The sequence below is a fragment of the Microvirga sp. VF16 genome (assembly GCF_016864375.1).
Classification (GTDB): Bacteria; Pseudomonadota; Alphaproteobacteria; order Rhizobiales; family Beijerinckiaceae; genus Microvirga.
In genome coordinates this window covers 1,246,863-1,300,614 of record NZ_CP069354.1, presented here as the reverse complement: position 1 = coordinate 1,300,614, position 53,752 = coordinate 1,246,863, and the positions used below count along the sequence as shown (strand labels likewise).

Below are 53,752 nucleotides of genomic sequence, written 5' to 3'. Positions count from 1 at the left end.
GAAGCGGAAGAGCGCATCGCGATCTGATGCGAGCGACAACGGAAACGAAAAAGCCCGGCGCTTCGCCGGGCTTTTCTTTTGCAATGCTAGCGCATCATGCGGACCCAAAAGTGGGTCCACTTTTGGGTCCGATGCTCTAAAAGGCAAGCTGCGACAGCCTTAAACCGTAGCAGCCTTGATCGTCACCTCGTCGCCTTCGATGCTGAAGGCGACGCCCATGTTGGAAGCGCGGGCGACCATGCCGGCATAGAAGATCTGGATGCCGTGGGCATCGACCGTGCCGGACTCCGAATTGCCGGCGAGCAGCGCCTCAGAATGCGCAGGAATGCGGGCATTCAGCCCCTTCGAGACGATCGTGAAGGCACAGTTCTCCGCCTCTCCCGTCACGGTCACGGCAATCGAACCGCCCCGCGGAATGGCGGTGGTGGCGATCATGACCAGATTGAGAAGAAGCTTCACCCGGTTCTTCGGGAACAGGAGCCGCGGCGACGACCAGGAAAAGGAGACCTTGTCGTCCAGAAAGAGCCCGCGGGCCACCTGCTCGGCATCGCCGAGATCGATGGAGGCTCCGGCCGATCCGGCGGCCCCGAAGGCAAGGCGCGCGAACTGCAGCCGGGCCGAGGCCTGCTTGGCGCTTTTCTGGATCAGGTCGAGTGCGAAGTCGCGCATAGAGGCATCGCTGTCGTCCTCCAGCACCTCGAGTCCGTTGACGATCGCGCCCACCGGCGAAATCACGTCGTGACAGACGCGCGAGCAGAGGAGAGCGGCGAGGTCGAGCGAATCGAGCGAGATCGTGGCCATGAGGGCTCCGGAGGCACCGTAATGTCAGCTATATGTTCATGAAATCGAGATTTCGACGCGTACCCATACAGCCAAACAGGAAAGAGAACGTGAACCCGGATACCCGGCTACGAGTTCTTTGGGAAGCGGGCAAAAAGAGATCGACAGTTCTTAAGCGAACGGGCACAAAGCCATGATGCGCTTCGATGGTCAAAACCCCGACGAGATCGCCCGGAAGCTCGCTCATATCGCCTGGGAGGCGGGTCGCGTCCTGCGCGGCATGGAAAGCGCTTTTCTCGACAAGCGGATCAAGGACGACGGAACGCCGACAACGGCAGCCGATCTCGCCGCCGAAGAGCTAATCATCAAACTTCTCGAGGGGGCCTGGCCCGGGGTGCCGGTGGTGGCAGAGGAAACCTGTAGCTCCACACATACGGACGATTACTTCTTTCTGGTCGATCCGCTCGACGGCACGGGAGATTTCATCCACGGCACCGGCGAATACAGCGTCAACATCGCCCTGATCCGCGGCAACAGACCCGTGGCGGGTGTCGTGGCCGCTCCGGCCATGGGGTCGATCTGGATGGCGGGCGAGACAGCCTGGAAAAGTCCCCTCCCCAACATGGCGGAGACGGTTTTCGACTGGCACGAAGCGAAGGTGCGGCCTGCCCCCGAAAAGGACCTCGTGGCGCTCGTAAGCCGCCGTCACGGGGACGTCGCCACGGAAGCCTGCCTTTCGGTTCTGTCGATCGGCACGCGGCGGATGACCTCATCCGCCCTGAAATTCTGCCTCATCGCCTCCGGCGAAGCCGATGTCTATGTGCGCTGCGGCCCGACCATGGAATGGGACACGGCGGCGGGTGACCATATTCTCACCCGTGCCGGCGGCAGTGTCGTCGGTCCGGGCGGAGCCCCCCTGACCTATGGCCACGAGGACAGAGGCTATCGGAATGGCCCCTTCGCGGCCATCGGCGATATCGCCCTCGCGCCGCGTCTCGACCTGCCCGTTTCAGTCTCGGCCGCCTGAAACTCCATCGTCAGTATCAGGTCTTCGCTGGGATCTTTCGGCGCAGATGATGAATCTCGCGTTCCCGACAAGCTTTCCGTACAGAGATTGTTAGGGTTGATGATCTTAAGGTTCGAACCTCGATAGCAGCCTTCCGTCCTGAAGAGGCCGGATTGTCCCCTGTCTCATGCGAGGAGATAGCCCATGCGCTCCCGGTCCAAGATCCTTGCGGCAGCAGCCTTTGCTGCCCTCATCGGCGCGATGCCCCCGCAGGCGTCGGCCCGAACCGTCCAACGCGCCTATGCGAGCAATCCCGGCAACCCCAACTCGTTCAATTCCAACGAACTGGTCGAGTCAGGCCATCAGTTCTTCGGCTCCGCCTCCCGCGGCCTCGCCCTAGCCCTGCAGGAAGCCGTCCGTCGCTGGGGCGAGCCCAACGGCTATATCCTGGGCCAGGAGGCCTCCGGCGCCTTCTTCGGCGGGCTGCGCTATGGCGAAGGCAAGCTGTTCACCCGCAATGCCGGGGAGCGCAAGGTCTTCTGGCAAGGACCGTCGCTCGGCTTCGATGTGGGCGGCGACGGTGCCCGCACCATGATGCTGGTCTACAACATGCCCTTCACGGACGCTCTCTATAAGCGCTTCGGGGGCATCGACGGCTCGGCCTATTTCATTGGCGGTTTCGGCGTGACGGCCCTGGCGGCGGACGAGATGATCGTGGTGCCAATTCGCGCCGGCGTCGGCGCCCGGCTTGGCGTCAATATCGGCTACCTGAAGTTCACGCCTGAGCCGACCTGGAACCCTTTCTAGGATCATTCGGCGGGCGCGCTGCATCGATGCCGGTGGAAACCACCTTCGGATGCGCTACAACGGGCGGTCATGGAGCATGACAGCTCTGGAAAGCTGCGCAGGCACAAGGCAAGGTGCTTGAGCGTTACCGGTCAAGCATACTGGAGTTGGCGTCCGCGTGATCGAAAGCATCATGATCTTTGCGCTGGGGTTCGTTGCAGCATCCCTCATCGCGCTTCTCATCATTCCTGCCATTAATGCCCGCGCGGAGCGTCTGGCGCGGCGCAGGGCCGAGGTGCTGTTTCCCATGTCGGTCTCGGAGCTGACGGCGGAGAAGGATCACCTGCGGGCGGAATTCGCCGTTCTGCAGCGGCGGATCGAGCGCAAGGCAGAGGAGGCCATGGCCGCCAAGCACGACAGCATGGAAGAGCTCGGCCGGCGGGCCATCTGGATCGACGCCCTTGAGGCTACCCTCGCCGAGCGCGACCGGACGGTATCCGAGCTGGAAGCCAGGCTTGCCGAAACGCAGACCCGCCTCGTGGGCACCGAAGCCGATCAGACCGAGACGCAGACCCATCTCACGAGCCTGCGCGAGACGCTAGCCGCCCTCGAGAATGCCCACCGCGCGACTTTGAACGAGCTGTCCAACACCCGCATGGAGCTGGACCTCGCGCAGAACGAGCGCTCGAAGATCAAGACCGAACTCATCCATGCCGAGGAGAAACTCGCCCACCTGGAGACGGAGTTCACCGATACGCAGCGGCGCCTTACGGGCTCCTTGAGCGAACTCGACACCAAGCGCATCACCATCTCGGATCTCGAAACCCGCCTGATGACCCAGACGGCACGCGGCAACGACTTCGAGCGAGCCTTGGGCGAGCGTCACAACGAACTCTCGGACGAGCGCCTTCGCCTAGCCGAATTGGCCAAGAGCCTCGCTGCCGAGCAGGAGCGCCGCCTGAGCCTGGAGCAACGGATCCGCGAGATCGAAAGCAAGCGGGACGAGGCTCAAAGCCGCCTCGAAAACCTGGACGGTTCCGCTGGCCAGAACGACGAATTGCGCCGTCGGATTTCCGAAATCGCCGCCCAGATCATGACGAGCGGCAACGGTCAGTCCGGCAATGGCAACGCCCGCGAGAACAACAGATCCCGCGAGGGCAAGCGGCGGCGCTCGGCAGGAAAGTAGCCTCCCCCGCCAAGCCGCGGGATTATTTGGGATCCAGCCGTGGATTGCCGCCGGGGCTGCCCGGTGGAGGGATGACCGGAGTCGTACCCGGATCGGGCACCGGCGCGGGCACGGTGATGTCAGGAGTGGCATTTTCCGGCGGCCTGATCACGCCGTCGGACCGCTCAAGCTTGTCGCTCAAGGTATTGGTCGAGCCTGTTTCCGAAGGATCGTTGGGCTGAGCCCCGTTCAGATTCGGCTCCACCTTCTCGGCCGGCATTTTCTGCAGCGGAGGCATGTTCGGGGCCTGTTGCTGCAGCACCTCGGGGTTTTGCGCCAGGGCAGCCGTGCCGAGGCCGGCTGCCAGGATCGTGGATAAGACCAACACACGCTTCATGGGTCGCTCCTTTTGAAAAGGGCAACGGGCGACCCAGAAGGGGGTTCCGGCAAAGCTACTCGGCCGCCAGAGCCGGAGCGCTTGCCATCTGCAGGTAAAGCTCGCGCAACCGCTTCGTGACCGGACCCGGCTTGCCATCAGCGACGGGACGTCCGTCGATGGACACGATCGGGAGAACGAAGTTCGAGGCGCTGGTCAGGAAAGCCTCGGCGGCATCGTAAGCCTCTTCGACTGTAAAGCGGCGATCCTCAAGAGGAATGCCGGCCTCCTTCGAGAGCTGCAGCAGGGACTTGCGCGTGATGCCCGGCAGGATGGCATTCGACAACGGGCGCACGACGATGCTGCCTTGTTTCGTGACGATGAAGGCGCTCGAAGAGCCGCCCTCGGTCACGAAACCGTCCTCCACGAGCCAGGCTTCCTGTGCGCCCTCCTCCTTAGCCGCCTGCTTGGCGAGAACCTGGGCGAGCAAGTTGATCGACTTGATGTCGCGCCGCTGCCAGCGCAGATCCGGCACGGTCACGACAGCAATGCCCGTCTGCGCTGCCGGAGCCTGGGCGATGGACTTGGCCTGAGTGAACATCGCGACCGTAGGCTTGGCGTTCTCGGGGAAGAAGAAATCCCGCTCTGCGACGCCGCGGGTGACCTGGAAGTAAATGAAGCCTTCCGTCATGCCGTTGCGGCGAGCGAGTTCCTCCTGAATCGAGGTCCATTCGGCTGTCGTGTAGGGATTGGGAATGCGGATCTCGGCAAGTGAGCGCTCCAGGCGCTCCAGGTGCGCCTCGTTGTCGATCAGGCGCCCATCGAGCATGCCGATGCCTTCATAGACGCCGTCCCCGAACATGAAGCCACGATCCATGAAAGGCACCTTGGCCTCTTCGATCGGCAGGAAGGATCCATTCAGGAAGACAATGCGGGACATGAGAACTCCAAAGTCGTAACCCGACTCAATCAAGCTTAACCTATGGGCAGACGAACCGCTCGATCTATATGACCGGGGGCATCTCAGCCGTGCGAGCGATAGGTAACCCCAACATGAGATCGGCGCCACTTCTCATTTTGAAAGCCTTCCCCCTCCTGTTCACGATTTCATCCGCCACCGCAGGCTCGCTGCCGGCCCAAAGCTGGTTCAAGCAGCAGGGCTATGTCGGGCCGTCGGGGAGCCAGATTATCGCCTGCCACGGCTATGGATGCGCGCGACGGATGGCGATTTCGGTCGACGGAGCGTGGATCGCTCGGGCGAGAGCTGCCCTGAGATCGAGTCAGGGCTCCCCCGATGCGGAGCGACGGGCCCTGGGCGAGGTGATACGATCTTACACGGCCTATTTGGCCAGTTCATTCGGCGGAAAGCCCGATATGCCCGGTTCGCCGCCCCAGATGTCGGGCGTCTCCGGGCAGATGGATTGTCTGGATGAGACGACGAACACCACGAGCTTGCTCCTGGTCCTTCAGGAACAGGGGCTTCTGACCCATCATGTGGTGGAATACCCGGAATCGCGCGGCTTCTTCCTCGACGGGCGCTATCCGCATTTCACCGCGGTCATTGCCGAGAAGCGGACGGGGACGGCTTGGGCCGTGGACCCCTGGGAGAAGGCGCCTGGCCAGCGGCCGGATATCCTGCCGCTCACGCAGTGGCGGCAGGATTCCTAAGAGATATCAGTTTATTTCAGGTGCTGGGCGAGATGCTTGTTCATCTCGAACATCGTCACCTTCGGCTTGCCGAAGATCGGCTTCAGCTTGTCGTCAGCCAGGATCTCGCGCTTGTTCTCGGGATTCTGGAGGTTGTTCTTCTTGATGTAGTCCCAGATTTTGCTCACGACTTCGCCGCGCGGCAGCGGGTCCGAACCTACGATGGCGGCCAGTTCCTTCGACGGCTGCAAAGGCTTCTGAAGAGCGTTGGGCTTGGAGCCGGCAGCCTTTGGGGCGGCCTTCTTCGCACCGTCTTTTCCGTCTGTAGTCTTGGTCGGCATTTATTCCTCCGGGAATGGTATGGGAAAGCTCGTCGACAGCCCTGAACCAGGCCCGAAAAGCTCATTGACCAGCCTTCGGTCGGACGTCGCGGATAGGCTTACCGGAGCCCGGCCCCCTGACAGAAGGTCAATTCCGGCAGAGCTTATGTCCGCTCAACGCCATCAGCAAGCCAGACTTCAGGAATTTAGGCGGTTTTCGGAAAGGGGAGGATCTTGGCCGCGTGTTCCGCGGAAGGCCGTGGACTTTTGGCAACATGGCTTAGGCGCTTCGTCCTCTCAGCTGCAGAGAGGACATGGGACACGATGGCCTCGTTAGGACATGGCTTGGCCAGGAAAGCCGCTCCGGGAGGAAGGTCGCCTTGAGAAGGCCATTGCCGACCCGACATGATGAGAATCTCGGTCTCAGGCCAAGATCGATGAACCTGATGCGCGAGTTCGAAGCCGCTGCGGCCCATAGGCATGTCCACATCCGTCAAAAGGACGTTCACGGGCAGGCCCGCCTCCAGAAGCACCAGAGCTTCCGTGGCATTGGCAGCCTCGACCACCTTGAAGCCAGCATCTTCGAGGAGATCTGAGATGAAGAGGCGGATGAGGGGTTCGTCTTCGACGAGGAGAATGGTGGACGGGTCGGCGGGCATCGACTTCTTGACTCACTGAACAATGCCCGACAACGCCGCCAAAACGGTTTGGTTCCAAGTCCCAATCAAGAAAATTGAAACTTTATCCCAATCTCACCACTGGCCCGCCGCTTTTCTACATGTCGAGCGAGGGCTTGCGAGGCAACATTCTTAAGCTTGGCCTCGATTTCGAAATCCGACCAGGACAGGTGGCGCATCACCAGATCGTTGACGGCTTCGTTCCACATGAGGTCCGAGTGAGCGCGTAAATCCCTCGGCTTGATCCCCATCGCGACCAGCCCCTTGAAATCCGGCAAGACCCCGATGCCCTGGTCACGCAGCAGGACCTCTCGGGAGACGCTGACATGGCTCACCGGGCGAACACCGCGCCAGGAGGCGACGATGCGTGCGACCCTTAAGTCCTCGGGCTCAATATATTCGCCTTGACTCATGATCCAGTGGTGATGGAGATCGAGGACGAGCGGCACATCATCAGCGAGAGGCAGGAGATAATCGAGGCCGTAACTGACCTCATCGTTCTCGATCGTGATCAGGTTGCGCGCCGTATGCGACAAGCGCACCAGTCCACTTCTGATACCTTCGACCCCCAGAGCCTTGGCACCGCCATGGATGTTGATGTGTGCTCCGTGCGGATGCCAGCCATCACCGTATCCCATGAGCGCCATGATCTCTGCATGATACTCGAACTCCGCCAGACCGCTGACCGCCGCCGATGGATTGGCGGATGCGATGACGCAGAACTGGCCAGGGTGCATGCTGAGCCGCACATCGCTGTCACGAGCGAGCTGCCCCATTGCAGCAAGTTTGGCTTCAATCAGACCGCGCAGATCCGGGTCGCAATAGAATTCTTTGCAGCTTGAATGCGTGTAGCCGGGAAGCAGATCGCTCGACAGGCGATGCAGGCGCTCAATCTTCGGCCGTGTCGCCACATGCGCGATCTGCAGACGGAATGCTTCCAGATTATGAGCCACGACGGCGCTGAGTTTGTCATACGCAGCCTTCGGCTCGAGCCGGCCGAGATAGGCCATCGTCACTGTGCTCGTATTCATTGCCCGCGCGGCCTGCGCATCGCCATCCTCGGGAATGTATTTGCAGCAGAAGCCGAAGCGTGAATCTTGCATGACGAGGGATGACGTCATGGCACCATCACAGGTTCCCATCCGCGGCGTCATCAGCAAGGCAAGCGATTGGCAGCGAGATGTTCCACGGATTCGAGAAGAGTCCGCTCTTCGAAAGGCTTCGAGACGAAGGCGGCTCGCCGAAGGGTTTGAGGCAAGTCGGAAGGTTTGGAGGCCGATACGAAGACAAACGGGATCTGCCGCTCGATGAGAGCCTCGGCCACGCCGAAGCTCTTACCGCCGATCACATCGATATCGAGCAGCGCGCAATCAAATTCATCGTCGATATGCCGATAAGCCTCGTCGAGGGAACTGAGGGAATCGACGATCTCGTGCCCCTCGGCTTCGAGAATGGATTGCAGATCAGTCGCGATCCACGGATCGTCTTCTAGGATCAGAATACGCATGCCCCAACTCCAACATCCGATCCTTCGACGGGACCGTCTCTCGCACCGAGCTCCTTAGGATTAGGAAGTTTTATCCATGTGCAGGGGCAACAAGTTCGTTGGCGCCTCGTTCCAGTCCAAACTTTTCAGGACAGTTCTTTGAAGAACTATGGTTAAGAAACAGGCACTGTTCCTCGGGGGGATAAAGCCATTCGTCAGCAAGCCCTTGAAACCGGAGCAGTGCGTTCCTATCTCATGCCCAACCTGGTGGCGTGATCGCTCACCAGAAGCGGTCACGATGCCGAGATGATGACGCCGGATGTACGCGCATCATCTCGCCGTGGCCGTTGTTATTTTTGGTCGAAGCCTTTGCTTCCGGCAAGTCCTTTCAAATATGCATGAAAAAGCGCCGGCTTTCGCCGGCGCCCATATTCATCTTTCGAGATCCAAGCGTCAGTGGCGGTTGGCGTCACGCTGGCCATCGAACTCGCTTTCGTGCCGGCTGAAGCGTGCTTCTTCGCCGCTGAAGGCGTCTTCCACATATTCGCGGCCGCGATCGGCCGCTTCACGAGCATAGCGGAGGCCCTGGTTACGAACCTCGTCTGCCCATTCGCCGAACATAGCGTTCTCGCGACGCGTGCGCGGCAGCAGCGCTCCCAGGAGGAGCCCTGCGGCAAGCCCCACGAGACCAACGACCATGGGATTTTCAGAGACGTAATTTTGAACGCCGCCGCGCGCATGCCCAAAGGCACGTGCAGAACGACCGCCCACCTGACTTACGCGGCGGCGCTGGCCCTGATAGGTATCGGATGCCCAATGGGAGGCCCGCTCATAAGTATCGCGCGCCCATTCGGAAGCATCTTCATAGGCATCTTCCGCTCTGTGACGCACTTGATCCGCAGCGTGTTGAGCGCGACCAGCAACCGACTCGCTCCTGTTTTGTGTCTGCTGCTGCGGCGATTGATCTTTCCGTTGACCCGTCGCCTGGCTCCCGCTGCTTGAACTGGAAGCATGAGCCGCTTTCTGATCGTGAGCATGAGGCATCGGCGGCTCACCGATATTGCCGACCGAAGTGCCAGCGGAAACATTGCCGGTCGTGCTCGATTGCGCTCCGCTCGGCTTGCCGGGTTCATTCTTGTTGTTGGCCATGAATTAAGCTCCTCTGTTCATCAAAGTCGGGGATTCATACCGGGACGCTCGAATGTTTCGTCCGATGTGTGGAAAGGCGCAGCCTCTGAACCGTAAAGGCGCGGATCCTCCATCTCCATCAGGAGATGCTCTTCCGTGATCAGATCCTCGTCGGCCGCGATCAAGCGCGCTCTCCGAGGTTTCGCAGACTGACCGAGCCGGTAAGCAAGAAGCCCGATGCCCATGGCGATCAGCATGACGGGGACCGGGTTACGCCTGACTGTGTCCAGCACCTTGTCGTAAAGCGGTCCGTACTGCCCATTGCGAGCTGTGCCGAGCATATCGTCGACGACGCCGGAGACGGACATCTTGTCCTGAAGACGATCGATAGTCCGATCAAGCTGAGCGCGGCTGCGCTCGATGTCTCTCTCCATCTCCTGCAGACTCTGTGTCGTCATCATGCACCTCTTTCGGACAGAACTTCCGCATCGCGCTTGAGCGAGCGCATCGTCCGTTGCGGCATCAGCGAGGACGAGATCATGGCGCTGCGTCCCCACAGCCCGAGACCGATGGCGATCACTGCAAGCATGCCGCCGACGATCAGCGCGGCAAGCGCCTCGGAGTTGACGACGGTGGCCAGCCACTCGACCAGGGACTCGGTCAGCAGCATGACGGCTGCAACGGCGAAAACCGCCGCTACGACGACCATGGCAAGCCCCATGAAAAGGGTGCGGATGTTCTGGGAGACCTCGGTCTTGAAGAGGGTGAATTCCTTCTGCGCGAGATCGGTCGATTCCCGCAGCGCCTCACCGACGAGGCCCTGAATGGTTTGATTGCCGTTGCCGTGCATGGCAGCCTCCATCAGGAGCCAGATTGTGTACGCGGCCGCTGGGCCTGCCGTGCGTGAACCTGCCTGCTCTGAGCCGGACTCGTATTCACGCGGTCATAGCGCAGATCCTCAGCCGTGCTTTTGATGAAACGTGCGGCAAGGAAGCCAACAGCGACAGATACGGCTGCCACGGTCGCCGGACGGCGTCGGACCACATCCTCGAACTCGTTGAAGAAGTCTGCGAAGGTGCGCTCACGAATGGAATCCGCAAGATGCTCCAACCCTTCTGCTGCGGTATCGACGACGGCGCGGATATTGGGTCGCTCATCGAAGGATCGGGTGGATTCTCGCAAGGACGTAGCGAAATCAGCAACGGATTGCGCAACATCGTCCTTGCGGCGGTCGACATAATCCGTCGCCTGTTCACGCGCGGAATCGATGAAATAGCGGCTACGCTCCACTGCTGCGCCGGCAAGGTCGCCGACATCGCCCTTGAGCGTATCCCAATCCTCGTTGCCGTTATCCTGCCTGTTGGTATTTTGCTGTCCCACGCCCATGGTAACCTCTCTCAATCGTGAGTGAGTAACCATTAGAAGCGCGGCAGGTTCCGAACGTCTCGGAGGCTCAATATCTTAGGGCTTGATGTGTTCCTAGTCGAAGCTCGACCGGGAAAGAATCTTAACTGGCCGATGCGAGCCAATCGACGAGATCTGCAACCTTCCTGCGCGCCTCGTCGTCCTTCAGCTTCAGGAAACCGCGGACGAGGCGATCACTTTCCGATCGCGTCAGAAACTCAGCCACGAGGCTATCGTCGGAGAAGCCTCCAGCACGTAATCCGGGAACTCCTTCGAAGAAGAATTCGATGCTGACATCCAGGACACCGGCAATATGGAGGAGACGGCTTGCGCCGATACGGTTGACGCCCTTCTCGTATTTCTGAACCTGCTGGAACGTAAGCCCTAAGGCGCCCGCAAGCTTTTCCTGGCTCATTCCGAGCATGATCCGCCGAGCCCTGACCCGACTTCCGATGTGTTTGTCGATCTCGTTGGGAGACTTCTTTTGCAAACGCCGCTCCTGCTTTTTCTCTAGCTTTTCCTATCTAGGCCGTTTTGCAAACCTTTGGTAGCATAGTTATTGAATTAATCCATGGGTTGAGTAACTTTATTATATGACATTTCTGATTGAAAGTCCTCGGAGGTGCTCTTGAGCGCTCGTAGCCTTGATCATACGGCACAAGCCTTTGAATTCGTCGAGGAGCTCGACCGTCTGGAAACCCCACAAGATATCATCGACGCGATGGAGCGATCCTTTTCCGACTTCGGGTTTGAAAATTTCATCATGACTGGCCTACCGCATCCGGAGCAACGGATTGAAAGCTTGGTCCTATTGAAGAAATGGCCCATGGATTGGTATTGGCGCTATATTCGGAATGGCTACGACCGTTACGATCCTGTCATCCACCTGTGCAGGCAATCCGTCCAACCTTTCGAATGGAGTGAGGCCCGCTACGATCCTGAGACGGATCCGAGAGCCGCCAAGATCATGCACGAGGCGGCAGAATTCGGCATGAAACAGGGTTATTGCCTGCCGATCCATGGTTTAAACGGCTTCGAGGCATGTCTTTCCATGGGCGGATCATCCCTCGACCTGACGCCGCAGACCAAGCCAGCCCTTCACCTGATGGCCATCTATGCTTTCGAGCGCGCCAGGCTGATCCTAGCCCCCTCCCCTCAGCCCAACCCGCTGACGTTCCGCGAAAAAGAGACTCTTCGCTGGGCCGCCTTGGGCAAGTCGGCTGCGGACACGGGTGCGATCCTCGGCGTGACGGAAAGGACCATTACCGCCCACATCGGCAGCGCCTGCCAGAAGCTGAGTGCTGCCAACAAGACCCATGCCGTGGCTCGGGCCCTTCAGCATCGCCTCATCGAGATGTGACGTAAAAGCACCTGTAATTTCCTACAATATTCAAACGCCTTAGGCCGTGAACACTGCTCTTCGAGAAATCGGGGAGCATGGGGCATGACCTCAATTCAAGTGATCACCAAAAACAACAAAGCCCGTTATTCAGAGATTCTCGACGGGTATTTCCATCTCAGGCATGAGGTTTTCGTCAACGAACGAGGATGGCATGACCTCAGGCGTGCCGACGGACGGGAGATAGATGCCTACGACAACGACCACGCCATATATCTCATCGTTCTCGACAAGGGCCGGATCATCGGCGGTCTGAGGCTTTATCCTACCCTCCTGCCGCACATGATCAGCGAGACCTTCCCTCACCTCGTGAAGGAACCCGGGATTCTGGCCGGGCCCACCATCCTCGAATGCACGCGCTATTTCATCGTCAAGGAACGGCGGACCGGTCGCACGGATTGCCGGCTCCTGGCAGCCTTCCAGCAATTCTGCCTCGAAGAGGGGATTACGGAGGTGACAGCCGTCGTCGAGATGTGGTGGCTGCCCCGCTGGCAGCAGGCCGGTTTCAAGGTGCGTCCGCTCGGTCTGCCGACCATGGTCGAGGGTCAGCCCTGCATCGCGGCGGCCATTCGCATTTCAGAGGACAGTCTGGAGTATATCCAAAAGCTGGCCGGTCTGAACGGCCCCTGCCTGTCGCGGGATTCCGGGATTCCCTCTCATCTTGATGGAGCGCCGCATGTCACTGCCTGAGGAGAACCCTCCCCTCTCCGCCTCCGTACAGGAGGAGATGACCGACCGTGCAACCAAGAACCTGGCGCATTGTCTTGCCCGTTTTCCTCCCATCGTGCGTCTGAGGCTTCTGGCTTTCATGCATCTGGTCGAGTACCCCGATACGATGAGAGCCTCGCTCGAGATCACGCCATCAGGATCTATGCGCCTGACCCTGGACACGGAGGTTGCACCGGCCCCTGCCCATCGGCATTGAGGCTTATCTTCTGGAACGACCGCAAATAGAAAGGCCTCGCGCTCGAGGGAGCGCGAGGCCCATTCCTGAAGAGCCCTCAGGCTGCCTTCGTGTTCACGCGTGCCTCAGCGAGTTCGGTCAGCAGTTTGTCGGTCTTCTTCTCCTCTTGAAGATTCTGATCAAGGAGCTTTGCGGCATCGCTCATGCCCAGTTCCTGAGCCCAGGTCTTCAGAGAGCCATAGCGGGTGATCTCGTAATGCTCGACGGCCTGCGCCGCGGCGAGGATGCCGGCATCGAGAGCCTCGCTGTCGGCGAAGTCTTCCATAACTTCCTTGCCTTCCTCGATGAGGCCATTGATGGCCTCGCATTGCACGCCGCGGGCCGGCTTATCGAGCATTACGAAAATTTTCTCGAGCCGCTCGATCTGGCCTTCCGTCTCTTCACGATGCGTCTCGAAAGCCTGCCGCAGCTCTTCCGACTCGGCATTCTTGGCCATCTTCGGCAGAGCCTTCAGGATCTGCTTTTCGGCGTAATAGATATCCTTCAGCGTATGAAGGAACAGGTCGTTCAAGGTCTTGTCCTTGCCTGCCATTGTCACGCTCCTCAGTTGAGAGTGGACTCAACGAGGGCCAAGCTTTGAGGTTCCTTCCAAATTTTCTGCTCTACGACTTGGCGGAACAACACTGCTTCACGTCGCGTTCGGCCAAGGTCAAAAAGGAGAATTGACGCGATGAACATGATGGATGGAGAGCCCAATCTCAGCATGACCGAGCGCGGCGCTTATATGCTGGCCGGCCTCGGGCTTGCGGCCGCAGCCGCCAAACCGCGCCCCAACCCGCTGCTGAACGTCCTAGCGCTTCTGGGCGGTTCCTATCTCGCTTGGCGCGGCTATGTCGGCAATTGCCCTGTCAAAGCAGCCCTCACCGGCTCGCACGCATACGACCGCATTGCCCATCACGGCTGATGCAAGAAGGGCCACAGTTTCGCTGTGGCCCCTGGCGTTCCGTTTCCGAAATCCCGATGGACGATCAGTACGACGATGTCGAACGACGTCCGGCGATCAGGCCGTAGATGAAGAGCACAAGCACGGCTCCGACGATGGCGCCGATGAAACCCGCCCCCTCGTCGGCCCGATACCAACCCAGAGCCTGCCCGAGATAAGTCGCGACGAAGGCACCCACGATGCCGAGAATGGTGGTGAGGATGAACCCGGATGGCTCGTTCCGGCCAGGCATGACCCATTTCGCGATCACGCCAGCGACGAAGCCGATGATAATGGTCCAGAGAATGCTCATGATGGGTCCCTGTCTGTGCTGCCTCCAGAAGGAACGCACAGCTTCGGCTAAGGTTGCGGCGGGAGGTTCCTCAAAGCATGTTTTTCATTATCTCGCCGCACTTGCAGCGGACGCTTCCGCTTCGCTCATAAGGAGAAACCCGACATGAACCCTGCTGGAGAACACTGGAACTATGAGGCCGTTCAAGCTCTTCTGGCGCTCGCCAGGGAGGGAGTCCCGGTATCGGTGATCAGCCTGAAGCTGAAGCGGTCGGTCACGGAGGTTCGAGCCAAGCTCGACGATCTCGGCATCACCCCAGCCGCCGAGGTTTAGAACCTAGAGACATTTAGAACCTAGAGACATTTGGAGAGACGCGCGCGAGGCTGCGGCGCACAAGGTTGCGGCCTCGAACCTTTGTCTTGCCTGCATCAATGTAAGGGAAGGGAAATGGCGCGCCCGAAAGGATTCGAACCTCTGACCCCCAGATTCGTAGTCTGGTGCTCTATCCAGCTGAGCTACGGGCGCTTGGTCGGCAGGTCGTTGCGGGAAGCAACGTTGGCCGAGGCCGGTGACATAGAGGGATCTGATCCGATTGGCAAGTCTCTTCGTGCAGAAGATATGCGGAATGCCTCAGTTTGTCCTGATCGCGGACAACCGATCCGGAATCGTAATCTTGAAACAGGTCTTTCCATGGCTCTCATCGAGAGTAATCGTCCCGCCATGGAGTTGAACGAGCTCCGCCGCGATCGGCAGACCCAAGCCCGTCCCCCCCTTTTGAGCTGAGCCCTGGAAGGGCGTGAACAGGTTGGCCTTCGCCCGCTCGGGGATGCCGGGGCCGTTGTCCTTGATCAGGATGCAGACCGTACTCCCCTCCCGCTCCGCGGTCACGTCGATCCGCGGCTGTCCCTCGGGCGATCCGGTCTGGCTCAGGGCTTGGACCGCATTGCGGACCACATTCACCAGGACCCGGGAAAGCTGGTCCGGATCGGCGTCGATCATCAGGTCTTCCGGTACCTGCGCCTCGAAGGCGATGCCCACCTCCGGCGCAAGATCGGTCAGGTTCGACAGTTCCGCGATCAAAGGCGCTAGGGGAATCATTCGCCGCTGCGGCAGCGGCTCTGTTGCGCGGCCGTAGGCCAGGGTGGTCTCGCAGAAGGCAATCGCCCGGTCGAGAGTGTTGACGAGCCTGGGGGCAATGCGCTGGACGCTCTCGTCACTGACCCGGTCGAGGCGATCGGTAAGGAGCTGGGCCGTGGTGAGCATATTGCGCAGCTCGTGGTTGATCTTGCTGACCGCCAGCCCGAGCTGCGCGAGGCGCCGCTTCTGGCGCAGCTCGTCGGCCAGCGTCGTCTCCATGCGGGCGAGCGCCTGTTCGGCCAAACCGATCTCGTCGACGCGGTCGGTCGGCTGGATGACCCTGGAGGCATCCTCGGGGTTGCTGGAGAATTCCGCGATGTTGCCGGTGAGCCGCCGCACGGGCCGCACGATCACCCATTGCAGGGTCAGATAGACCAAGCTCGCCGTAATGGCGGAGATGAAGAGGGACAGCAGCAGGATGTTGCGCGAAAACTCGATCATGGCATGGCGCAGGGGGCGCTGATCGAGAATCATCTCGACGAACTCGACTCCCATGCCCGAGCCGATGACCCGGATGGGCTTGTCGGCAGGATTGAACAGAACCTCCAGGGCGTCCTGGGCCAGGGTCATCCACTTCGTATCGCGCAGATCGACCGTCTTGCTCACCTCGGGCGGAACGTCGCCTGTTGCCAGGAGGCTCCTGCGCCCGCCTCCCTTCAAGGCGATCGCCTTGGCGCCGACGCCCTGCAGAAGACGCATTTCCAGCTCTTCCGACAGGGTTTCCTCAGGCGCGGCATCGAGAACCATGGCGGCGATCTGCGCTGCCGCCAGGCGGTCGTTGAGCCAGGTCAGCCGGAAATTGGCGACGGAGGGCACGTAGATGAGCACTTCCGCGATCATCACGAAGAGCACCGTCAGCATGAGCAGACGGGCGGAGAGCCCGAACTGGCTGAAAAAACGTCCTGCGAAGGTGGTCGGCTCGCGGCTCATTCCGGTTTCATTCCAGGCGGCGAACCGGAGAACCCGGCAGCCGCGATCACGGATTTTGAGCCGACGCTCTCGGAAACTCCATCGCCGCGCTCAACGTGACCTGGGATAAAGGTAGGTAGGCATAACCCCTCCCCGCTAGTCCTCTCTGCCTTCTTGACCATTACCCCTCGTCGGCGACGCGTCTGCGCCAGTGTCGCAATCCAACCGGCACCAGCGCCAATATTCCTAAGATAGCTAGAGCGATCATCAACTCGGGCGTCAACAGGCTTCCGGCATTGAAATCGACAGCGCAATCACTTTGACCGGTTGCAAGACAATCGGCGCGAAGGCTCTCTTGCCGGGATATCACCTCGTCGAGCCCCGATCCGGCGAAGGCGAAGGCAAAGGAAACCGGCAGCATGCCCAATTGTGTTGCCAAGATGAAAGGCCTCAGACGCATGCCGAAGAAGGCGGCGGCGAGATTCGTCAGCCAGAACGGCACGATGGGAATCAGGCGCAAGGAGAGCAGGTAGAGGAAGGCCTGCCTCCGGAAGCCAGCCGCGAGGCCTTGGATCCTGGCGCCTGCCCTCTGCAGAAGGGGCCTTCCCAGGGAGCTCCGGGCGATCAGAAAAATGTTGATCGCCCCTAGGGTGGCCGCCATGGAGGCCGCGATCCCGCCGAGAGCCCAGCCGAAAAGATAGCCGCCAATGGTGGTCAAGAAGGCCGAAACCGGCAGGGACAGGGTCACCGCCACCACATAGATCAGGCCAAAAAGCCCCAGCATTGTCCAGTGATGGGCCGCAACGAGCTCCTGAAGCCCAGCCTGATAATGGATGAAGGTCTCGAGGTTGAAGGAACGGTGCAGACCGGTTGCGAAAACACCCGTCAAGCCCGCAAGCAGCAGTGCGAGAGGCAAAATGCGCCGGAGACGGCCGGGCTTCTCCGTTCTATGGAATTTTGGCGGCGTCTCGGCCACGGATTCTCCTGGTTTCGGTGGGATATGTAACGCCTGACCGGGACAAACCTACCGGATCTGGACGCCGGGCTGATTGCCGCATAAAGGCCAGAGCGGCGTTGACTTTGCCCCTCCATTCCGTCATAAGCCCGCAAGCTGACAGCGCTCTTCTGGGGCGCTGATCGTTTTTTCGAAACAGTTTCGGGGGCAACCCCATCTTACCAGACGGGCGCGAGCCATCGAGCACCGCTGCCCCATTCGACCGGAGATGTGCCGTGAAGAGGACGTATCAACCGAGCAAGCTGGTTCGCAAGCGCCGCCACGGCTTCCGTGCGCGCATGGCGACCAAGGGTGGCCGTAAGGTCATTGCCGCTCGCCGCGCCCATGGCCGCAAGCGCCTTTCGGCGTAAGCAGCCTAGGATAGCCCGATGCGCGAGCCTCGCGCAGAGTTAAGCCTCGGGCGTCTGACGAAAAGACCTGACTTCGTCGCGGCGGCCTCTGGCCGCCGCTTTCATACCGAGCGGATGTCGGTCCAGGCTCGATTGCGCGAGGGTTCAGGCCTCGGCCTGCGCTTCGGCCTCACGGTGACGAAGCGGGTCGGCCACGCCACCGAACGCAACCGGATCAAGCGCCGACTCCGGGCCGCCATTCCGACGGCAGGCCAGGATTACGCGAACATCGATGCGGACGTGGTCGTCATCGGACGGCGCGAAATCCTCGCAGCCGATTTCGATCTGCTCATCGACGATCTTCGGCGCGCGCTGCGGGCAGTCACCAAGCCGAAAAGTGCGTCCCCCGCAGAGCGTACCAAATCCTCCTCACCTCCCCCCAACGGCGAGCGTCGCGGACATTCCCATGCGTGAAGACAACAAAAACCTCATCATCGCCATCGCCCTGTCGCTGGCGGTTTTGCTAGGCTGGCAATACTTCTTTGCGGCTCCCCAGGCCGAAAGGCAGCGGCAGGCCGCCCAGCAGCAGCAATCCACGCAGGTCAATCCGACGGCGCCAACTCCGCCCGCGAGCCCGAGCCAGGCCGGCGGTGCCTCGCCCACCGTGCCCGGAACGGTTCCGAGCACGCCGACCGGTCCGACGATCGAATCCCGCGAGGCGGCCCTTGCCCGCTCGCCGCGCGTGACCATCGATACGCCCTCCATCGCCGGCTCGATCAACCTGCGCGGCGGCCGCATCGACGACGTGTCCCTGAAGAACTATCGCGAGACTGTCGACCCCAAGAGCCCGATCATCGTGCTCCTGTCGCCCACCGGCGTTCAGAATCCCTACTACGCGGAATTCGGCTGGATCGGCGCGCAGGCCGGCAGCCTGCCGAACCAAAATACCGTGTGGACGGCGGACAAGACCTCGCTCACTCCCAGCAGCCCCGTTACCCTGACCTGGCAGAACGAGCAGGGTTTGGTCTTCCGCCGCACGATCTCGGTTGACGACAAGTTCATGTTCACGGTGAAGGACGCGGTCGAGAACCGCGGCTCGGCTCCCGTGACGCTGCAATCCTACAGCCTCGTTTCCCGCCACGGACGCCCGGTCACTCTCGGCTATTACGTGCTGCATGAGGGCATGATTGGCGTTCTCGGCGACGAGGGCCTGCAGGAAATCACCTACGCGAACCTTGATAAAAAGGAGCCGATCTCGGGCGGCAATACGGTCGGCCAGATCTGGAACTCCGTCACCGGCGGTTTCCTCGGCATTACCGACAAGTATTGGGCCGCCGCGGTCATTCCCGATCAGACGCAGCCCTTCCAGGGCTCCTTCACCTCGCAGCAGGGCCAGACGACGGATCGCACCTACCAAGCCACGATCGCCGGCGCAGCTCAGACGCTCCAGCCCGGCGCGACCACGGAAGTGACCCAGCGCCTCTTTGCCGGCGCCAAGGAGGTCGCGACCGTCGATGCCTATCACGAGCGGTACAGCATCAAGAACTTCGATCTCCTGATCGATTGGGGCTGGTTCTACTTCATCACCAAGCCGCTCTTTAAGGTGCTCGACTTCTTCTTCCACCTGTTCGGCAATTTCGGCATCGCGATCCTGCTCGTCACGGTTCTGCTGAAGATCCTGTTCTTCCCGCTCGCCAACAAGTCCTACGCCTCCATGGCGAAGATGAAGGCGGTGCAGCCGGAGATGGCCTCCATCCGCGAGCGCTATGCTGACGACAAGATGAAGCAGCAGCAGGCGCTGATGGAGCTCTACCGCAAGGAGAAGATCAACCCGGTCGCCGGCTGCTGGCCGGTGCTGATCCAGATCCCGGTCTTCTTCGCGCTCTACAAGGTGCTCTTCGTCACCATCGAAATGCGCCATGCGCCGTTCTTCGGCTGGATCCGCGACCTCGCCGCGCCCGATCCGACCACGATCTTCAACCTGTTCGGCCTCCTGCCTTTCAATCCGGGCGCGTTGCCGGTGGTCGGCCCCTTCCTGATGCTCGGCGTTTGGCCGATCATCATGGGCATCACCATGTGGCTGCAGATGAAGATGAATCCGGAGCCGCCGGACCCGGTTCAAAAGCAGGTCTTCGCCTGGATGCCGGTGATCTTCACCTTCATGCTGGGCTCGTTCCCGGCCGGCCTCGTGATCTACTGGGCCTGGAACAACCTGCTCTCGGTGACCCAGCAGGGCTTCATCATGAAGCGCAACGGCGTGAAGATCGAACTCTTCGACAACCTGCGCAAGACCTTCAGCCGCAAGACCAGCACCGCCAAGGGCTGAGCGGCAACCGATTGGACGTGATCATCCCCGGGCCCTGTCCCGGGGATTTTCGTTTGAATCATCGACGAGGCGGCAATGACGGCATCCGGTCCCAATCCCTTGAACCCTCACCCGCTCCCGGGTCATCCCCGCGTGGGGTTTCTCAAGGCCTTCGTGAACCAGCCGAACATCGAGGTCGGGGACTTCAGCTATTACGACGACCCGCGAGGCCCCGAAGCCTTCGTGGAGCGCTGCGTGCTGCACCACTACGACTTCATCGGCGACAAGCTCGTCATCGGGAAATTCTGCGCCATCGCGGCGGGTGCCACCTTCATCATGAACGGCGCCAATCACGCCATGACCGGCTTCTCGACCTATCCGTTCAACATCTTCGGCCACGGCTGGGAGGAAGGCTTCGACTTTGCCGCCGTCGAGACGGGATTCAAAGGCGATACGATCGTCGGAAACGACGTCTGGATCGGGCACGAAGCCACGATCCTGCCGGGTGTCATCATCGGTGATGGGGCGATCATTGCAACGAAGTCGGTCGTGGTGGCTGATGTGCCGCCCTACGCCATCGTCGGCGGCAATCCGGCCAAGATCATCCGCATGCGCTTTCCGGACGAGGTGATCACTGAACTGCTCTCTATCCGCTGGTGGGACTGGGGCGTCGACAAGATCACCCACAACCTCGACGCCATCCGGGGAGCGGATCTCGAGGCCCTACGAAGGGCGGCCTGATCGCTCGCGATCCTGTATCACCCCTTTGAGCTTCAGATGCTGCAGCAGCATGATGGTCTTGCCGTCGACGATCTGTCCTTGGTCAATCATGCCGAGAGCGTCTTCGAGCGCTATCTCCAGAACTTCAATATCCTCGCCCTCGTGCCTGTCGCCCCCGCCCTGGCCGATCCGGTCGATCGGCGAATAGCGGGCAAGGAAGAACATCAGCCGCTCGGTCACGCTGCCAGGGCTCATGAAGACATGGAAAACAGGCTGCAGATCGCGCAGCCTGTAGCCGAGTTCCTCCTGGGCCTCCCGGCGGATGCAGGTTTCCGGATCATCCTTGTCAAGAAGCCCCGCGCAAGCCTCGATCAGCGGCTCGAGATGGCCGGTCACATAGGCCGGCAACCGAAACTGCCGGACGAGCAGCACCGTACCGCGCTCGGGATCATAGGGCAAAATCACGGCGCCATGCCCCCGATCATAGGTCTGCCGGACCTGCCGTTCCAGGCTTCCGTCACGGCGGCGATAGTCGAAGATGAATTTCTTGAGGATCGCCCAATCATCCGAGAGGACTTCGACCGAGCGGATGAGAATGGGAGCGTCTGTCATGGTCGAGCCCTGGGGAAGAATCTCAGAGCCTCAACATGCTGGCGCCTTAGCCGAATACACTCCTCCAGTTTTGTAGAAGAGCGATACACTTCTGGAATCTGCATTTCGGAAGAGCCCGCTAGAGGTCTTCCTCGTGGCTTTCATTCCGAAACGCTCTAGATGATCGCGGCAAGAGAAACCGGATCGGCGGCTAGCCATGAACGCCCAATGGCAGGACAAGAATAAGTTCGTGAGAGCAAGCGAGATCGAGCTGAAGCTGGAACTCGCCGCAGATGCAACAGGCGAGTTACTCCAGCATCCGCTGATGGCGCAGGCCCGGATGCTTCCGGACCAGGGCGGTGCCCTTCACGCCGTCTATTTCGATTCAACGGATTGCGCCCTGCATAAGGCGGGACTGTCCCTCCGCGTTCGGGAGAAGAACGGATGCAGCACGCAGACCATCAAGGCCGAACGCAAGACACGCGGCTTCGCCCTCGACCGGGGCGAATGGGAGACACCTGTCGAAGGCGGCCTCGATCTTGCTGCCGCTACGGGCACGCCGCTGGCCGCCCTTGTCGCCGACGAGACGATCCGCAGCAACATCAAGCCGGTCTTCACGGTGGAGACAGATCGTCGGGCGTTCGAGATCAGGCGCGATGGAGCAACCATCGAACTCGCCCTGGACCAGGCCAAAGCGGCAACCGATACCGGCGCCGAGCAATTCTGCGAGGTCGAACTCGAATTGAAGGATGGCGCCCCGTCCGCTCTCTTCGCCCTCGCCGACGATCTCGCCGACAGCATCCCGTTCCGTCTCTCTCCGGTCACCAAGTCCGAACGCGGCTACAGGCTTCTCGGCGAAGCCGACAATAAGCCTGTAAAGGCCGACCGGACCGTCATTCCAACCCACGCCTCATGTGCCGAAGCGTTCCAGATGATCGCGCGCTCCTGCCTGTCCCAGATCATCCGCAACGAGGCGCCGCTGCGCCGGAGCGACGATCCTGAGTTGGTTCATCAGATGCGGGTGGGCTTTCGGCGGCTCGATGCTGCGATCTCGCTGTTCAAGCCGATGCTGCAGGATCGGAACAGCAAGGCCATGAAGGCTGAACTCCGCTGGGCCGGAAAAAAGCTCGGTAGAGTTCGCGATCTCGACGTCCTGATCGCGAGGGTGCGGAAGGTCGACGATAAAAACCACGGTCTGCCGGTGCTGGAGGAAGCCGAGCGCCAGCGCGCGGAAGCCTTCGAGGGACTTCTGGAAACCCTGTCCAAACCCCGCTTCATGAGAGCGATCCTGAAGGCCGCGACCTGGATCGAGTCCGGGCGATGGCTCACGCGCCGCAAGCCGGCGATCCTGGCGGCACGCGACCTGCCTGCTCAGGACCGCGGGATCGAGGAATTCTCGCGTCGCTGGCAGCGTATCCGGAAAGACGCACGGCAGATGGCCGATCTCGACGGAGACGCCCGCCATAAACTCCGCATCCGAATCAAGAAGCTGCGCTACGGCGTGGAATTCTTTACGACCTTGTTTCCGGGCGTTCCGGCACGCAAGAGTCGAAAGGCCATGTTGGACCTTCTGGAAGGCCTGCAGGACATGCTGGGCAAGTTGAACGACATCGAGGTTGGCCGAACCCTTCTCGATCCCTCGTTCGAAAAATCGGTGCAAAAGGCGGCCGGCTATACGAAACGGCGTGAGCGCAAGCTCCTCTCCAGGGCCGAAAAGGCTTCTGGAAAGCTCGTGAAAGCGGAGCCCTTCTGGCTCTCTGTGCCCTGAGCGACGGGAAAAGCTTGAGCGAGGTGCCTTGAACTCCAGGCACCAAGCGCCGATAAGGACCTCCATGACCGATATGGAACCCGACACCGACCCCTTTCTCGAGATCGGCCGCAAGCTCTTTGCCGGCGAGGCGGATTTCATCTGGGCCGCGAATTCCCTGAAGAACCTGCCACCCATGAGCAAGGTGGAGATCGCCTTCGCCGGCCGCTCCAACGTGGGCAAGTCGAGCCTCGTAAATGCGCTGACCGGGCGCAACACGCTCGCCCGCACGTCGCACACGCCGGGGCGGACACAGCAGCTCAACTTCTTCAATATCAACGACCGCTTTCACCTGGTCGACATGCCCGGCTACGGCTTTGCCGCCGTCGAGAAGCAAAAGGTGCAGGCCTGGACGCAGCTGATCCACGATTACCTGCGCGGAAGGGCAAGCCTCGCCCGTGTCTACGTGCTGATCGATGCCCGCCATGGCATCAAGCCGGTGGATGAGGCGGTGCTGGAAACCCTCGGCACGGCCGCCGTCTCCTACCAGATCGTCCTGACCAAGGCAGACGAGTTGAAGAAAGGCGAGCTCGACAAACGCATCGCCGAGACCCTGCAGAAGATCGAGAAGCGCGCCGCCGCCTACCCCGAGATCCTCTTCACCTCCAGCCGCTCGGGCCTCGGCATCCCGGAGCTGCGCGCCGAAATCGCCCGGCTCCTGAGCGAACGAGGCGCGGGATGAACCTCGCCGCCCGGATCCTGATCGTTCTGGCCTCGCTCTCCGGCCTCCTCGGTGTCGGCCTCTCGGCCGCAGCCGCCCATATCACGGGCGGCAATCTCACGACGGCAGCACAATTCCTGCTCTTCCACGCTCCGGCCCTGCTCGCCCTCGTGGCGCTGATGGCAGCCGGCGCCGTGAACCCCATGCTGGCCCAGATCGCCGGCTACGTGCTGATCCTCGGCCTTATCTTGTTTTGCGGCGACCTGTCCCGTCGGGCCTTTTCAGGTGTTGCGCTGTTTCCGAGGGCTGCGCCGACGGGGGGCTTTCTCCTGATGCTGGGCTGGTTACTGGTGGGAATCTCGGCCCTTCTTCGCCTGCGAGCCTGAACTCTCTGTTTCCAGCCGTCCCTCCTTCAGCTAGAAGGCAGGCCGTTTGATCCTGATGACCGCGCCGGAGCCGTCCATGTCCGATCCGTCCACGCCCCTTCCCGACGTTCATGTGCAGGCCGAGGTGCTTGTCCAGGCCCTGCCGCACATGCAGCGCTATGACCAGCAGGTCGTGGTGATCAAGTATGGCGGCCATGCCATGGGTGACCGGGCGGCGGCCGAGGATTTTGCCGAGGACGTGGTTCTGCTCGAACAATCGGGCATCAAGCCTATCGTCGTCCATGGCGGCGGGCCGCAGATCGGCAAGATGCTGGAAAAGCTCGGGATCAAGTCCGAGTTCAAGGGCGGGCTTCGCGTCACGGATGCGGCCACGGTTGAGGTCGTCGAGATGGTGCTTGCAGGCTCCATCAACAAGCAGATCGTCGGCTGGATCGGGGCTGAGGGCGGCAAGGCGGTCGGCCTGTCCGGCAAGGACGGCAACATGGTCACCGCCCGGAAGGTGACCCGCACCACGGTCGATCCCGATTCCAACATCGAGAAGGTGGTGGATCTCGGCTTCGTCGGCGAGCCGGAGAACGTGAACCGGGCGGTTCTCGATCAGGTTCTCCAAGCCGAGCTGATCCCGGTCCTTGCCCCGGTCGCGACCGGCCAAGATGGCCAGACCTACAACGTCAACGCCGACACCTTCGCCGGCGCCATTGCAGGCGCCATGACGGCCAAGCGCCTCCTGCTGCTGACGGACGTCCCGGGCGTTCTCGACAAGAACAAGAACCTCATTCCGGAAATGACCATCGAGGATTGCCGCCGCCTGATCGCCGACGGCACCATCACGGACGGCATGATCCCGAAGATCGAAACCTGCATCTATGCCCTGGAGAAGGGTGTGGAAGCGGTCGTCATTCTCGACGGCAAGGTGCCGCATGCAGTGCTGCTGGAGCTGTTTACCGACCATGGTGCAGGCACCCTGATCCGGAGGGGGTAAGGCTTTACCCTTCACGAAGCGTCCGAAAGCGCCTATATTTTTGTCAGTGGGGCCGCACGGCCCCATTGCCGTCTTTGGGATCCATGAACGCTAAACCGTCTGCTGAAAGCCACCTGTCGTCGTCCGACTCCCGACAATTCTCGCATGTGGAGACGTGGGTCTTCGACCTGGACAATACGCTCTACCCGCACACCTCGCGGGTCTGGCCTCAGATCGACGAGCGCATCACGCTCTACATCACGGAACTTTTCGGGCTCGATGGCCTGTCCGCCCAGGCGCTGCAGAAGTATTTCTATCACAAATATGGCACGACCCTTAAGGCGCTCATTGAGGAGCACGATATCGATCCGCACGACTTCCTCGATTTCGCCCACGATATCGACCACACGGATATCGAGCTGAACCACAGCCTGGGAGAAGCCATCGAGAAGCTGCCCGGCCGCAAGCTCATCCTCACCAACGGTTCCCGCAAGCATGCGGAGAACGTGGCAAAGAAGATCGGCATTCTCGACCATTTCGAGGATGTGTTCGACATCGCGGCCTCGAACTTCGTGCCCAAGCCCGATCGGCGCGCCTACGAGATCTTCCTTGAGAAGCATGGCGTGGAGCCTGCCCGCGCGGCCATGTTCGAGGATATTGCCAAGAACCTGACCGTACCGCACGAACTCGGCATGACGACCACCCTCATCGTGCCTAAGACCTTCGATCCGTTCCGGGAGAGTTTCGAGCAGGAGGCGGTCCAGACGCCGGATATCGACTACATCACCAACGATCTGGCGGATTTTTTGCGCGCCTACGCGTTGCCGGTGAAGTAGAGTTGGAAATGGCTCCACTTCCCGTCATCACCAGCCTTGTGCCGGCGACCCCGATAGCTTGAAGCCCTGCGCTCTTCACATCGAGATGGCCGGGACAAGCCCGGCCATGACAGCTGTGGGCTAACCCGACATGGAAAACAAAAATGGCCTCCATTCGGAGGCCATTTTTGTTTTCCAATGAACGAAGAGCCTAAGCAGCCTTCGTGTTGATCTTGCTCTCGGCGATCCGGTTGAGCTTCTGATCCGTGGCCTTTTCCTGATCCAGGATCTGATGCAGGACGCCGGCGCAATCCTCGCGGCCGAGCTGCTTGGCCCAGGCCGTGAGCGTCCCGTAGCGGGTGATCTCGTAGTGTTCCACGGCCTGTGCAGCGGCGAGAAGCGCTGCATCGAGAACCTGCGGATCATCGATATCGCCGGCGATATCTTGAGCTTCGTCGATGATGCCGTCGATGGCCGGACAGGTCGTGCCCTTCGGATCGTGGCCATGCATGCGGAATACCTGCTCGACCATTTGGATCTGTTGCTGGGTTTCGCCAAGATGGGTCTGGAACGCCTGCTTGAGCTGCGGGTCGCTCGCTTTCTCGATCATTTCCGGCAGCGCCTTCGTGATCTGCTGCTCTGCGTAGTAAATGTCCTGCAGGGTGTGGATGAAGAGATCATCCAACGATTTGATATCCTTTGACAAAAGGCCCATAGCGCAATCCTTCCCGAGTTCTGGGCTGTACCGATATGCGAACGCCATCAGCCGCATGGCGCCCTTGTAGCGTGGGAAGAACGTCGCGGACGAAAGGCAGTTCCCGACCTATTCCACGGCCCGGAGATTCCGGCCCTGAAGACGCAGCCACTCGGCCCGGGCCTCGGCATCGCCCTCGTCGAATTCGAGGGTTTCGATCTTTTGTCCGCGCTTGACGATCTTGTCTGTCGAGACCCGGATCTGGGAGACATCGTCCTGCGCCTGCCGGAAATGGGTATCGAGTTTCGACACCCGGGCATCGAGACGCTCGACATCTTCCAAAAGCTTCTGGACCTCGACCTGGATCACCCTCGCCTCCTCGCGGATGCGGGCGTCGCGGACCAGCGCCTGCATGACCTGGATGGCGAGTGTCAGCAGCGAAGGCGAGACGATGACGATACGGGCGCGATGCGCCTTCTGCACCACATCGTCGAAATGCTCGGCAAGGTCCGCATAGATCGACTCCGCAGGCACGAACAGCATCGCGATGTCCTGGGTCTCGCCTGGGATCAGGTACTTTTCCGCGATGTCCTTCACATGCACGAGCATGTCGTTGCGGACCTTGGCAGCCGCTCGGCCGCGGGCCTCGTCGCCCTTGGCCCCCCGGAAGAGGGTGAAGCCTTCCAGCGGGAACTTGGCATCGATCACGAGGCCGCGTTCGTCGCCCGGCAGGCGCACGAGGCAATCGGGCCGCGTGCGGTTCGACAGGGTCGCCTGGAACTCGAAGGCGTTGGCCGGCAGCCCATCGCGGACGATCGCCTCCATCCGTCCTTGCCCATAAGCGCCCCGGGTCTGCTTGTTGGAGAGGATGTCCTTGAGTCCCACGATCTCGCCCGTGAGGTTTGTCAGGTTCTGCTGCGCCGCATCGATCACGGCGAGGCGCTCGTTCAGCTTGGACAGGTTCTCCGTCTGGTGGCGCGTGGAGGTCTCCAGTCCCTGCCCGACCCGGTGCTGCAGCCCGTCGATCCGCTCCGAGATCATGCGGACGAAATCGCTCTGGCGAGTGCCGAAAACCTCGGCCATGGTCCGCATCCGCCCCGTCATCTCCGACTGCGCCCGGGTGAGTTCCGCCACCTTGTCGTCCATCTCCCGCGCCCGCTCGGCCGCGATGGCTGCCTCCAACGCCCTCTCCCGGCGGGTCCGCAGGAGAAGCGCCGTCACGAGCAAGAGGAGAAGGAGACTCAACCCCGCCATCCCCATGACGATCTGACCCCAGGTCAGGGATGTCTTGCCGAGGATCAGGACAACGTCGTTCATGGAGCTTATAGTTCCGGTTGACGGATGCATCCGAACATAAGACGAACGATTTGACCATCCTCAGCTAAGCGCTTATCTCCCGCGATCATGAGCATCAGACCCCTCGTCATCATTCCCGATTCCAAGCTCCGACTGGTTTCCGAACCTGTTAAGGAAATCACGAGCGAGATCCGCCGGCTGGCCGACGACATGCTGGAAACCATGTACGACGCCCCCGGCGTCGGCCTCGCCGCCATCCAGATCGGCGTGCCGGTCCGAATGGTGACCATGGACGTGTCGAAGTCAGAGGACGAGCGCCAGCCGCTGGTGCTCATCAACCCGGAAATCACTTGGGCCTCGGAGGAGAAGCGCACTTACGAGGAAGGCTGCCTGTCGATTCCCGAATATTACGAAGAGGTCGAGCGACCGGACCGGGTGCGTTTCCGCTACATGAACCTGCAGGGCGAGACGATCGAGCAGGACGCGGACGGGCTCCTGGCCACCTGCGTGCAGCATGAGATCGATCACCTGAATGGCGTGCTCTTCATCGACTATCTGTCGAAGCTCAAGCGCGACCGGGTGATGACCAAGTTCAAGAAGGTGGCACGGCGCGAGGCGGGAGCATGAGCCTGCGCGTCGTCTTCATGGGCACGCCCGATTTCGCGGTGCCCACTCTCTCCGAGATCGTCGGCCAGGGTCACGACGTCATCGCCGTTTATACCCGCCCGCCCGCCGCGGCCGGCCGCGGCATGGAGTTGAAGCCCTCCCCCGTCCACAAGATGGCCGACCGGTTCGGGATTCCCGTGCTGACGCCGAAGACCCTGCGCACGGAGGAAGCAGCCGAGATTTTCCGCAGCCACAATGCCGACGTAGCAGTCGTCGTCGCCTATGGCATGCTGCTGCCGAAGACGATCCTTGAGGCGCCGGAACTGGGCTGCCTCAACCTTCACGCCTCCCTCCTCCCCCGCTGGCGCGGCGCGGCCCCGATCCAGCGGGCGGTCATGGCTGGCGACAAGGAAACGGGCGTCGCCGTCATGAAGATGGAAGAAGGCCTCGATACAGGCCCCGTCGCCATGGTCGAGCGCGTGGCGATCACGCCGGACATGAATGCAGGCGAGTTGCATGACAGGCTCATGGTTCTCGGCGCCGACCTCATGGTGCGGGCACTCGCCGCTCTCTCGCGTGGGGGCCTGGGCTTCACGCCCCAGCCGGAGGACGGCGTGACCTACGCCCACAAGATCAAGAACGAGGAAGCGCTGATCGACTGGTCGCAGCCGGCTCAGGCGGTTCATGATCATATCCGCGGGCTCTCGCCCTTCCCCGGCGCCTATTTCACCGCCGATTTCGGCAAGGGCCAGGAGCGGGTGAAGGTTTTGCGCGCGACCCTGGGGCAAGGCTCAGCTTCGCCCGCGACTCTCGTCGACAATGATGGTACGATATCCTGTGGCGAAGGGGCGATCCGTCTGATCCAGGTGCAGCGTGCCGGCAAGGGACCCGTGGTTTTCGAGGAGTTCTTGCGTGGCGTGAGGCTTGGATCGGGCGCCAAATTTGCATGAGGTCCGGCATGAGGATCCGTCTTGAGGAAACCACCGATTGGACGGCACTCTGCGCCATTTATTCCGCAGCCTTCGGACAATTGGCAGAAGCGGATCTCGTGCGGGACATGCACGATGATGGCGATCTCATCCTCTCCCTCATCGCTTATGACGACAAGCCAGCCGGCCACATTGCCTATTCCCGTCTGATCCTGCTTGGGACTCCGTCTATCAAGGCGGCAGTCCTCGCCCCCTTGGCCGTTACACCCTCGTTCCAAAAGCAAGGTATCGGCGCGGCCCTCGTCCAGGACGGGCTGAAGCGGCTGACGGAAAAAGACTACGATCTGGTCCTAGTGCTGGGAGAGCCGCATTATTACGGCCGCTTCGGCTTCGATCCGAAATTGGCGGAGAAGCTGAAAACCCCTTATGACGGGCCTTATCTTCAGGGTCTCGCGCTTTCGGACAGGGGCAAAGGCGCCCATGGTCCGGTATCCTACGCCCAGGCATTCGCAGAACTGGAATAACATGCCTCGCTACAAGCTTGTCGTCGAATATGACGGCACGCCCTTCACCGGTTGGCAGCATCAGACTAACGGCCTCTCCGTCCAGCAGGCGGTGGAGGATGCCATCGCACGGTTCACAGGTTCAGCCGTGCGCATTCACTGCGCCGGGCGCACCGATTCCGGAGTCCACGCCACCCATCAGGTCGTACACGTCGATCTGGAGAAGGAATGGCGGCCGGACACGGTGCGTGATGCCACCAACGCTCATCTGAAGCCTGCTCCCGTCGCGATCCTCTCGGCGCAGGTCGTGCCCGAGACGTTCAATGCCCGCATCTCCGCCATCAAGCGCCACTACGTCTATCGCATCCTCAACCGCCGTGCGCCGCCGACGCTCGATGCGAGCCGCGTCTGGCACGTGGCCTGGGCGCTCGATGCCGACGTCATGCACGAAGCCGCACAACTGCTGATCGGGCGGCACGATTTCACGACGTTCCGGGCGGCGGAATGTCAGGCCAATAGCCCGATTCGCACCCTCGACCGGCTCGATGTGGAGCGGATCGGTGACGAAATCCGCATCTATGCCTCCGCCCGCTCCTTCCTGCATCATCAAGTGCGCTCGATGACGGGAACCCTGGAGCGCGCCGGTGCGGGGCGCTGGTCGGTGGAGGACGTACGCGCAGTCCTCGACGCGCGCGACCGCAAGCGCTGCGGGCCCATGGCACCGCCGACGGGTCTCTACCTGATTGGGGTCGATTACCCGGACCTAGCCTAGAAGGCTCCGCATTGCCATTCCGACGAATGAATTGAGCACGATGCCGAGGACGACGATGCCCAGCGCCGGCAGACTCCCGAGCCCCAGAGTCGCCTTGGTGGCGAACCATTGCAATCTCACGATGATGATCGCGAAGGCGAGGCTGAACAGGCTAGCGAGCCCCGGAGGCGCCCAGCCGAGAAGCATGAGCATGGCCGGAACCGAAAGGACCAGCATACCGATGACGGAGATCCAGTTCGTCACGATCACGAAGGGCACATAGGCCTTCTCGAACCGAAACCATCGCGCGACCCAGATCATCGCGAGCGGCAAGGCGACAAATCCCGCCACATGGCCGAACGCCACGACGAGATCGACCCAGACATTGTCGAGAAGGGACCGGTCCGGCTGCAACAGACCGAGGCGGAGGCGCTCGAAGGCAAGGGACACCACATAGGCCGGAAGCGTCAGCCAGATCGCCATGAAGGAACGCCAGAAGCCCCGCTCGCTCATATCGAAGGATTTCAGTCCCTCAGACCTGCTGTGGAGCAGATCCAGCGTTCCCCTGAACGAGCGGTTGACCTCATCAGCCGTGACGATCATGAGCGGCCTCTTTTTCGAAGACGATTGCCCTCAGAAATGGACGGACCCTGCAAAACGTTCCGGCTATTCTTCGACTTTAGTCTAAATAGTCAAGTTCCCCTTTTGAACTCACGCGGCGAAATAGGCGTCCAGCACCTTGCGGTAAATCACTGCCAGACGGTCCAAATCGGCAACGGCCACGCGCTCGTCGATCTGGTGCATGGTCTGTCCGACGAGGCCGAATTCGACCACGGGGCAATACTTCACAATGAAGCGAGCATCCGACGTGCCGCCCGTGGTGGAGAGCTTCGGCTGCGAGCCGGTCTCGGCCCTGATGGCGTCGGCGATGAAACCCACGAACGCATTGGGCGGCGTGAGGAAGGCGACCGCGTTGGTCGGCTCCACCGTCAGAGCATAGCGCACCGTGTTGCCGGCGGCCTCGCGCAGGCGCCGCTCGATCTCCGCCTCCAGGCTGTGCGGCGTCCAGAGATCGTTGAAGCGGATGTTGAAGGTAGCCCTCGCCTCAGCCGGGATCACGTTGGCCGCAGGATTGCCCACATCGACCGTGGTCACCTCCAGGTTCGAGGCATCGAAATGGTCCGTCCCCCGATCGAGCGGCTCCTTCAGGAGCCCGTCGAGCAGGCGCATCATGCCTGGAATCGGATTGTCCGCGAGATGCGGATAGGCCACGTGCCCCTGCTTGCCCTCGACAACGATCTTGCCCGTGAGCGACCCACGCCGCCCGATCTTGATCATGTCACCGAGCTGGTTCGGGTTCGTCGGCTCTCCCAGGATGCAATGACTGAACCGCTCGCCGCGCCCCTTCGCCCACTCGAGGAGCTTTACCGTGCCGTTGACGGCAGGCCCCTCCTCGTCTCCTGTGATCAGAAAACCGATGGAACCCTTGAAGTCCGGGTTATGGCGAATGAAATCGAGCGCCCCTGCCATCATGCAGGCGATGCCGCCCTTCATATCCACCGCGCCGCGCCCATAAAGCTCGCCGCCATGGATCTCGCCGCTGAAGGGATCGTATTGCCACCGGCTCACATCGCCCGGCGGCACCACATCCGTATGACCAGCAAAAAGCAGATAGGGCTCGCCCTTGCCGTAGCGGGCATAGAGGTTCTCGACGTCCGGCGTGCCGGGTTCGGAGAAGACCGGACGGTGGACCTCGAACCCCGCCTCCTTGAGCACGCTCTCGATGAAGGCGAGCGCCCCGCCCTCCTCTGGTGTCACCGAGGGGCAGCGCAGGAGGGATTGGGCGAGAGAGAGCGGAGAGAGGTCGTGCAGCATATCTCCATGATGCACGTTCGCCTATAAAATCAATCCCTAACAACCTCCGGCTCTATTTGCGCGCGGTTACTCTCAAGCGGATCTGGCCCAAATCGATTAGGACCGACCGTTCCGCGCAAACAAAAGAGTTGCACGAAAAACCATAGAAAGACCGCCCAGATTGGCAAACTTGCCCAGGTTAGCAGATGTTGTGCAAATCCGGTTTTCGTAGAATCATCTCCAGAACCGGAAAGAACATATAGAAAAGCGATCAATACGACGAAGGGCAGAGATTGCAGCAGCAGCCACCAACCGGACTTATTCCGATCATGTAAGCGCCTAACCTCGAGAGAAATGAAGGAGGCGATCAGCAATAGATTGATCCCTCCGAAGATTGATCCCTCCGAAAATGATCTCTCCCAAAATTTGTCCGAAGACCCTATTGCCGAGGGGCGAGAGCAAATCGAGTACGTTGGTGAGGATCAGATTTAAGATTGCTCCAATCCAAATATGGGCTCGATTGATGCGGCCCTCAAAGCCGAAGATATATCGCAGCAGTTCCAAGTCATCCCCCGTATATGTCACTATGTAACACAAACGAGGGGAAGGCTACAATCTTGTTAGTCCCGCAACAGCTCGTTGATCCCCGTCTTCGCGCGGGTCTGCGCATCGACGCGCTTCACGATGACGGCGCAGTAGAGGGACGGGCCCGGGGTACCGTCCGGGAGCGGCTTGCCTGGGAGCGAGCCGGGGACGACCACGGAGTAAGGCGGCACGCGGCCCAAAAAAACCTCGCCGGTGTTGCGGTCGATGATCTTGGTCGAGGCCGAGATGAACACGCCCATGGAGAGCACCGAGCCCTCACCCACGACCACGCCCTCGACAACCTCGGAGCGGGCGCCGATGAAGCAATTGTCCTCGATGATGGTCGGGTTGGCCTGGAGCGGCTCCAGCACGCCGCCGATGCCAACGCCGCCGGAGAGATGCACGTTCTTGCCGATCTGGGCGCAGGAGCCGACCGTCGCCCAAGTGTCGACCATGGTGCCCTCGTCCACATAGGCGCCGAGATTGACGAAGGAGGGCATCAGGATGACGTTCGGCGCGATATAGGCGCCGCGGCGCACGGTGCAGTTCGGCACGGCGCGGAAGCCCGCCGCCTTAAACTCGACCTCGGACCAGTTGTCGAACTTGGAGGGCACCTTGTCCCACCACACGGCATTGCCCGGCCCGCCCTTGATGATGCCCATGTCATTCAGGCGGAAGGATAGCAGCACCGCCTTCTTCAGCCATTGATGCACCTGCCACTCGCCGCCGGTCTTCTCGGCGACGCGCGCCTTGCCGGAATCGAGGAGGTTCATCGATTCCTCGACGGCTTCGCGCACAGCGCCAGTCGTCGAAGGATTCACATTGGCCCGGTCTTCCCAGGCGGCGTCGATGGTTTGGGCAAGGTTGGACATGGGCAACTCGAGGCAAGGGGTTTCGTTGCCGCCTGATTAGCAACGGCGCTCGGGCCTGTCACGTCATCATCTGCCGGTTGCGCGATTTGACAGATGGATCCCCTCCCAGCCTGCGGCCGCCGGGGATGACACCCATCCCGTCATGGCCGGACTTGTTCCGGCCATCCACGCCTTAACGCCTTGGGCAAGAAAGACGTGGATCCCCGGGACAAGCCCGGGGATGACGAAGGAAGAAACGGTTTCGCTTCAGAACGATGTGCGCTGCCGGATCGCCGCCGAGAGCGTGCCCTCGTCGAGGTAATCGAGTTCGCCGCCGACGGGGACGCCGTGGGCGAGCTTTGTCACCTTCACGGGGAGATGAGCGAGAAGCTCCGTGATGTAATGGGCGGTGGTCTGCCCGTCGACCGTGGCGTTCAGCGCCAGGATCACCTCGCTCACGCCGGGTTCGGAGGCACGGGCCACGAGGCGCTCCAGGTTCAGGTGTTCGGGCCGCACGCCGTCGAGCGGCGAGAGCACGCCGCCGAGCACATGATACCTCGCGTTGATCGCGCCCGAGCGCTCCAGCGCCCAGAGATCGGACACGTCCTCGACCACCACGAGGATGGACGGATCGCGCTTGGCGTCCCGGCAGATGGTGCAGGGATCCGAGGTATCGACATTGGCGCAGGATGAGCACACGACGATGCGCTCGTTGGCGACGCGCATGGCATCGCTCAGCGGGTTGAGCAGCGTCTCGCGCTTCTTGATGAGGTGAAGCGCCGCGCGCCGCGCCGACCGTGGACCTAAGCCCGGCAGGCGGGCGAGGAGCTGGATCAGGCGCTCGATCTCAGGGCCGGCGACGTGCTGGGCCATTCAAGGTCTCTTTTGCTTTTGTTGCATCGCTGAGTGCGAAGAACCGGTATCCACTTCTTCGCGCGATGCTCTGCTCAGAACAGCTTCAGACCCGGAGGCAGCGGAAGACCCTTGGTCAGGCTTTCCATGCGCTCCTGCGTGATCCGCTCTGCCTTGCCGCGGGCGTCGTTCATGGCGGCGACGATGAGATCCTCGAGGATCTCCTTCTCGTCCGGGTTCATGAGCGAGGGATCGATATTGATGGACTTGAGGCTGCCCTTGCCGGTCACCTTGACGGTCACGACGCCGCCGCCGGCGGTGCCGTCGACTTCGAGAGTGTCGAGCTCGGCCTGGGCGTCCTGCAGCTTCTGCTGCATCGCCTGAGCCTGCTTCATCAATCCCATAATGTCCTTCATGACCCTATCCTTGAATTAAAACAGATCGTCGTCGTCTTCCGTTTCGTGTGCGGCCAGCGCATCGGCCTCGCCGAGGATTTCCGTTTCCGCATCCTCGCCCGGCTTCTCTGCGCGCTCGATCACGTTCACGATCTGCGCGCCGGGAAACTTCGACAGCACCGCCTGCACGAGAGGATGATTGGCCGCGCCTTCCTTGCGCTCGCGCTCGGCCGCGACCGCCTTCTCGTGCAGTGTCTGCTGTCCCTCTTCAGAGGAGAGCGCCACCATCCAGCGCTCGCCCGTCCATTGCTGGAGCGCGCGGGTGAGATCGTTGGCGATGGTGCGGCTGCCGGTCTCGGTGAGGCTGAGCTCGATGCGGCCCTCTTCGAAACGGACGAGACGCACATCCCGTTCGAGTTGCGATTTCAGTACGATCTCGCGCCTCTCGCCGGCAAGCGCCACCACGTCCTCGAAGCGGCGCAGGCGCATGGTCGGCTCAGTCTGTGCTGCCTGAGGGCGCGGCTGCGGGTGGGGCTGGGACGTTGCAAGCGCCATGTTGCCGGAGGTGGCGGGACCGGAAGGCCGGGGGGCCGGCGCGGAAGGGCCGCCGGCGGGAAGAGGTGCACCGTCCTTCAGGGCGCGCAGTGCCTCGTCCGGCGTTGGCAGATCGGCCGCATAGGCCAAGCGCACGATCACCATTTCCGCCGCGGCAATCGGGCGGTTCGAAGATTGAACCTCGGGAATGCCTTTCAGAAGAATCTGCCAGGCGCGCGACAGGGTCCGCACCGAGAGCTTCTGCGCATAATCCGTGCCGCGGGTCCGCTCGATCTCGGACAGAGCCGGGTCCTTCGCGGCTTCCGGGATCAGCTTCAGGCGAGTGACGATATGCGAGAAAGCCGCGAGGTCGGACAGGATCACGGCCGGATCCGCACCGGCATCGTATTGCGAACGAAGGCTTGCGAAAGCCGCCGGCACGTCGCCGCGCATCACCGCCTCGAACAGGTCGATGACCTGGGTGCGATCGGCCAAACCCAGCATGTCGCGCACGGTGTCGGGCGTGACGACTCCCGCGCCGTGGGCAATCGCCTGATCCATGAGGGAGAGGGAATCGCGCGCCGAGCCTTCCGCTGCGCGGGCGATGGCGGCGAGCGCCTCCTGGTCCGCCTGCACGCTCTCGGCCTCGCAAATGCGGCCGAGATGGGCCACGAGCTTGTCCGCCTCGATGCGGCGCAGATCGAAGCGCTGGCAGCGGGACAAGATCGTGACGGGAACTTTCCGGATTTCGGTGGTGGCGAAGATGAACTTCGCATGCGGCGGCGGTTCCTCCAGCGTCTTCAGGAAGGCGTTGAACGCCTTCTCCGAGAGCATGTGGACCTCGTCGATGATGTAGACCTTGTAGCGGGCCGAGACCGGCGAATAGCGGATGCCGTCGATGATCTGGCGGACGTCATCGATGCCGGTATGCGACGCGGCGTCCATCTCCAGCACGTCCACGTGCCGCGATTCCATGATGGCTTCGCAATGGACGCCGAGTTCGGGCATGTGGATGGTGGGGGCACCGGAGCCGTCCTGCCTCTGGTAGTTGAGGCCGCGGGCGAGGATGCGGGCGGTGGTGGTCTTGCCCACGCCGCGGACGCCGGTGAGCATCCAGGCCTGCGGGATGCGACCGGTCTCGAAGGCGTTCGAGAGGGTGCGCACCATCGCCTCCTGACCGATCAGGTCGTCGAAGGTCTTGGGGCGGTATTTTCGGGCGAGAACGCGATAGGGGGAGGCCTTCGCTGCGGGAGCGGGCGCGGCGGGGAAGCCCGGCAGGGCCGGCTCGTCGTTCAGGGGCGTGCCGGCTGTGGTATCGTCCATCGACTGCAAGGCTTTGGAGAAACTTATAGGTGGGAGGCTGGACGAAGACCCGTTCGGTCTCGTTAGGGCTGCTTCCTTCCGGACCTGACCCGGTTGGCGAGTGAGACGTCCCTCGCCAACCTCCCACCGGCTATATGGGCGTATCGGCTGCGAAACGCAAGTTGGAAACGAGCCCCCTTCAAAGTCATCCCCGCTCTCCACTGCGGTCCAATGTCATTCCCGGCCGGAGCGCAGCGAAGGGGAAGGGAATCCATAATGCTGAGCGTTGGCTGGATCCCTTCCCTCGCCTTCGGCTCGCCGGGAATGGCACCCGAGATCAGGGATAACGACGGTCAAGGCTGACATCACGCCGCAGGCTCGGTTACATAGCGCCATGACATTCACGCTCGATTCCCGGCTCGACGCCGACACGCTCCCCGTCGGCGACCTCGCCCTCTCCTCCGTCCTGCTTCTGAACGACGCACGCTTTCCCTGGTTCGTGCTGGTACCGCGCATCGAGGGGGTGAGCGAACTCACGGATCTCTCGGAGGAACAGGCCGTCCAGCTGATGCAGGAGATCCGCATCGCCACCAAGGTCATGCTTGAGCTCTCGAAGCCCGACAAGGTGAATGTGGGGGCGCTGGGCAACATCGTGACGCAGCTTCATGTGCACGTGATCGGGCGCTTCCGCTCCGATCCGGCCTGGCCCGGTCCCGTCTGGGGCCATGGCACCCGGACACCCTATCCTGACCACGCGGCGAGCGCCCTGATCGAGCGCGCCGCCAGCCTTTTCGCAGCGGCCTGAACCCCATGAACCGACCCATTGGCTACATCACGAATCCGCTTGTCCGCCACAGCGCCGAACGGGATCCGGAGGCGCTCGCCAAGGCCGCGCAGGATCCTCGCACCGCCATGGTGATCCTGGCCGGCGACCTGCCGATCCTTCAAGCGGGAGAGCCGGGAACGAGCCTCCTGTCCGCTTCGGTGCTGAACCGTATCCCTGGCCATCAGGAGCAGGTCTTTCTCGGCACCCTCGGGGATCGCCCGGTGCTGGCGACCCTGGCGGCGCCAGAGGCTACGGAGCTGTTCCAGGACGATCCCGCCTTCGCGGTCGTGGACCTGCGCTCCATCGCCGTGCGCGGCCTCGTGCCTGAGGACGAGCTCGGGATGCTCGCCATGGCGAAATCCCTGCTCGACTGGCACCGGCGCCACCGCTTCTGCGCCAATTGCGGCGCTCCGACGAGCCTCGCCCAAGCCGGCTTCCGGCGCGATTGCGCTGCCTGCGGCGCCCAGCATTTTCCTCGCACCGACCCGGTGGTGATCATGCTGATCACGCGCGGCGACAAATGCCTGATGGGCCGCCAGCCGCGTTTCGTGGAGAAGATGTATTCCTGCCTTGCAGGGTTCCTGGAGCCGGGAGAGACCATCGAGGATGCCGTCCGCCGGGAAACGTTTGAGGAAGCCGGCATCCGGGTGGGTGCGGTGCGCTACATGACCTCGCAGCCCTGGCCGTTTCCGTCCAACATCATGATCGGCTGCATCGGCGAGGCGCTGACCGACGAGATCGCCTTCGACGGCGAGGAGTTGGAGGACGCCCGCTGGTTCACGAAGGACGACGTGAGGCGCATGCTGGATGGCTCCCACGAACACTATGCGGCGCCCTCCCCTATCGCGATTGCGAACCGCCTGATCCGGGAATGGGTGAAGGAGTAAGCGCATTTGAAGTGGGTCGTCCCGGACGAAGCGCAGCGAAGATCCGGGATCGTTGGCGGGATGGGGCGCCTGAACCTCAACCCTGTCATCCCCGCGCAGGCCGGGATCCATGAACACCGTCTAGGTAGAATGAAGGACTGTCAGCGGTTATGGATCCCGGGCTCCGCTGCGCGGCCCCGGGATGACAGTGCGTACTCGTCTTGCGATCCCGGATCGGCTGACGCCGTCCGGGATGACGTCCTCTGTCGTCATCCCCGTCCCCGGACTTGATCGGGGATCAGTCCCGGGGATCCACGTCTTCTTCGGCTCTTGGATAAAGACGTGGATGGCCGGATCAGGTCCGGCCATGACGGCGTGGGTGGGGATGGGTCTATGTCAAAGAGCCAGCACCGTGGGGCCCGCAGCTTGCGCTGCGAGCCTGTGAGTTGATCGAGGGTGGCGCGACAGGCAGCCCGGCTCGATGTCTGGTGTGAGATGGAAGAGCCGAACTGCCTCTTCGCGCACGGCTTCTTTAGGCGGACAGGAGAGGCCGGCTCAGTCGACCGCCGCAGGCGGTGACCGTCTGCGCGACGGCGGCCTGCGACCGATCCCGACCACCAACCCAAACATCCTGGGCCTCCCGTCGAAGCCGATTGCGAGTCAGCCTCACGGGACCGTGCCTGCTCCCACACTGCGACGCCTCGCGAGCGCGCCCTCGATAGGAGCAGATCTGAGGCAATGATATAGCTAAGGCTAGGAACCTTGTCAAGAACAAAAGATGAACATAACATTGCTCTGCTCTGCCGACCCTCTCCCCGACGTCATGGCCGGCCTCGTGCCGGCCATCCCGTCTTCGGAACCGCAGCGCTGCAAAGGCGTGGATCCCCGGGTCTGATCCCCGGATCAAGTCCGGGGACGGGGATGACGGTGGAGGGTTTGGAATAAGGTGTCATTCCCGGCCGGAGTGTCGGCGGAGGGGAAGGGAATCCATAACGCGGAGCCCGAACGTGGATCCCCTTCCCGGCCTTTCGGCCGCCGGGGATGGCATCGGGGGCGCCGTGCGTCTAGGTCAGCGCCAACTCGAACCGGTAGGCGACCTCGATGACCATCTGGCCGCGCAGGTCGAAGGATTGCTCCTCTCCCGGCATCCCGCCCAGCGCCTCGTAGAAGCGGCGGGCCGGGTGGTTGTCTTTTAGCACCCACAGGCCGACCGAGCGGAGACTATGCCGGCTGAGATGATCGAGCACGCCACGCATCAACTGGCGGCCGACGCCCTGGCGCTTGACCTTGTCGAGCAGGTAGATCGCAAAAATTTCGGCGACGGTGCCGAGCGCATCGGCGTTCTCGCCGCGGATCGGTCCGCCGCGCGCGAAGCCGACGATCTCGCCATCATCCGCTTCCGCGACGAGAAGCTTGGCCCGCGGATCCGGCTGCGCGAAGGCCCCCTGCCACATCCTCATCCGCTCCTCGACGGAGAGGCCTGCAAGTGCCTCGGGGCTGAGGAAATCCTTGTAGGATTCGCGCCAGCCCTGGACGTGAACCCGGGCGATGCCTTCGACATCGCCCTCGACCGCCTCGCGGACGAGGATGCTCACTCGGCGGCTTCCTTGATCTTTTCCCGGAACGGATCGGCCGGATACACGCCGAGGATGCGCAGCTCGCGGGAGAAGAATTCCAACTCTTCCAGCGCGCGCTTGAGGTTGGTGTCCTCCGGATGCCCGTCGACCTCGGCATAGAACTGGGTCGCCAGGAACTCGCCTTCGAGCATGTAGCTCTCGAGCTTGGTCATGTTGATGCCGTTCGTCGCAAAGCCGCCCAGCGCCTTGTAGAGCGCGGCGGGCAGGTTGCGGACGCGGAAGACGAAGGAGGTGACGGTCGGCCCCTGTCCGGCAGGCGTCCATTGCGGTGTCTTGGACAGGATGACGAAGCGGGTGGTGTTGTGGGCCTCGTCCTCCACATCCTCGGCCAAGATCTTCAAGCCGTAGATATCAGCCGCCATGCGGGGCGAGAGAGACGCCCGGGTCGGATCCTTCCACTCGGATACCTCGCGGGCGGAGCCCGCGGTGTCGCCAGCCACATGGGCTTTCAGCCCGAGCTTGCGGATGATCTTGCGGCACTGGCCCAGCGCATGGACGTGGCTGTAGACATCCTTGACGGTGCCGAGATTGGCCTCAGGGATCGCCATCAGGTGAAAATGGATCGGCAGGAAGTGCTCGCCGACGATGTGCAGCCCGGAGGCCGGCAGAAGGTGGTGAATGTCGGCCACGCGCCCGGCGATCGAGTTCTCGATGGGGATCATGGCGAGGCCCGCCTGCCCTTCGTCCACGGCCGCGAAGGCATCCTCGAAGGTCGGGCTCGGCAGAACCTGCCAATCAGGGCGCGCCTCGGAGCAGGCCGTATGGGAATTGGCCCCCAGCTCGCCTTGGAACGAAATGACCTTGTTCATGATGTCCTCCGCAGCGCGATGATCTCGCGCGCCCTGTCCAGATCGTGGGGAGTATCGACGCCAAGCGGCACGTCATCGACGATGACGGCATCGATACGCATGCCGGCCTCCAGCGCCCGCAGCTGCTCCAGCTTCTCGCGCATCTCCAGCGGAGACGGCTTCAGGCCGACGAAGCGCTGCAGCGCTTTGCGGCGATAGGCGTAAAGACCGATGTGATGATAGAGCGGGCCGTCGCCATAGGGCGCGGTGGCGCGGGTGAAATAGAGAGCACGGAAATGGCCGGCGGAAAGCGGGCTTCCCACCATCTTCACCACGTTGGGATTGGTCTTCTCCTCCTCCCGCGCGATGACGGCGACGAGGGTCGCAATGTCGACGGCTTGGTCCGCAAGCGGCACGATGGAGGCCGCAATCGCCGCCGGGTCGATGGTCGGCAGGTCGCCCTGGACGTTCACGACCACGTCGTGCCGGCCTTCCGGATCGAGCTTTTCCACAGCCTCGAAGATGCGGTCGGAGCCGGAGGCGTGATCGGCCCGGGTCATGACCGCCGTTCCCCCTGCCCTGGTTACGGCCTCGGCGATCTCAGGGGCATCCGTCGCCACGGCCACCGGCCCGATTCCCGCCTCCGCCGCCCGGCGCCACACATGGACGATCATGGGCTCGCCGGCGATCTCGGCCAGGGGCTTGTTCGGCAGCCGGGTTGCGGCAAGGCGGGCGGGGATGAGGACGATGGGGTCGGACATGGCGCCGTCTTTAAGGAAACTGCGCGTCCTTAGAACATCGGACCGAAAAGTGGAAGGCAGGGTCGATTTGCCATGCCCCAGGAACCCGGCCTTCGGTTGCCTTTATGCGTTGGAGCGCCGTGCTGCGACCACGAGAACGGCGAAAACTCCTGGAAACCCCATTGTCAAAACCCCATCACTACGGCTAAGCAACGGCCCTGTCGCGGGCGTTCGTCCGCGGATCCGTTCTGCTGCCCTGGTTTCGCCGGCTGTATGAAGGCGAGGAGAGCCTAACTGATGAATATCGAGACCAATAAGATCGCAGGCGCCGTTTTCGGTTCGCTTCTCTTCGTGGTCGGCGTCAACGTTATCGCCGGCGGCCTGTTTGCTCCCCATAAGCCCGCTGTCCCTGGTTACGACCTCCCGGCCCCCGAAGAGGCCGCTGCCGGCGGTGGAGCCGCTCCCGCAGAACCAGAGCAGCCGCTCCCGGTCCTTCTGGCCAGCGCCGATCCGGCGAAAGGCCAAAGCGCCGCCAAGAAATGCGCGGCCTGCCACACCTTCGAGAAGGGCGGCGCGAACAAGGTCGGCCCGAACCTTTTTGGCATCGTTGGTCGTCCGGTCGCCTCTCATGAGGGCTTCAATTACTCCGCGGCCATGAAGGGCCATGGCGGCAACTGGTCCTATGAGGAGCTGTTCGCCTTCATTCACAATCCGAAGCAGGACATTCCCGGCACCATCATGGCCTTCGCAGGCGTCGCCCAGGCCAAGGAGCGCGCCGACATCCTGGCTTATCTGCGAACCTTGGCCGACAGCCCGGTGGCCTTCCCGGCTGCGCAGTAAGACCTCCTGCGAGATCACATTTCGGAAAGCCGGGCTTGAGGCCCGGCTTTTCTTTTAGGCGCTCACAGGTTTCCCGCGTTATCTCTTGCACTCGCCTTAGCACGCACAAAATGTAAGCTGGCGCATCGTGCGGAAAAGTGGATCCGGTTTTCCGCGCTGAACGATGCGCCATTATAGAGAAGAGGCATCGGATGGATCCCAAAAGTGGATTCCACTTTTGGGTCTGATGCTTGAACGACAGACGCCTCGCCCTTTCAGGAGACGCCTTGTGATCCGCACCTTTCTGCCGAGCCTCCTCGCGGCCTGCCTCGCCTTTACCCCCCTCGCAGCCCAGGAAGCGCCATGGCGGCACGGTTCGGCCCTGCTCGACGAGCCGAAATACCCGCAAGGATTCCCGCATTTCAATTACGTCAATCCGAACGCCCCGAAGGGCGGTCTGGTGCGCTTAGGAGCCCTCGGCACCTTCGACAGCTTCAATGTCGTGGTCGCCGGCGTGAAAGGCTCGCCCGAACAGGGGCTCGGCCTCATCTACGAAACCCTGACCACCTCCGCCCTCGACGAAGCGAACGCCTCTTACGGCCTGCTCGCTGAATCCTTTTCCTTCCCGGAGGATTATTCCTCCGCCAGCTTCCGCCTGCGCCCGGAGGCGCGCTGGCATGACGGGAAGCCGGTGACGGCAGACGATGTCATCTTTTCGTTCGAGGTCCTGAAGACCAACAGCCCGACCTATGCCTTCTACTATGCCAACGTCACCAAGGCCGAGAAGGTGGGTGAGCGTGAGGTCAGGTTCACCTTCGACGAGAAAGGCAATCGCGAGCTGCCGCAGATCATGGGGCAGCTGATGGTCCTTCCAAAGCATTGGTGGGAGGGAACGGCGCCTGATGGACGCAAGCGTGACGTGACGCAGACCACGCTCGAACCGCCGCTCGGCTCCGGCCCCTATCGCCTCAAGAATTTCGACACCGGCCGCAATGCATCCTACGAGCGCGTGAAGGATTATTGGGGCGAAAAGATCAACGTGAATGTCGGGCAGAACAATTTCGACGAGATCCGCTACGAATATTATCGCGATGCGACGGTGCTGCTTGAAGCGTTCAAGAGCGACCGTCTCGATTTCCGCACCGAGAACAGCGCGCGCAACTGGGCGGTGGGTTACGACTTTCCGGCGCGGCACGAAGGTCGCGTGATCCTCGAGGAGTTTCCGTTTCGCGCCACGGGCGTGATGCAGGCCTTTGTGCTGAACATGAGGCGCGACAAGTTCAAGGATCAGCGCGTGCGCCGGGCCTTCAATCTGGCCTTCCCGTTCGAGGAGCTGAACAAGACCATCTTCTACGGTCTCTACGAGCGGCCATCGAGCTTTTTCTTCGGCCTCGATCTCGCATCGTCCGGTCTGCCCGAAGGAAGAGAATTGGAGATCCTCGAATCCGTTCGCGACAAGGTGCCCGCCTCGGTCTTCACGACGCCCTTCAAGAACCCGGTCAACGATTCGCCCGAGACGATCCGCAACAATCTGCGCGAAGCCGACCGGCTCCTCAAGGAAGCCGGCTGGGAGGTGAAGAACGGCCGCCGCGTCAACGCGAAGGGCGAGGTCTTGAGCGTTGAATTGCTCAGCAGCAGCCCGAACGAAGAGCGCGTCTTCCTGCCTTACAAGACCTCATTGGATCGGCTCGGCATCGCCACCACGGTGCGCACCGTGGATGACGTTCAGTATACCAACCGCACCCGCGCTTTCGACTTCGACATCGCGACCGGCCTCTGGCCCCAGTCGCAGTCGCCCGGCAACGAGCAGCGCGAGTTCTGGGGGTCGCAGGCCGCCGCGCGCGAAGGCTCGCGCAACCTGTCGGGCATTGCCGATCCCGGCGTCGATGCGTTGATCGAGAAGGTCATCTTCGCCAAGGATCGCGAAGAACTCGTCGCCGCAACGAAAGCGCTCGACCGCGTTCTGCTCGCTCACGATTACGTGGTTCCGCAATGGACCTCATTGAAGCAGCGCACGGCGCGCTGGAACCGTTACAGCCATCCCGAGACGATGCCACGCTACGGCGGAGCCGCCTTCCCGACCATCTGGTGGTATGACGAGGCCAAGGCCGCCAAGACGGGAGCACCGCGATGAGAAGTATCAGCCGCCGCAGCATCCTCAAGACCGGAGCCGCGAGCGCCGCTCTGTCCGTTCTGCCACACATCGGCTTCGCGCAGGAAGGTGAAACCGAAACGCATGGCCTGTCGAGCTTCGGCGAATTGAAGTATCCGCCCGACTTCAAGCATTTCGATTACGTGAATCCGGCGGCACCCAAAGGCGGCACGCTGGCGATCCAGATCAAGCAGACGCTCGGCAACCAGAACTTCGATACCTTCAACACCCTCCACATCTTCGTACTGCGCGGCGACGGCGCAGCCGGCATGGCCAGCACGTTCGACACCCTGATGACCTCCTCAGCGGATGAGCCGGACGCTCTCTATGGGCTCGTTGCGAAGAGCGTGCGCATTTCCGACGACAAGCTCACCTACCACTTTATCCTGCGCCCCGAAGCGCGCTTCCATGACGGCTCGAAGCTGACGGCGAAGGATGCGGCCTTCTCGCTGAATATCCTCAAGACCAAGGGCCATCCGATCTTTTCTCAGCTTCTGACCCAGATGGCCTCCGCAGAAGCGGAAACAGACGAGGTTCTGCGCGTCCAGTTCACACCGCAACGCAGCCGCGATCTGCATCTCATCGTCGCCGGCATGCCGATCTTCTCCGAGCGCTATTGGCTGGGGAAGGATTTCGAGGCTTCGACGCTGGAAGCACCGCTCGGCTCCGGTGCCTACAAGGTCGGCCGTTTCGAGGTCGGACGTTTCATCGAGTTCGACCGCGTGCCGGATTACTGGGCCAAGGATCTGCCCGTGAGTGTGGGCCAGAACAATTTCGAGCATATCCGCTACGAGTATTTCCGCGACCGCATCGTGGCCTTCGAGGCATTCAAGAACGGCACGCTCAATTACAATGAGGAATATACGTCCCGCATCTGGTCGACAGGATACGATTTCCCGGCCGTTCGGGAAGGCAAGGTGAAGAAGGAAGAGATCTCGAACGACGCACCCTCGACCATTCAGGGCTGGTACTTCAACACGCGCCGCGACACCTTCAAGGATCCGCGTATCCGCGAAGCCATCGGCCTCGCTTTCGACTTCGAATGGACGAATGCGAATATCATGTTCAGTCTGTTCAAGCGCACGACCTCGTATTTCGAGAACAGCGACATGAAGGCGGTGGGCAAGCCCTCACCGGAAGAATTGGCGCTGCTCGAGCCGTTCCGCGACAAGCTGCCTGCCTCCGTCTTCGGCGATCCGATTCTCCCGCCCGTCTCCGACGGCTCCGGACAGGACCGGCGCCTGCTGCGCCGTGCCGACGAACTGTTGCGCGAAGCAGGATGCAAGCGCGAGGGCGGCGTGCTGAAGCTGCCGAACGGGCAGCCCTTCCGGATCGAGTTCCTCGATTTTCAACCCTCGCTGCAGCCGCATACGCAACCCTTCCAGGCGAACCTGAAGCGGCTCGGCATAGACGCGTCGTCGCGCATCGTGGATGCCGCGCAGTACCAGCGCCGCATGGACGAATACGATTTCGACATGGCGAGCCGTAACCTCGTTGGTTCATCCACGCCTGGTGACAGCCTGCGCATCGTTTACGGATCGGACGCCGGCAAAAGGCCAGGCTCGCGGAACATTGCCGGGATCGACAACCCGGCGGTGGATGCGCTCATCGAGAAGATCGCCAATGCCAAGTCGCGCCAGGAACTGAACATCGCCTGCCGCGCCCTGGACCGGGTGCTCCGTTCGGGCCATTATTGGGTGCCCATGTGGTTCCGAGCCAGCGAATGGCTTGCCTATTGGGACCAGTTCTCGCGCCCGCAGACCAAGCCACGCCTTGCCTCGGGTGCGCCGGAAACCTGGTGGTACGATGCCGAGAAGGCAAAGCGGATCGGGAGAGGATAAGGCTTGGACACGACGCTGACGACCCGCAGAGAGGCGGACATGCCCCGTCTGCTCCTGCGCTTCGAGGGCCTCGCCCTCTTCTTCCTGGCCACGGCCGCCTTTGCCTATATGGGCCTCTCCTGGTGGCTCTATGCCATCCTCTTCCTCGCTCCCGATCTGAGCTTTGCAGCCTACACGGCGGGCCCGAAGCCAGGGGCCGTGGTCTACAATGCGCTCCACTCCACCCTCGGACCTGCGGTCCTGGCTGGATTCGGATGGCTATCGAATAACGCTCTGCTTATCGGGCTCGCCGCCATCTGGGCGGCGCATATCGGGTTCGACCGCATGTTGGGATACGGCTTGAAGTACGCATCCGGCTTCAAAGACACCCACCTTGGCCGCATCGGCCTGAAATCCGCAGGCGCTTGATGCTGGCCTATATCGCACGCCGCGTTCTTCTCATGATCCCCACCATCCTCGGGATCATGCTCATCTCCTTCGTGCTGGTGCAGTTCGCTCCCGGCGGTCCCGTGGAGCGCATCATCGCGCAGCTTCAGGGGCAGGATTCCGGCGCTTCGTCCCGCATTTCCGGCGGCGGCGGCGATTTCGGCGCGCAGAGCCCCGGCGGCGCGGGAGCCGGTGCAGGCGACGCCTCCTCCCGCTATCGCGGCGCTCAGGGGCTCGACCCGCAATTCATCAAGCAGCTCGAGGCGCAGTTTGGCTTCGATAAGCCGGCGCATGAGCGCTTCCTGAAGATGATTTGGGATTATGCGCGTTTCGATTTCGGCAAGAGCTATTTCCGCGACATATCGGTGCTGGAATTGATCAAGGAGAAGCTGCCCGTCTCGATCAGTCTCGGGCTTTGGATGACCCTTCTCTCCTATGCGATCTCGATTCCGCTCGGCATCAAGAAGGCGGTGCAGGATGGCTCCTCGTTCGACATCTGGACCTCGGCCATCGTCATCATCGGCTATGCGATCCCAGGCTTCCTCTTCGCGATCCTGCTGATCGTGCTCTTTGCCGGCGGATCGTTCTGGCAGATCTTCCCCCTGCGCGGCCTGACCTCCGAGACCTGGGCCTTCATGCCCTGGTATATGCAGATCGCGGATTACTTCTGGCACCTCGTTCTGCCGATCACCGCCATGGCACTTGGCGCCTTTGCCACCTCGACCCTGCTGACGAAGAACTCGTTCCTGGATGAGATCCGTAAGCAATACGTGCTCACCGCCCGCATGAAGGGCCTGTCAGAGCGACAGGTGCTCTACGGCCACGTGTTCCGCAATGCGATGCTGATCGTGATCGCGGGATTTCCGGGAGCCTTCATCGGCGCCTTCTTCGCCGGCGCGCTCCTGATCGAGACGATCTTCTCACTCGACGGGCTGGGCCTGCTCTCCTTCGAATCCATCGTGAACCGCGACTATCCGGTGGTCTTCGCCAATCTCTACATCTTTTCACTGGTGGGCTTAGCGGTGAACCTGCTCTCGGATCTCACCTATACCTGGATCGATCCGCGGATCGATTTCGAGACCAGGGAGGCGTGAGATGAAGTCATGCTTTCTTGTGATCCTCCGCCGAGGCAACCGCACTTCCGTCATGCCCGGCCTCGTGCCGGGTATCCACGCCTTTTGGCGCTGCGGTTCAAAGACGTGGATGGCCGGAACAAGTCCGGCCATGACGACGGTGGGGGAGGCGTGAGATGAACGAGACCATTCCTCTCGTCTCGCCGGCCTCCTCGCCCGTCGCGCCGCCTCTGCCGAAAGAAGGTTTCATCAAGCTGTCACCCCTCAATCGGCGGCGACTGCAGAATTTCAAGGCGAACCGCCGCGGCTACTGGTCGTTCTGGATCTTTATGGTCCTGTTCGTGCTCAGCCTGTTCGCCGAGCTGATTGCCAACGACAAGCCGATTCTCGCCTCTTACAAGGACGAACTGCTCTATCCGGCCTTCGTGGATTATCCAGAGGAGAAGTTCGGCGGCTTCCTGGCGCAGACCGATTACCGCGATCCGGTCATCGCCAAGGAGATCCAGGACAACGGCTGGTTGCTCTGGGCGCCGATCCGCTTCTCTTACAACACGCATAATCTCGACCTGCCCGTTCCGGCGCCGGCGCCACCCACATGGATGCTCACGGACGAGCAGTGCCGGCCCATCGCGGAGCGCACCGGCGGCACAGGCTGCAGGGACATCGAGTGGAACTGGCTCGGCACCGACGACCAGGGCCGTGACGTGGTGGCGCGCCTCATCTACGGCTTCCGCATCTCGGTCCTGTTCGGCCTCACGCTCGCTGGCATCTCATCCATCATCGGCGTTCTCGCCGGCGCGGTGCAGGGCTATTATGGTGGCTGGACCGATCTTCTGTTCCAGCGCTTCATCGAGATCTGGACCGCCATCCCCTCGCTCTATCTTCTCATCATCATCTCGGCGGTGATCACGCCGAGCTTCTTCGTGCTGCTCGGCATCCTGCTGCTCTTCTCCTGGGTGTCGCTCGTGGGCGTGGTGCGCGCCGAGTTCCTGCGCGCCAGGAACTTCGAATATGTGCGCGCCGCTCGGGCGCTGGGGCTGTCCAACGGCACCATCATGTTCAAGCATCTCCTGCCGAACGCCATGGTGGCGACGCTGACCTTCCTGCCCTTCATCATCAACGGCTCGATCACGACGCTCACCTCACTCGACTTCCTCGGCTTCGGCCTGCCGCCGGGCTCGCCCTCGCTGGGTGAATTGCTGGCCCAGGGCAAAGCCAACCTTCAGGCGCCGTGGCTTGGCCTCGCAGGCTTCTTCGTGATCGCCATCATGCTCAGCCTCCTCATCTTCATCGGCGAAGCGGTGCGCGACGCCTTCGACCCGCGGAAGACGTTTCGATGAACGAGCCTCTCCTCTCCGTCCAGGATCTCTCCGTCGCCTTCCGTCAGGGCGCGAACGATATGCTGGCGGTCGACCGCGTGTCCTTCGATGTCATGCCGGGCGAGACGGTGGCGCTGGTGGGCGAGTCGGGCTCCGGCAAATCCGTCACGGCTCTGTCGGCGCTCAAGCTCCTGCCCTACCCGTCCGCGCATCATCCCTCGGGCCGCATCCTGTTCAAGGGCAAGGACCTGATCGCTGCCGACGAAGACGAGATGCGCAAGGTGCGTGGCGACGACATCACCATGGTGTTCCAGGAGCCAATGACCTCGCTCAATCCGCTCCACACCATCGAGCGGCAGGTCGGCGAGATCCTGAAACTGCATCGTGGTCTCTCGGATCGCCAGGCGCGCGCCCGCACGCTCGAGCTTCTCGACCTCGTCGGCATCCGCGATGCGGAAAGCAGGCTCGATGCCTATCCGCATCAACTCTCCGGCGGCCAGCGCCAGCGCGTGATGATCGCCATGGCGCTCGCCAACGAGCCCGACCTCTTCATCGCCGATGAGCCGACCACCGCGCTCGACGTGACGGTGCAGGCGCAGATCCTGAAGCTGCTCGCCGAGCTGAAGAGCAGGCTCAACATGTCGATGCTGTTCATCACCCATGATCTCGGCATCGTGCGCAAGATCGCCGACCGCGTCTGTGTAATGCTGAAAGGCAAGATCGTCGAGCAGGGAACCGTCGCCGAGGTCTTCGGCAATCCGCAGCACCCTTACACGCAACGCCTCCTCGCCGCCGAGCCGAAGGGTCGCGCCAATCAGGTTGCCAACGATGCGCCGGTCATCGTCGATGCCGGGCCGATCAAGGTGTGGTTTCCGATCAAGCGCGGCTTCTTTCAGAAAACCGTCGGCCATGTGAAGGCGGTCGACGGCGTTTCCGTGCGCGTGCGCAAGGGCGAGACGGTCGGTGTGGTGGGCGAATCCGGCTCCGGCAAGACGACGCTGGGTCTTGCCATTCTGCGCCTCGTGCAATCGGAAGGCCCCATCGTCTTTCTCGGCAATCGCATCGACGGCATGCGCGGGAAAGAGATCCGCCCGATGCGCAAGGATCTGCAGGTTGTGTTCCAGGACCCTTACGGCTCCCTCTCGCCGCGCATGTCCGTGGCCGAGATCGTGGAGGAAGGACTGCTCGTCCAGAACAAGGGCCTGTCTTACGCCCAGCGCCGCGAGATCGTCGCCAAGGCGCTAGAGGATGTCGGCCTCGATCCGTCCACCATGGACCGTTACCCGCACGAATTCTCCGGTGGCCAGCGCCAGCGCATCGCGATCGCCCGCGCCATGGCGCTCGAGCCGCAATTCATCATGCTCGATGAGCCCACCTCGGCGCTCGACATGTCGGTGCAGGCGCAGATCGTGGAATTGCTGCGCGGTCTCCAGAAGCGGCGCAACCTCGCCTATATGTTCATCAGCCACGATCTGAAAGTGGTGCGGGCGCTCGCGAACCACGTGGTCGTGATGCAGAACGGCAAGATCGTCGAGGAAGGATCGGCCGAGAGCATCTTCGCGGCGCCCCGCACCGACTACACCAAGGCGCTCTTTGCCGCCGCCTTCAATCTCGAAACGGCGGCATCGAACGCCGTTCGGGAATAAGGCCTGAACGCTGCGATCATGCATCCGCATCATCACTCGACCGGCCATCACGATCACGGACATTCCCATGCTCCGCAGGCCGGCCACGGGCGCGCTTTTGCCATCGGCATCACGCTCAATCTGGCCTTCGTCGCCATTGAGGCGGGTTATGGTTTCTGGGCTGATTCCATGGCCCTGCTCTCCGATGCCGGGCATAACCTGAGCGATGTGCTCGGCCTCGCGATCGCGTGGGGTGCCGCCGTACTTGCACGGCGTAGACCAACGGAGCGTTTCACCTATGGCCTGCGCTCCAGTTCCATTCTGGCTGCGCTCTTCAACGCGCTTCTGTTGCTGGTCGCGGTGGGCGGCATCGTATGGGAATCCGTCGGGCGGCTGATCGAACCTCCGCCGGTTGCCGCAGGCGCCATGATGATCGTGGCGGGCATCGGAATCATCGTCAACGGCTTTACCGCTTTTCTTTTCATGAGCGGCCAGCACGATCTCAACATTCGCGGCGCGTTCCTGCACATGGTGGCGGATGCCGCCGTATCCCTCGGCGTGGTTCTCGGCGGTCTCGCCATCCTCTGGACCGGCGCCAACTGGATCGATCCGGTGCTGAGCCTGATCATCGCCGCCGTCATCGTCTGGGGTACCTGGGGCCTGCTGCGGCAATCGCTGGCGCTCTCCTTGCAGGGTGTGCCGAGCAGCATCGCCATGTCGGAGGTCAGGAAGGCGCTCGAGGCGATGCCGGGTGTCGCCCGCGTCCATCACCTCCATGTCTGGGCGGTGAGCACGACCGAGGCGGCACTGACCGCCCATCTCGTCATGCCGGACGGGCATCCGGGCGACCGTTTTCTGGCACAGGCCCAGCAGGAACTGAAGGACCATTTCCGTATCGGGCATTCGACCCTGCAGATCGAGATTCACCGGCCGGATTCCCACGAACACGGCGCGGAATGCCCGCTCGATCATCATGATCATGCCCATGAGGGCCACAATTCTGGCGGGCACCCTCACCATTAGGCGCCATCGCATCTTTTGCCGTAATGCCGTATCAGTCGTGATTCTCGTGTTTTGAAGGATCGTCAGTGATGCCTCGCGCTCTACTCATCGTGCTCGATTCCGTCGGTATCGGCGGAGCGGAGGATGCGGCGGCCTATGGCGATGCCGGCGCCGATACGGTCGGGCATATCGCGGAGGCCTGCGCCGCGGGTCGGGGAGACCACGCCGGTTTGCGCCAGGGCCCGCTTCACCTGCCGCATATGGCGGCCCTCGGCCTCGGCCTTGCCGTTGAGGCCTCGACGGGACGCATGCCGCCGAACTTGGCGTCGCAGGGACCGCTGAAAGGCGCCTGGGGCTATGGCGTCGAGACCTCCAAGGGCAAGGACACACCCTCGGGCCATTGGGAGATCGCGGGCGTTCCCGTCACCTTCGACTGGGGCTATTTCCCCAATACGGTCCCGACCTTCCCGGAAGCCCTGACAGCGGCCCTCATCGAGCGCGGCAACCTACCCGGTATTTTGGGCAACAAGCATGCTTCCGGGACCACCATCATCGACGAGCTCGGCGCGGAGCACATGCGCACGGGCAAGCCGATCGTCTACACCTCCGTCGACAGCGTGCTGCAGATCGCGGCGCATGAGGAGACGTTCGGGCTGCCGCGGCTCTATGATCTCTGCCAGATCGGCCGCGAGCTCTGCGACGCATACAAGATCGGCCGCGTCATCGCCCGCCCCTTCGTCGGCGCGCCCGAAACAGGCTTCAAGCGCACCGGCAACCGGAAGGATTTCGCAACGCCGCCGCCAGCCGATACCATCCTGGACACGCTCATGAATGCGGGTCGTTCCGTCGTGACTGTCGGCAAGATCGGCGACATCTTCGCCCATCGCTCAACGGGCCGGGAGATCAAGCCTAACGGCAACGATGCCTGCCTGTCCGCCGCCATCGAGGCGCTGAAGGACCTGCCCGACGGCGGCTTCGTCTTCGTCAATCTGGTCGATTTCGACAGCGAGTTCGGCCACCGCCGCGACATCCCCGGCTACGCCGCCGCGCTGGAAGCCTTCGACAGACGCATCCCGGAGATCGAAGCTGCTTTGAAGAACAGCGACCTCGTCATCATCACCGCCGACCACGGCAATGATCCGTCCTGGCAGGGTTCCGACCATACCCGCGAGCATGTGCCGATCCTGAGCTTCGGGCCGGGCGTGAAGCAGAGCACCATCGGGCGGCGGGAAAGCTTTGCGGATATCGGCGCGAGCGTGCTGACGCATCTGGGCGTGTCCCGCAGCGGCAAGGGAACCTCGTGGCTTTAGCGCATCGTGCGGACCCAGAGGGCCGCGCCCGACGATGCGCCGCTTAAGGGATTGAGCATCGGACCCAAAAGTGGAGTCCACTTTTGGGTCCGATGCTCTAGGATCCGCGAAGATGTTCCTTTCATTACGAACTGCGATAGATCGGAGTGTCACGCGCTCCAAGCGGTTTGGTGGTAATGTGCAAGTGA

63 protein-coding genes, 1 tRNA gene and 1 other RNA gene (1 of these 65 running past the window's edge) are annotated in these 53,752 nt (G+C 62.0%); 34 read left to right on the top strand and 31 right to left on the bottom strand.

Going from position 1 to position 53,752, the window contains the following annotated elements:
* Positions 1 to 27, top strand: partial view of a response regulator transcription factor CtrA gene (gene ctrA, locus JO965_RS06175; RefSeq protein WP_114944720.1) — the final stretch only. It extends 675 nt beyond the left edge of the window; the window shows 27 of its 702 coding nt (coding positions 676-702); its start codon lies off the left edge, out of view; it ends in the stop codon at positions 25 to 27.
* A gap of 132 nt (positions 28 to 159) precedes the next feature.
* On the opposite strand, the gene chpT is transcribed toward ctrA, so the two are convergent.
* Positions 160 to 801, bottom strand: a complete 642-nt coding sequence (chpT, locus tag JO965_RS06170) for a histidine phosphotransferase ChpT (protein WP_203442817.1) — start codon at positions 799 to 801, stop codon at positions 160 to 162.
* 172 nt (positions 802 to 973) lie between these two features.
* On the opposite strand from chpT, the gene JO965_RS06165 reads away from it, so the two are divergent.
* The 3 genes from JO965_RS06165 to JO965_RS06155 all read left to right on the top strand — a co-directional run bounded on the left by JO965_RS06165 (position 974) and on the right by JO965_RS06155 (position 3,758).
* Complete coding sequence (locus JO965_RS06165) at positions 974 to 1,807, top strand: 3'(2'),5'-bisphosphate nucleotidase CysQ (RefSeq protein WP_203442816.1); 834 nt, start codon at positions 974 to 976, stop codon at positions 1,805 to 1,807.
* A gap of 240 nt (positions 1,808 to 2,047) precedes the next feature.
* Positions 2,048 to 2,593, top strand: coding sequence for a DUF1134 domain-containing protein (locus tag JO965_RS06160; RefSeq protein ID WP_246776854.1), 546 nt, complete (start codon positions 2,048 to 2,050; stop codon positions 2,591 to 2,593).
* A 157-nt stretch (positions 2,594 to 2,750) separates the two neighbouring features.
* Positions 2,751 to 3,758, top strand: a complete 1,008-nt coding sequence (locus tag JO965_RS06155; protein ID WP_203442814.1) for a hypothetical protein — start codon at positions 2,751 to 2,753, stop codon at positions 3,756 to 3,758.
* Between the two features lie 22 nt (positions 3,759 to 3,780).
* On the opposite strand, the gene JO965_RS06150 is transcribed toward JO965_RS06155, so the two are convergent.
* Together JO965_RS06150 and JO965_RS06145 are read right to left on the bottom strand one after the other, a co-directional pair.
* Positions 3,781 to 4,134 carry a hypothetical protein gene (locus JO965_RS06150; protein WP_203442813.1) on the bottom strand — a complete coding sequence of 118 codons (354 nt, stop codon included), beginning with the start codon at positions 4,132 to 4,134 and terminating at the stop codon, positions 3,781 to 3,783.
* A 55-nt stretch (positions 4,135 to 4,189) separates the two neighbouring features.
* Entirely contained in the window at positions 4,190 to 5,053 is an 864-nt protein-coding gene (locus JO965_RS06145) for a D-amino-acid transaminase (protein ID WP_203442812.1), read from the bottom strand.
* Between the two features lie 113 nt (positions 5,054 to 5,166).
* Between JO965_RS06145 and JO965_RS06140 the strand changes: the two genes are divergently transcribed.
* Positions 5,167 to 5,781, top strand: coding sequence for a hypothetical protein (locus tag JO965_RS06140; RefSeq protein WP_203442811.1), 615 nt, complete (start codon positions 5,167 to 5,169; stop codon positions 5,779 to 5,781).
* Between the two features lie 11 nt (positions 5,782 to 5,792).
* Here JO965_RS06140 and JO965_RS06135 read toward each other — a convergent pair whose 3' ends face one another.
* The 9 genes from JO965_RS06135 to JO965_RS06095 form a co-directional block, all read right to left on the bottom strand.
* Positions 5,793 to 6,101, bottom strand: a complete 309-nt coding sequence (locus JO965_RS06135) for an SWIB/MDM2 domain-containing protein (protein ID WP_203442810.1) — start codon at positions 6,099 to 6,101, stop codon at positions 5,793 to 5,795.
* Positions 6,102 to 6,286: 185 nt separating this feature from the next.
* Positions 6,287 to 6,739 carry a response regulator gene (locus JO965_RS06130; protein WP_203442809.1) on the bottom strand — a complete coding sequence of 151 codons (453 nt, stop codon included), beginning with the start codon at positions 6,737 to 6,739 and terminating at the stop codon, positions 6,287 to 6,289.
* Between the two features lie 65 nt (positions 6,740 to 6,804).
* Positions 6,805 to 7,878, bottom strand: a complete 1,074-nt coding sequence (locus JO965_RS06125; protein ID WP_371826839.1) for a UV damage endonuclease UvsE — start codon at positions 7,876 to 7,878, stop codon at positions 6,805 to 6,807.
* A 32-nt stretch (positions 7,879 to 7,910) separates the two neighbouring features.
* On the bottom strand, positions 7,911 to 8,264 hold the full coding sequence (locus JO965_RS06120; RefSeq protein ID WP_203442808.1) for a response regulator: 354 nt from the start codon (positions 8,262 to 8,264) through the stop codon (positions 7,911 to 7,913).
* A gap of 432 nt (positions 8,265 to 8,696) precedes the next feature.
* Positions 8,697 to 9,392, bottom strand: coding sequence for a hypothetical protein (locus JO965_RS06115; protein ID WP_203442807.1), 696 nt, complete (start codon positions 9,390 to 9,392; stop codon positions 8,697 to 8,699).
* 20 nt (positions 9,393 to 9,412) lie between these two features.
* Positions 9,413 to 9,832 carry a DUF3618 domain-containing protein gene (locus JO965_RS06110; protein WP_203442806.1) on the bottom strand — a complete coding sequence of 140 codons (420 nt, stop codon included), beginning with the start codon at positions 9,830 to 9,832 and terminating at the stop codon, positions 9,413 to 9,415.
* Positions 9,829 to 10,221, bottom strand: a complete 393-nt coding sequence (locus tag JO965_RS06105) for a phage holin family protein (protein ID WP_203442805.1) — start codon at positions 10,219 to 10,221, stop codon at positions 9,829 to 9,831. The genes JO965_RS06110 and JO965_RS06105 overlap by 4 nt, the downstream gene beginning before the upstream one ends.
* 11 nt (positions 10,222 to 10,232) lie before the next feature.
* Entirely contained in the window at positions 10,233 to 10,757 is a 525-nt protein-coding gene (locus JO965_RS06100; RefSeq protein ID WP_203442804.1) for a hypothetical protein, read from the bottom strand.
* A gap of 121 nt (positions 10,758 to 10,878) precedes the next feature.
* Positions 10,879 to 11,265, bottom strand: coding sequence for a helix-turn-helix domain-containing protein (locus tag JO965_RS06095; RefSeq protein WP_203442803.1), 387 nt, complete (start codon positions 11,263 to 11,265; stop codon positions 10,879 to 10,881).
* A gap of 138 nt (positions 11,266 to 11,403) precedes the next feature.
* Between JO965_RS06095 and JO965_RS06090 the strand changes: the two genes are divergently transcribed.
* The 3 genes from JO965_RS06090 (at position 11,404) to JO965_RS06080 (ending at position 13,099) form a co-directional block, all read left to right on the top strand.
* Positions 11,404 to 12,135, top strand: a complete 732-nt coding sequence (locus JO965_RS06090; RefSeq protein WP_203442802.1) for a LuxR family transcriptional regulator — start codon at positions 11,404 to 11,406, stop codon at positions 12,133 to 12,135.
* Positions 12,136 to 12,219: 84 nt separating this feature from the next.
* Complete coding sequence (locus JO965_RS06085; protein WP_203442801.1) at positions 12,220 to 12,864, top strand: acyl-homoserine-lactone synthase; 645 nt, start codon at positions 12,220 to 12,222, stop codon at positions 12,862 to 12,864.
* Positions 12,851 to 13,099 carry a hypothetical protein gene (locus JO965_RS06080; protein ID WP_203442800.1) on the top strand — a complete coding sequence of 83 codons (249 nt, stop codon included), beginning with the start codon at positions 12,851 to 12,853 and terminating at the stop codon, positions 13,097 to 13,099. Before JO965_RS06085 ends, JO965_RS06080 begins: the two co-directional genes overlap by 14 nt.
* Before the next feature lie 76 nt (positions 13,100 to 13,175).
* Here the strand turns inward: JO965_RS06080 and JO965_RS06075 are convergent, their stop codons facing one another.
* Complete coding sequence (locus tag JO965_RS06075) at positions 13,176 to 13,670, bottom strand: ferritin-like domain-containing protein (protein WP_203442799.1); 495 nt, start codon at positions 13,668 to 13,670, stop codon at positions 13,176 to 13,178.
* A gap of 138 nt (positions 13,671 to 13,808) precedes the next feature.
* Here JO965_RS06075 and JO965_RS06070 point away from each other — a divergent pair, with 138 nt between their 5' ends.
* A complete protein-coding gene (locus tag JO965_RS06070) occupies positions 13,809 to 14,042 on the top strand; it encodes a YgaP-like transmembrane domain (RefSeq protein ID WP_203442798.1) in 234 nt (77 codons plus the stop codon).
* Positions 14,043 to 14,106: 64 nt separating this feature from the next.
* Here JO965_RS06070 and JO965_RS06065 read toward each other — a convergent pair whose 3' ends face one another.
* The gene (locus JO965_RS06065; RefSeq protein ID WP_203442797.1) at positions 14,107 to 14,373 is read right to left on the bottom strand and encodes a GlsB/YeaQ/YmgE family stress response membrane protein; all 267 of its coding nucleotides are present in this window, start codon (positions 14,371 to 14,373) and stop codon (positions 14,107 to 14,109) included.
* Between the two features lie 144 nt (positions 14,374 to 14,517).
* Between JO965_RS06065 and JO965_RS06060 the strand changes: the two genes are divergently transcribed.
* Complete coding sequence (locus JO965_RS06060; protein WP_203442796.1) at positions 14,518 to 14,685, top strand: hypothetical protein; 168 nt, start codon at positions 14,518 to 14,520, stop codon at positions 14,683 to 14,685.
* 115 nt (positions 14,686 to 14,800) lie between these two features.
* Here the strand turns inward: JO965_RS06060 and JO965_RS06055 are convergent.
* The 3 genes from JO965_RS06055 to JO965_RS06045 form a co-directional block, all read right to left on the bottom strand.
* Positions 14,801 to 14,877 (bottom strand) — tRNA-Arg (locus JO965_RS06055).
* 105 nt (positions 14,878 to 14,982) lie between these two features.
* Positions 14,983 to 16,419, bottom strand: a complete 1,437-nt coding sequence (locus tag JO965_RS06050) for a HAMP domain-containing sensor histidine kinase (protein ID WP_203442795.1) — start codon at positions 16,417 to 16,419, stop codon at positions 14,983 to 14,985.
* 160 nt (positions 16,420 to 16,579) lie between these two features.
* The gene (locus JO965_RS06045) at positions 16,580 to 17,374 is read right to left on the bottom strand and encodes a TVP38/TMEM64 family protein (protein WP_203442794.1); all 795 of its coding nucleotides are present in this window, start codon (positions 17,372 to 17,374) and stop codon (positions 16,580 to 16,582) included.
* A gap of 254 nt (positions 17,375 to 17,628) precedes the next feature.
* Here JO965_RS06045 and rpmH point away from each other — a divergent pair, with 254 nt between their 5' ends.
* From rpmH to JO965_RS06025, 4 genes are all read left to right on the top strand, one after another.
* Positions 17,629 to 17,763 (top strand): 50S ribosomal protein L34, encoded by a 135-nt coding sequence (gene rpmH, locus JO965_RS06040; RefSeq protein ID WP_027314822.1) that lies wholly within the window; start codon positions 17,629 to 17,631, stop codon positions 17,761 to 17,763.
* 18 nt (positions 17,764 to 17,781) lie between these two features.
* Positions 17,782 to 18,216, top strand: coding sequence for a ribonuclease P protein component (rnpA, locus tag JO965_RS06035; protein WP_203442793.1), 435 nt, complete (start codon positions 17,782 to 17,784; stop codon positions 18,214 to 18,216).
* Positions 18,209 to 20,068 (top strand): membrane protein insertase YidC, encoded by a 1,860-nt coding sequence (yidC, locus tag JO965_RS06030; protein WP_203442792.1) that lies wholly within the window; start codon positions 18,209 to 18,211, stop codon positions 20,066 to 20,068. The genes rnpA and yidC overlap by 8 nt, the downstream gene beginning before the upstream one ends.
* A gap of 75 nt (positions 20,069 to 20,143) precedes the next feature.
* Positions 20,144 to 20,788 carry a CatB-related O-acetyltransferase gene (locus tag JO965_RS06025; RefSeq protein ID WP_203442791.1) on the top strand — a complete coding sequence of 215 codons (645 nt, stop codon included), beginning with the start codon at positions 20,144 to 20,146 and terminating at the stop codon, positions 20,786 to 20,788.
* Here JO965_RS06025 and JO965_RS06020 read toward each other — a convergent pair.
* Positions 20,771 to 21,379 carry an NUDIX domain-containing protein gene (locus JO965_RS06020; protein WP_203442790.1) on the bottom strand — a complete coding sequence of 203 codons (609 nt, stop codon included), beginning with the start codon at positions 21,377 to 21,379 and terminating at the stop codon, positions 20,771 to 20,773. The two genes, JO965_RS06025 and JO965_RS06020, sit on opposite strands and share 18 nt — an antisense overlap.
* 196 nt (positions 21,380 to 21,575) lie before the next feature.
* Between JO965_RS06020 and JO965_RS06015 the strand changes: the two genes are divergently transcribed.
* The 5 genes from JO965_RS06015 to JO965_RS05995 all read left to right on the top strand — a co-directional run bounded on the left by JO965_RS06015 (position 21,576) and on the right by JO965_RS05995 (position 26,009).
* Positions 21,576 to 23,126, top strand: a complete 1,551-nt coding sequence (locus JO965_RS06015) for a CYTH and CHAD domain-containing protein (protein ID WP_203442789.1) — start codon at positions 21,576 to 21,578, stop codon at positions 23,124 to 23,126.
* A 64-nt stretch (positions 23,127 to 23,190) separates the two neighbouring features.
* Positions 23,191 to 23,847 (top strand): ribosome biogenesis GTP-binding protein YihA/YsxC, encoded by a 657-nt coding sequence (gene yihA / locus JO965_RS06010; protein ID WP_203442788.1) that lies wholly within the window; start codon positions 23,191 to 23,193, stop codon positions 23,845 to 23,847.
* Positions 23,844 to 24,212: a DUF423 domain-containing protein gene (locus JO965_RS06005; protein ID WP_203442787.1), complete on the top strand. Its 369-nt coding sequence runs from the start codon at positions 23,844 to 23,846 to the stop codon at positions 24,210 to 24,212. Before yihA ends, JO965_RS06005 begins: the two co-directional genes overlap by 4 nt.
* A 76-nt stretch (positions 24,213 to 24,288) precedes the next feature.
* The gene (gene argB / locus JO965_RS06000) at positions 24,289 to 25,194 is read left to right on the top strand and encodes an acetylglutamate kinase (protein WP_203442786.1); all 906 of its coding nucleotides are present in this window, start codon (positions 24,289 to 24,291) and stop codon (positions 25,192 to 25,194) included.
* A gap of 83 nt (positions 25,195 to 25,277) precedes the next feature.
* Positions 25,278 to 26,009 carry a pyrimidine 5'-nucleotidase gene (locus tag JO965_RS05995; protein ID WP_203442785.1) on the top strand — a complete coding sequence of 244 codons (732 nt, stop codon included), beginning with the start codon at positions 25,278 to 25,280 and terminating at the stop codon, positions 26,007 to 26,009.
* A 190-nt stretch (positions 26,010 to 26,199) separates the two neighbouring features.
* On the opposite strand, the gene JO965_RS05990 is transcribed toward JO965_RS05995, so the two are convergent.
* Entirely contained in the window at positions 26,200 to 26,703 is a 504-nt protein-coding gene (locus JO965_RS05990; protein WP_203442784.1) for a ferritin-like domain-containing protein, read from the bottom strand.
* A gap of 108 nt (positions 26,704 to 26,811) precedes the next feature.
* The gene (locus tag JO965_RS05985; RefSeq protein ID WP_203442783.1) at positions 26,812 to 27,999 is read right to left on the bottom strand and encodes a DNA recombination protein RmuC; all 1,188 of its coding nucleotides are present in this window, start codon (positions 27,997 to 27,999) and stop codon (positions 26,812 to 26,814) included.
* 87 nt (positions 28,000 to 28,086) lie between these two features.
* On the opposite strand from JO965_RS05985, the gene def reads away from it, so the two are divergent.
* From def to truA, 4 genes are read left to right on the top strand one after another with little or no spacing between them, the layout of a single operon-like run.
* Complete coding sequence (gene def, locus JO965_RS05980; protein ID WP_203442782.1) at positions 28,087 to 28,605, top strand: peptide deformylase; 519 nt, start codon at positions 28,087 to 28,089, stop codon at positions 28,603 to 28,605.
* On the top strand, positions 28,602 to 29,534 hold the full coding sequence (gene fmt, locus JO965_RS05975) for a methionyl-tRNA formyltransferase (protein ID WP_203442781.1): 933 nt from the start codon (positions 28,602 to 28,604) through the stop codon (positions 29,532 to 29,534). The genes def and fmt overlap by 4 nt, the downstream gene beginning before the upstream one ends.
* 8 nt (positions 29,535 to 29,542) lie before the next feature.
* A complete protein-coding gene (locus JO965_RS05970) occupies positions 29,543 to 30,037 on the top strand; it encodes a GNAT family N-acetyltransferase (RefSeq protein ID WP_203442780.1) in 495 nt (164 codons plus the stop codon).
* Between the two features lies 1 nt (position 30,038).
* Positions 30,039 to 30,788 (top strand): tRNA pseudouridine(38-40) synthase TruA, encoded by a 750-nt coding sequence (truA, locus tag JO965_RS05965; protein ID WP_203442779.1) that lies wholly within the window; start codon positions 30,039 to 30,041, stop codon positions 30,786 to 30,788.
* Here the strand turns inward: truA and JO965_RS05960 are convergent.
* The 8 genes from JO965_RS05960 to ffs all read right to left on the bottom strand — a co-directional run bounded on the left by JO965_RS05960 (position 30,780) and on the right by ffs (position 37,287).
* Complete coding sequence (locus JO965_RS05960) at positions 30,780 to 31,370, bottom strand: hypothetical protein (protein ID WP_203442778.1); 591 nt, start codon at positions 31,368 to 31,370, stop codon at positions 30,780 to 30,782. The two genes, truA and JO965_RS05960, sit on opposite strands and share 9 nt — an antisense overlap.
* Positions 31,371 to 31,478: 108 nt before the next feature.
* Positions 31,479 to 32,642, bottom strand: coding sequence for a succinyl-diaminopimelate desuccinylase (gene dapE, locus JO965_RS05955; protein WP_203442777.1), 1,164 nt, complete (start codon positions 32,640 to 32,642; stop codon positions 31,479 to 31,481).
* A gap of 29 nt (positions 32,643 to 32,671) precedes the next feature.
* On the bottom strand, positions 32,672 to 32,995 hold the full coding sequence (locus JO965_RS49275) for a DUF805 domain-containing protein (RefSeq protein WP_203442776.1): 324 nt from the start codon (positions 32,993 to 32,995) through the stop codon (positions 32,672 to 32,674).
* 246 nt (positions 32,996 to 33,241) lie between these two features.
* Positions 33,242 to 34,078, bottom strand: a complete 837-nt coding sequence (dapD, locus tag JO965_RS05945) for a 2,3,4,5-tetrahydropyridine-2,6-dicarboxylate N-succinyltransferase (protein ID WP_371826838.1) — start codon at positions 34,076 to 34,078, stop codon at positions 33,242 to 33,244.
* A gap of 246 nt (positions 34,079 to 34,324) precedes the next feature.
* Positions 34,325 to 34,930 (bottom strand): recombination mediator RecR, encoded by a 606-nt coding sequence (recR, locus tag JO965_RS05940; RefSeq protein WP_203442774.1) that lies wholly within the window; start codon positions 34,928 to 34,930, stop codon positions 34,325 to 34,327.
* Positions 34,931 to 35,004: 74 nt separating this feature from the next.
* The gene (locus JO965_RS05935; protein ID WP_152713581.1) at positions 35,005 to 35,325 is read right to left on the bottom strand and encodes a YbaB/EbfC family nucleoid-associated protein; all 321 of its coding nucleotides are present in this window, start codon (positions 35,323 to 35,325) and stop codon (positions 35,005 to 35,007) included.
* Between the two features lie 15 nt (positions 35,326 to 35,340).
* Positions 35,341 to 37,161: a DNA polymerase III subunit gamma/tau gene (locus JO965_RS05930; protein ID WP_203442773.1), complete on the bottom strand. Its 1,821-nt coding sequence runs from the start codon at positions 37,159 to 37,161 to the stop codon at positions 35,341 to 35,343.
* A 27-nt stretch (positions 37,162 to 37,188) separates the two neighbouring features.
* An RNA gene (ffs, locus tag JO965_RS05925) (signal recognition particle sRNA small type) lies at positions 37,189 to 37,287 on the bottom strand.
* Between the two features lie 247 nt (positions 37,288 to 37,534).
* On the opposite strand from ffs, the gene JO965_RS05920 reads away from it, so the two are divergent.
* Together JO965_RS05920 and nudC are read left to right on the top strand one after the other, a co-directional pair.
* Positions 37,535 to 37,945 carry an HIT domain-containing protein gene (locus tag JO965_RS05920; RefSeq protein ID WP_203442772.1) on the top strand — a complete coding sequence of 137 codons (411 nt, stop codon included), beginning with the start codon at positions 37,535 to 37,537 and terminating at the stop codon, positions 37,943 to 37,945.
* A gap of 5 nt (positions 37,946 to 37,950) precedes the next feature.
* On the top strand, positions 37,951 to 38,853 hold the full coding sequence (gene nudC / locus JO965_RS05915) for an NAD(+) diphosphatase (RefSeq protein ID WP_203442771.1): 903 nt from the start codon (positions 37,951 to 37,953) through the stop codon (positions 38,851 to 38,853).
* A 1,043-nt stretch (positions 38,854 to 39,896) separates the two neighbouring features.
* On the opposite strand, the gene JO965_RS05910 is transcribed toward nudC, so the two are convergent.
* The 3 genes from JO965_RS05910 to JO965_RS05900 are packed head-to-tail and all read right to left on the bottom strand — an operon-like array spanning position 39,897 to position 42,018.
* Entirely contained in the window at positions 39,897 to 40,427 is a 531-nt protein-coding gene (locus JO965_RS05910; RefSeq protein ID WP_203442770.1) for a GNAT family N-acetyltransferase, read from the bottom strand.
* Positions 40,424 to 41,278 carry a prephenate dehydratase gene (locus JO965_RS05905; RefSeq protein WP_371826837.1) on the bottom strand — a complete coding sequence of 285 codons (855 nt, stop codon included), beginning with the start codon at positions 41,276 to 41,278 and terminating at the stop codon, positions 40,424 to 40,426. Before JO965_RS05905 ends, JO965_RS05910 begins: the two co-directional genes overlap by 4 nt.
* Positions 41,275 to 42,018, bottom strand: coding sequence for a 3-deoxy-manno-octulosonate cytidylyltransferase (locus JO965_RS05900; protein WP_203442769.1), 744 nt, complete (start codon positions 42,016 to 42,018; stop codon positions 41,275 to 41,277). Before JO965_RS05900 ends, JO965_RS05905 begins: the two co-directional genes overlap by 4 nt.
* Before the next feature lie 276 nt (positions 42,019 to 42,294).
* Here JO965_RS05900 and JO965_RS05895 point away from each other — a divergent pair, with 276 nt between their 5' ends.
* From JO965_RS05895 to JO965_RS05855, 9 genes are all read left to right on the top strand, one after another.
* A complete protein-coding gene (locus JO965_RS05895; RefSeq protein ID WP_371826836.1) occupies positions 42,295 to 42,837 on the top strand; it encodes a cytochrome c family protein in 543 nt (180 codons plus the stop codon).
* 226 nt (positions 42,838 to 43,063) lie between these two features.
* Complete coding sequence (locus tag JO965_RS05890) at positions 43,064 to 44,950, top strand: extracellular solute-binding protein (RefSeq protein WP_371826835.1); 1,887 nt, start codon at positions 43,064 to 43,066, stop codon at positions 44,948 to 44,950.
* Positions 44,947 to 46,809 carry an extracellular solute-binding protein gene (locus JO965_RS05885; protein ID WP_203442767.1) on the top strand — a complete coding sequence of 621 codons (1,863 nt, stop codon included), beginning with the start codon at positions 44,947 to 44,949 and terminating at the stop codon, positions 46,807 to 46,809. Before JO965_RS05890 ends, JO965_RS05885 begins: the two co-directional genes overlap by 4 nt.
* A gap of 39 nt (positions 46,810 to 46,848) precedes the next feature.
* Complete coding sequence (locus JO965_RS05880) at positions 46,849 to 47,217, top strand: DUF4260 domain-containing protein (RefSeq protein ID WP_203442766.1); 369 nt, start codon at positions 46,849 to 46,851, stop codon at positions 47,215 to 47,217.
* Entirely contained in the window at positions 47,217 to 48,329 is a 1,113-nt protein-coding gene (locus tag JO965_RS05875) for a microcin C ABC transporter permease YejB (RefSeq protein ID WP_203442765.1), read from the top strand. The genes JO965_RS05880 and JO965_RS05875 overlap by 1 nt, the downstream gene beginning before the upstream one ends.
* A 155-nt stretch (positions 48,330 to 48,484) precedes the next feature.
* On the top strand, positions 48,485 to 49,648 hold the full coding sequence (locus JO965_RS05870; RefSeq protein WP_203442764.1) for an ABC transporter permease: 1,164 nt from the start codon (positions 48,485 to 48,487) through the stop codon (positions 49,646 to 49,648).
* Positions 49,645 to 51,273 (top strand): ABC transporter ATP-binding protein, encoded by a 1,629-nt coding sequence (locus JO965_RS05865; protein ID WP_203442763.1) that lies wholly within the window; start codon positions 49,645 to 49,647, stop codon positions 51,271 to 51,273. The genes JO965_RS05870 and JO965_RS05865 overlap by 4 nt, the downstream gene beginning before the upstream one ends.
* A gap of 18 nt (positions 51,274 to 51,291) precedes the next feature.
* Positions 51,292 to 52,275 (top strand): cation diffusion facilitator family transporter, encoded by a 984-nt coding sequence (locus tag JO965_RS05860; protein ID WP_203442762.1) that lies wholly within the window; start codon positions 51,292 to 51,294, stop codon positions 52,273 to 52,275.
* A gap of 68 nt (positions 52,276 to 52,343) precedes the next feature.
* On the top strand, positions 52,344 to 53,564 hold the full coding sequence (locus tag JO965_RS05855; RefSeq protein ID WP_203442761.1) for a phosphopentomutase: 1,221 nt from the start codon (positions 52,344 to 52,346) through the stop codon (positions 53,562 to 53,564).
* Positions 53,565 to 53,752 lie beyond the last annotated feature (188 nt).

Coding starts and splice junctions, on each gene's coding strand:
- JO965_RS05920 (WP_203442772.1), top strand. CDS start 37,535: ATGACATTCACGCTCGATTCCCGGCTCGACGCCGACACGCTCCCCGTC.
- recR (WP_203442774.1), bottom strand. CDS start 34,930: ATGGCCCAGCACGTCGCCGGCCCTGAGATCGAGCGCCTGATCCAGCTC.
- JO965_RS05885 (WP_203442767.1), top strand. CDS start 44,947: ATGAGAAGTATCAGCCGCCGCAGCATCCTCAAGACCGGAGCCGCGAGC.
- JO965_RS06060 (WP_203442796.1), top strand. CDS start 14,518: ATGAACCCTGCTGGAGAACACTGGAACTATGAGGCCGTTCAAGCTCTT.
- JO965_RS05905 (WP_371826837.1), bottom strand. CDS start 41,278: ATGAACAAGGTCATTTCGTTCCAAGGCGAGCTGGGGGCCAATTCCCAT.
- JO965_RS05865 (WP_203442763.1), top strand. CDS start 49,645: ATGAACGAGCCTCTCCTCTCCGTCCAGGATCTCTCCGTCGCCTTCCGT.
- truA (WP_203442779.1), top strand. CDS start 30,039: ATGCCTCGCTACAAGCTTGTCGTCGAATATGACGGCACGCCCTTCACC.
- JO965_RS06085 (WP_203442801.1), top strand. CDS start 12,220: ATGACCTCAATTCAAGTGATCACCAAAAACAACAAAGCCCGTTATTCA.
- JO965_RS06065 (WP_203442797.1), bottom strand. CDS start 14,373: ATGAGCATTCTCTGGACCATTATCATCGGCTTCGTCGCTGGCGTGATC.
- JO965_RS06145 (WP_203442812.1), bottom strand. CDS start 5,053: ATGTCCCGCATTGTCTTCCTGAATGGATCCTTCCTGCCGATCGAAGAG.
- JO965_RS06015 (WP_203442789.1), top strand. CDS start 21,576: ATGAACGCCCAATGGCAGGACAAGAATAAGTTCGTGAGAGCAAGCGAG.
- JO965_RS06025 (WP_203442791.1), top strand. CDS start 20,144: ATGACGGCATCCGGTCCCAATCCCTTGAACCCTCACCCGCTCCCGGGT.
- JO965_RS05860 (WP_203442762.1), top strand. CDS start 51,292: ATGCATCCGCATCATCACTCGACCGGCCATCACGATCACGGACATTCC.
- JO965_RS05990 (WP_203442784.1), bottom strand. CDS start 26,703: ATGGGCCTTTTGTCAAAGGATATCAAATCGTTGGATGATCTCTTCATC.
- JO965_RS06020 (WP_203442790.1), bottom strand. CDS start 21,379: ATGACAGACGCTCCCATTCTCATCCGCTCGGTCGAAGTCCTCTCGGAT.
- JO965_RS06140 (WP_203442811.1), top strand. CDS start 5,167: ATGAGATCGGCGCCACTTCTCATTTTGAAAGCCTTCCCCCTCCTGTTC.
- JO965_RS06100 (WP_203442804.1), bottom strand. CDS start 10,757: ATGGGCGTGGGACAGCAAAATACCAACAGGCAGGATAACGGCAACGAG.
- JO965_RS05960 (WP_203442778.1), bottom strand. CDS start 31,370: ATGATCGTCACGGCTGATGAGGTCAACCGCTCGTTCAGGGGAACGCTG.
- JO965_RS06070 (WP_203442798.1), top strand. CDS start 13,809: ATGAACATGATGGATGGAGAGCCCAATCTCAGCATGACCGAGCGCGGC.
- JO965_RS06050 (WP_203442795.1), bottom strand. CDS start 16,419: ATGAGCCGCGAGCCGACCACCTTCGCAGGACGTTTTTTCAGCCAGTTC.
- JO965_RS05895 (WP_371826836.1), top strand. CDS start 42,295: ATGAATATCGAGACCAATAAGATCGCAGGCGCCGTTTTCGGTTCGCTT.
- fmt (WP_203442781.1), top strand. CDS start 28,602: ATGAGCCTGCGCGTCGTCTTCATGGGCACGCCCGATTTCGCGGTGCCC.
- JO965_RS06130 (WP_203442809.1), bottom strand. CDS start 6,739: ATGCCCGCCGACCCGTCCACCATTCTCCTCGTCGAAGACGAACCCCTC.
- JO965_RS06110 (WP_203442806.1), bottom strand. CDS start 9,832: ATGATGACGACACAGAGTCTGCAGGAGATGGAGAGAGACATCGAGCGC.
- JO965_RS05855 (WP_203442761.1), top strand. CDS start 52,344: ATGCCTCGCGCTCTACTCATCGTGCTCGATTCCGTCGGTATCGGCGGA.
- JO965_RS05935 (WP_152713581.1), bottom strand. CDS start 35,325: ATGAAGGACATTATGGGATTGATGAAGCAGGCTCAGGCGATGCAGCAG.
- JO965_RS06135 (WP_203442810.1), bottom strand. CDS start 6,101: ATGCCGACCAAGACTACAGACGGAAAAGACGGTGCGAAGAAGGCCGCC.
- JO965_RS05985 (WP_203442783.1), bottom strand. CDS start 27,999: ATGAACGACGTTGTCCTGATCCTCGGCAAGACATCCCTGACCTGGGGT.
- JO965_RS05900 (WP_203442769.1), bottom strand. CDS start 42,018: ATGTCCGACCCCATCGTCCTCATCCCCGCCCGCCTTGCCGCAACCCGG.
- argB (WP_203442786.1), top strand. CDS start 24,289: ATGTCCGATCCGTCCACGCCCCTTCCCGACGTTCATGTGCAGGCCGAG.
- yidC (WP_203442792.1), top strand. CDS start 18,209: ATGCGTGAAGACAACAAAAACCTCATCATCGCCATCGCCCTGTCGCTG.
- JO965_RS05870 (WP_203442764.1), top strand. CDS start 48,485: ATGAACGAGACCATTCCTCTCGTCTCGCCGGCCTCCTCGCCCGTCGCG.
- def (WP_203442782.1), top strand. CDS start 28,087: ATGAGCATCAGACCCCTCGTCATCATTCCCGATTCCAAGCTCCGACTG.
- JO965_RS06115 (WP_203442807.1), bottom strand. CDS start 9,392: ATGGCCAACAACAAGAATGAACCCGGCAAGCCGAGCGGAGCGCAATCG.
- JO965_RS06120 (WP_203442808.1), bottom strand. CDS start 8,264: ATGCGTATTCTGATCCTAGAAGACGATCCGTGGATCGCGACTGATCTG.
- rnpA (WP_203442793.1), top strand. CDS start 17,782: ATGCGCGAGCCTCGCGCAGAGTTAAGCCTCGGGCGTCTGACGAAAAGA.
- JO965_RS06125 (WP_371826839.1), bottom strand. CDS start 7,878: ATGACGTCATCCCTCGTCATGCAAGATTCACGCTTCGGCTTCTGCTGC.
- yihA (WP_203442788.1), top strand. CDS start 23,191: ATGACCGATATGGAACCCGACACCGACCCCTTTCTCGAGATCGGCCGC.
- JO965_RS05880 (WP_203442766.1), top strand. CDS start 46,849: ATGCCCCGTCTGCTCCTGCGCTTCGAGGGCCTCGCCCTCTTCTTCCTG.
- dapD (WP_371826838.1), bottom strand. CDS start 34,078: ATGTCCAACCTTGCCCAAACCATCGACGCCGCCTGGGAAGACCGGGCC.
- JO965_RS05875 (WP_203442765.1), top strand. CDS start 47,217: ATGCTGGCCTATATCGCACGCCGCGTTCTTCTCATGATCCCCACCATC.
- JO965_RS06105 (WP_203442805.1), bottom strand. CDS start 10,221: ATGCACGGCAACGGCAATCAAACCATTCAGGGCCTCGTCGGTGAGGCG.
- nudC (WP_203442771.1), top strand. CDS start 37,951: ATGAACCGACCCATTGGCTACATCACGAATCCGCTTGTCCGCCACAGC.
- JO965_RS05970 (WP_203442780.1), top strand. CDS start 29,543: ATGAGGATCCGTCTTGAGGAAACCACCGATTGGACGGCACTCTGCGCC.
- JO965_RS06075 (WP_203442799.1), bottom strand. CDS start 13,670: ATGGCAGGCAAGGACAAGACCTTGAACGACCTGTTCCTTCATACGCTG.
- dapE (WP_203442777.1), bottom strand. CDS start 32,642: ATGCTGCACGACCTCTCTCCGCTCTCTCTCGCCCAATCCCTCCTGCGC.
- JO965_RS05890 (WP_371826835.1), top strand. CDS start 43,064: ATGCTTGAACGACAGACGCCTCGCCCTTTCAGGAGACGCCTTGTGATC.
- JO965_RS06080 (WP_203442800.1), top strand. CDS start 12,851: ATGTCACTGCCTGAGGAGAACCCTCCCCTCTCCGCCTCCGTACAGGAG.
- JO965_RS06005 (WP_203442787.1), top strand. CDS start 23,844: ATGAACCTCGCCGCCCGGATCCTGATCGTTCTGGCCTCGCTCTCCGGC.
- JO965_RS06165 (WP_203442816.1), top strand. CDS start 974: ATGATGCGCTTCGATGGTCAAAACCCCGACGAGATCGCCCGGAAGCTC.
- JO965_RS06150 (WP_203442813.1), bottom strand. CDS start 4,134: ATGAAGCGTGTGTTGGTCTTATCCACGATCCTGGCAGCCGGCCTCGGC.
- JO965_RS06160 (WP_246776854.1), top strand. CDS start 2,048: ATGCCCCCGCAGGCGTCGGCCCGAACCGTCCAACGCGCCTATGCGAGC.
- JO965_RS05930 (WP_203442773.1), bottom strand. CDS start 37,161: ATGGACGATACCACAGCCGGCACGCCCCTGAACGACGAGCCGGCCCTG.
- chpT (WP_203442817.1), bottom strand. CDS start 801: ATGGCCACGATCTCGCTCGATTCGCTCGACCTCGCCGCTCTCCTCTGC.
- JO965_RS05995 (WP_203442785.1), top strand. CDS start 25,278: ATGAACGCTAAACCGTCTGCTGAAAGCCACCTGTCGTCGTCCGACTCC.